Annotated in this window: 50 protein-coding genes; 23 read left to right on the forward strand and 27 right to left on the reverse strand. The window is 65.7% G+C overall.

The features are described 5' to 3' along the window. The first annotated feature begins 23 nt into the window (after positions 1–23). From hemA to V5734_RS09340, 5 genes are all read left to right on the forward strand, one after another. Positions 24–1,247 (forward strand): 5-aminolevulinate synthase, encoded by a 1,224-nt coding sequence (hemA, locus tag V5734_RS09320; RefSeq protein WP_347313222.1) that lies wholly within the window; start codon positions 24–26, stop codon positions 1,245–1,247. Between the two features lie 110 nt (positions 1,248–1,357). Continuing rightward, complete coding sequence (locus V5734_RS09325; RefSeq protein ID WP_347313223.1) at positions 1,358–2,581, forward strand: RodZ domain-containing protein; 1,224 nt, start codon at positions 1,358–1,360, stop codon at positions 2,579–2,581. A gap of 68 nt (positions 2,582–2,649) precedes the next feature. Further along, positions 2,650–3,771 (forward strand): flavodoxin-dependent (E)-4-hydroxy-3-methylbut-2-enyl-diphosphate synthase, encoded by a 1,122-nt coding sequence (ispG, locus tag V5734_RS09330; RefSeq protein WP_347313224.1) that lies wholly within the window; start codon positions 2,650–2,652, stop codon positions 3,769–3,771. Positions 3,772–3,863: 92 nt separating this feature from the next. Then, complete coding sequence (locus V5734_RS09335; protein ID WP_347313225.1) at positions 3,864–5,678, forward strand: ABC-F family ATP-binding cassette domain-containing protein; 1,815 nt, start codon at positions 3,864–3,866, stop codon at positions 5,676–5,678. Next, positions 5,675–6,760: a CaiB/BaiF CoA transferase family protein gene (locus V5734_RS09340; protein ID WP_347313226.1), complete on the forward strand. Its 1,086-nt coding sequence runs from the start codon at positions 5,675–5,677 to the stop codon at positions 6,758–6,760. Before V5734_RS09335 ends, V5734_RS09340 begins: the two co-directional genes overlap by 4 nt. Positions 6,761–6,805: 45 nt before the next feature. Here V5734_RS09340 and V5734_RS09345 read toward each other — a convergent pair whose 3' ends face one another. The 5 genes from V5734_RS09345 to V5734_RS09365 form a co-directional block, all read right to left on the reverse strand. After that, positions 6,806–7,354 (reverse strand): fasciclin domain-containing protein, encoded by a 549-nt coding sequence (locus V5734_RS09345; protein ID WP_432759676.1) that lies wholly within the window; start codon positions 7,352–7,354, stop codon positions 6,806–6,808. Positions 7,355–7,482: 128 nt separating this feature from the next. Then, positions 7,483–8,145, reverse strand: coding sequence for an anti-sigma factor (locus V5734_RS09350; RefSeq protein ID WP_347313228.1), 663 nt, complete (start codon positions 8,143–8,145; stop codon positions 7,483–7,485). Further along, entirely contained in the window at positions 8,142–8,684 is a 543-nt protein-coding gene (locus tag V5734_RS09355; RefSeq protein ID WP_347313229.1) for a sigma-70 family RNA polymerase sigma factor, read from the reverse strand. Before V5734_RS09355 ends, V5734_RS09350 begins: the two co-directional genes overlap by 4 nt. A gap of 4 nt (positions 8,685–8,688) precedes the next feature. Then, positions 8,689–10,725, reverse strand: a complete 2,037-nt coding sequence (locus V5734_RS09360; protein ID WP_347313230.1) for an ASKHA domain-containing protein — start codon at positions 10,723–10,725, stop codon at positions 8,689–8,691. A 190-nt stretch (positions 10,726–10,915) separates the two neighbouring features. After that, a complete protein-coding gene (locus V5734_RS09365; RefSeq protein WP_347313231.1) occupies positions 10,916–11,656 on the reverse strand; it encodes a DsbA family protein in 741 nt (246 codons plus the stop codon). 169 nt (positions 11,657–11,825) lie between these two features. On the opposite strand from V5734_RS09365, the gene V5734_RS09370 reads away from it, so the two are divergent. From V5734_RS09370 to V5734_RS09390, 5 genes are all read left to right on the forward strand, one after another. Beyond that, the gene (locus tag V5734_RS09370) at positions 11,826–12,968 is read left to right on the forward strand and encodes a pyridoxal phosphate-dependent aminotransferase (protein WP_347313232.1); all 1,143 of its coding nucleotides are present in this window, start codon (positions 11,826–11,828) and stop codon (positions 12,966–12,968) included. Positions 12,969–13,021: 53 nt separating this feature from the next. Continuing rightward, positions 13,022–14,248, forward strand: coding sequence for an N-acetylmuramoyl-L-alanine amidase (locus tag V5734_RS09375; RefSeq protein ID WP_347313233.1), 1,227 nt, complete (start codon positions 13,022–13,024; stop codon positions 14,246–14,248). Positions 14,249–14,371: 123 nt separating this feature from the next. Continuing rightward, a complete protein-coding gene (locus tag V5734_RS09380; RefSeq protein WP_347313234.1) occupies positions 14,372–16,927 on the forward strand; it encodes a penicillin-binding protein 1A in 2,556 nt (851 codons plus the stop codon). Between the two features lie 151 nt (positions 16,928–17,078). Further along, positions 17,079–18,206: a peptide chain release factor 2 gene (prfB, locus tag V5734_RS09385; RefSeq protein ID WP_347313235.1), complete on the forward strand. Its 1,128-nt coding sequence runs from the start codon at positions 17,079–17,081 to the stop codon at positions 18,204–18,206. Positions 18,207–18,351: 145 nt separating this feature from the next. Next, the gene (locus V5734_RS09390; protein ID WP_432759681.1) at positions 18,352–19,119 is read left to right on the forward strand and encodes a DUF2189 domain-containing protein; all 768 of its coding nucleotides are present in this window, start codon (positions 18,352–18,354) and stop codon (positions 19,117–19,119) included. 88 nt (positions 19,120–19,207) lie between these two features. Here the strand turns inward: V5734_RS09390 and V5734_RS09395 are convergent, their stop codons facing one another. The 4 genes from V5734_RS09395 to V5734_RS09410 all read right to left on the reverse strand — a co-directional run bounded on the left by V5734_RS09395 (position 19,208) and on the right by V5734_RS09410 (position 22,525). Next, positions 19,208–19,711 carry a bactofilin family protein gene (locus V5734_RS09395; protein WP_347313237.1) on the reverse strand — a complete coding sequence of 168 codons (504 nt, stop codon included), beginning with the start codon at positions 19,709–19,711 and terminating at the stop codon, positions 19,208–19,210. Beyond that, positions 19,701–21,044 (reverse strand): DUF5930 domain-containing protein, encoded by a 1,344-nt coding sequence (locus tag V5734_RS09400; RefSeq protein WP_432759677.1) that lies wholly within the window; start codon positions 21,042–21,044, stop codon positions 19,701–19,703. Before V5734_RS09400 ends, V5734_RS09395 begins: the two co-directional genes overlap by 11 nt. Before the next feature lie 180 nt (positions 21,045–21,224). Continuing rightward, positions 21,225–22,046: a ferritin-like domain-containing protein gene (locus V5734_RS09405; protein WP_347313607.1), complete on the reverse strand. Its 822-nt coding sequence runs from the start codon at positions 22,044–22,046 to the stop codon at positions 21,225–21,227. A gap of 17 nt (positions 22,047–22,063) precedes the next feature. Further along, positions 22,064–22,525 carry a peroxiredoxin gene (locus V5734_RS09410; protein ID WP_347313239.1) on the reverse strand — a complete coding sequence of 154 codons (462 nt, stop codon included), beginning with the start codon at positions 22,523–22,525 and terminating at the stop codon, positions 22,064–22,066. A gap of 116 nt (positions 22,526–22,641) precedes the next feature. Here V5734_RS09410 and V5734_RS09415 point away from each other — a divergent pair, with 116 nt between their 5' ends. The 5 genes from V5734_RS09415 (at position 22,642) to lpdA (ending at position 30,446) form a co-directional block, all read left to right on the forward strand. Continuing rightward, a complete protein-coding gene (locus V5734_RS09415; RefSeq protein ID WP_347313240.1) occupies positions 22,642–25,920 on the forward strand; it encodes an AsmA-like C-terminal region-containing protein in 3,279 nt (1,092 codons plus the stop codon). Continuing rightward, the gene (gene queA / locus V5734_RS09420; RefSeq protein WP_347313241.1) at positions 25,917–27,005 is read left to right on the forward strand and encodes a tRNA preQ1(34) S-adenosylmethionine ribosyltransferase-isomerase QueA; all 1,089 of its coding nucleotides are present in this window, start codon (positions 25,917–25,919) and stop codon (positions 27,003–27,005) included. Before V5734_RS09415 ends, queA begins: the two co-directional genes overlap by 4 nt. Positions 27,006–27,057: 52 nt before the next feature. Beyond that, the gene (locus V5734_RS09425; protein ID WP_347313242.1) at positions 27,058–28,308 is read left to right on the forward strand and encodes an MFS transporter; all 1,251 of its coding nucleotides are present in this window, start codon (positions 27,058–27,060) and stop codon (positions 28,306–28,308) included. A gap of 62 nt (positions 28,309–28,370) precedes the next feature. Then, complete coding sequence (locus V5734_RS09430) at positions 28,371–28,949, forward strand: DUF924 family protein (RefSeq protein WP_347313243.1); 579 nt, start codon at positions 28,371–28,373, stop codon at positions 28,947–28,949. A gap of 102 nt (positions 28,950–29,051) precedes the next feature. Next, a complete protein-coding gene (gene lpdA, locus V5734_RS09435; RefSeq protein ID WP_347313244.1) occupies positions 29,052–30,446 on the forward strand; it encodes a dihydrolipoyl dehydrogenase in 1,395 nt (464 codons plus the stop codon). Between the two features lie 85 nt (positions 30,447–30,531). Here lpdA and V5734_RS09440 read toward each other — a convergent pair whose 3' ends face one another. Next, positions 30,532–30,891 carry a rhodanese-like domain-containing protein gene (locus V5734_RS09440; RefSeq protein ID WP_347313245.1) on the reverse strand — a complete coding sequence of 120 codons (360 nt, stop codon included), beginning with the start codon at positions 30,889–30,891 and terminating at the stop codon, positions 30,532–30,534. A 285-nt stretch (positions 30,892–31,176) separates the two neighbouring features. Between V5734_RS09440 and uvrA the strand changes: the two genes are divergently transcribed. Beyond that, a complete protein-coding gene (gene uvrA / locus V5734_RS09445; protein ID WP_347313246.1) occupies positions 31,177–34,035 on the forward strand; it encodes an excinuclease ABC subunit UvrA in 2,859 nt (952 codons plus the stop codon). 9 nt (positions 34,036–34,044) lie between these two features. Here the strand turns inward: uvrA and V5734_RS09450 are convergent, their stop codons facing one another. From V5734_RS09450 to V5734_RS09480, 7 genes are all read right to left on the reverse strand, one after another. Continuing rightward, a complete protein-coding gene (locus V5734_RS09450) occupies positions 34,045–34,362 on the reverse strand; it encodes a hypothetical protein (protein WP_347313247.1) in 318 nt (105 codons plus the stop codon). 64 nt (positions 34,363–34,426) lie between these two features. Next, positions 34,427–34,633 carry a YgaP family membrane protein gene (locus V5734_RS09455; RefSeq protein WP_347313248.1) on the reverse strand — a complete coding sequence of 69 codons (207 nt, stop codon included), beginning with the start codon at positions 34,631–34,633 and terminating at the stop codon, positions 34,427–34,429. Between the two features lie 136 nt (positions 34,634–34,769). Beyond that, positions 34,770–35,426 (reverse strand): Crp/Fnr family transcriptional regulator, encoded by a 657-nt coding sequence (locus V5734_RS09460; RefSeq protein ID WP_347313249.1) that lies wholly within the window; start codon positions 35,424–35,426, stop codon positions 34,770–34,772. A 38-nt stretch (positions 35,427–35,464) separates the two neighbouring features. After that, positions 35,465–35,824, reverse strand: coding sequence for an excinuclease ABC subunit A (locus V5734_RS09465; RefSeq protein ID WP_347313250.1), 360 nt, complete (start codon positions 35,822–35,824; stop codon positions 35,465–35,467). A 78-nt stretch (positions 35,825–35,902) separates the two neighbouring features. Continuing rightward, the gene (gene mmsB / locus V5734_RS09470) at positions 35,903–36,775 is read right to left on the reverse strand and encodes a 3-hydroxyisobutyrate dehydrogenase (protein WP_347313251.1); all 873 of its coding nucleotides are present in this window, start codon (positions 36,773–36,775) and stop codon (positions 35,903–35,905) included. Further along, positions 36,772–37,818: an enoyl-CoA hydratase/isomerase family protein gene (locus V5734_RS09475; RefSeq protein WP_347313252.1), complete on the reverse strand. Its 1,047-nt coding sequence runs from the start codon at positions 37,816–37,818 to the stop codon at positions 36,772–36,774. The genes mmsB and V5734_RS09475 overlap by 4 nt, the downstream gene beginning before the upstream one ends. Further along, positions 37,818–38,963 (reverse strand): acyl-CoA dehydrogenase family protein, encoded by a 1,146-nt coding sequence (locus tag V5734_RS09480; RefSeq protein ID WP_347313253.1) that lies wholly within the window; start codon positions 38,961–38,963, stop codon positions 37,818–37,820. The genes V5734_RS09475 and V5734_RS09480 overlap by 1 nt, the downstream gene beginning before the upstream one ends. A 332-nt stretch (positions 38,964–39,295) precedes the next feature. Between V5734_RS09480 and V5734_RS09485 the strand changes: the two genes are divergently transcribed. After that, positions 39,296–39,955, forward strand: a complete 660-nt coding sequence (locus V5734_RS09485) for a VPLPA-CTERM sorting domain-containing protein (RefSeq protein ID WP_347313254.1) — start codon at positions 39,296–39,298, stop codon at positions 39,953–39,955. 93 nt (positions 39,956–40,048) lie between these two features. Here V5734_RS09485 and V5734_RS09490 read toward each other — a convergent pair whose 3' ends face one another. Beyond that, entirely contained in the window at positions 40,049–41,176 is a 1,128-nt protein-coding gene (locus V5734_RS09490) for a carboxylate-amine ligase (protein ID WP_347313255.1), read from the reverse strand. A 245-nt stretch (positions 41,177–41,421) separates the two neighbouring features. Next, positions 41,422–42,921 carry a CoA-acylating methylmalonate-semialdehyde dehydrogenase gene (locus V5734_RS09495; RefSeq protein WP_347313256.1) on the reverse strand — a complete coding sequence of 500 codons (1,500 nt, stop codon included), beginning with the start codon at positions 42,919–42,921 and terminating at the stop codon, positions 41,422–41,424. A 100-nt stretch (positions 42,922–43,021) separates the two neighbouring features. Between V5734_RS09495 and V5734_RS09500 the strand changes: the two genes are divergently transcribed. The 3 genes from V5734_RS09500 to coaD all read left to right on the forward strand — a co-directional run bounded on the left by V5734_RS09500 (position 43,022) and on the right by coaD (position 45,004). Further along, complete coding sequence (locus V5734_RS09500) at positions 43,022–43,912, forward strand: LysR family transcriptional regulator (protein ID WP_347313257.1); 891 nt, start codon at positions 43,022–43,024, stop codon at positions 43,910–43,912. A gap of 57 nt (positions 43,913–43,969) precedes the next feature. Continuing rightward, positions 43,970–44,404 (forward strand): CBS domain-containing protein, encoded by a 435-nt coding sequence (locus V5734_RS09505; protein WP_347313258.1) that lies wholly within the window; start codon positions 43,970–43,972, stop codon positions 44,402–44,404. Positions 44,405–44,497: 93 nt separating this feature from the next. Continuing rightward, the gene (gene coaD, locus V5734_RS09510; RefSeq protein ID WP_347313259.1) at positions 44,498–45,004 is read left to right on the forward strand and encodes a pantetheine-phosphate adenylyltransferase; all 507 of its coding nucleotides are present in this window, start codon (positions 44,498–44,500) and stop codon (positions 45,002–45,004) included. A gap of 134 nt (positions 45,005–45,138) precedes the next feature. Here the strand turns inward: coaD and gap (V5734_RS09515) are convergent, their stop codons facing one another. From gap (V5734_RS09515) to gap (V5734_RS09525), 3 genes are all read right to left on the reverse strand, one after another. Continuing rightward, positions 45,139–46,140, reverse strand: a complete 1,002-nt coding sequence (gap, locus tag V5734_RS09515; RefSeq protein WP_347312253.1) for a type I glyceraldehyde-3-phosphate dehydrogenase — start codon at positions 46,138–46,140, stop codon at positions 45,139–45,141. An 86-nt stretch (positions 46,141–46,226) separates the two neighbouring features. Further along, positions 46,227–46,370: a hypothetical protein gene (locus tag V5734_RS09520; protein WP_347313260.1), complete on the reverse strand. Its 144-nt coding sequence runs from the start codon at positions 46,368–46,370 to the stop codon at positions 46,227–46,229. Between the two features lie 26 nt (positions 46,371–46,396). Next, on the reverse strand, positions 46,397–47,401 hold the full coding sequence (gene gap, locus V5734_RS09525) for a type I glyceraldehyde-3-phosphate dehydrogenase (RefSeq protein WP_347313261.1): 1,005 nt from the start codon (positions 47,399–47,401) through the stop codon (positions 46,397–46,399). A 242-nt stretch (positions 47,402–47,643) separates the two neighbouring features. Between gap (V5734_RS09525) and V5734_RS09530 the strand changes: the two genes are divergently transcribed. Continuing rightward, positions 47,644–48,621 (forward strand): DUF808 domain-containing protein, encoded by a 978-nt coding sequence (locus tag V5734_RS09530; protein WP_347313262.1) that lies wholly within the window; start codon positions 47,644–47,646, stop codon positions 48,619–48,621. A gap of 196 nt (positions 48,622–48,817) precedes the next feature. On the opposite strand, the gene tkt is transcribed toward V5734_RS09530, so the two are convergent. Beyond that, positions 48,818–50,836 carry a transketolase gene (gene tkt, locus V5734_RS09535; protein WP_347313263.1) on the reverse strand — a complete coding sequence of 673 codons (2,019 nt, stop codon included), beginning with the start codon at positions 50,834–50,836 and terminating at the stop codon, positions 48,818–48,820. Positions 50,837–51,069: 233 nt separating this feature from the next. Here tkt and V5734_RS09540 point away from each other — a divergent pair, with 233 nt between their 5' ends. Both V5734_RS09540 and V5734_RS09545 read left to right on the forward strand, forming a co-directional pair. Beyond that, positions 51,070–51,561 (forward strand): hypothetical protein, encoded by a 492-nt coding sequence (locus tag V5734_RS09540; RefSeq protein WP_347313264.1) that lies wholly within the window; start codon positions 51,070–51,072, stop codon positions 51,559–51,561. Beyond that, a complete protein-coding gene (locus V5734_RS09545; protein WP_347313265.1) occupies positions 51,561–51,941 on the forward strand; it encodes a cell division protein ZapA in 381 nt (126 codons plus the stop codon). The genes V5734_RS09540 and V5734_RS09545 overlap by 1 nt, the downstream gene beginning before the upstream one ends. A gap of 96 nt (positions 51,942–52,037) precedes the next feature. On the opposite strand, the gene grxD is transcribed toward V5734_RS09545, so the two are convergent. The 4 genes from grxD to V5734_RS09565 form a co-directional block, all read right to left on the reverse strand. Beyond that, entirely contained in the window at positions 52,038–52,406 is a 369-nt protein-coding gene (gene grxD, locus V5734_RS09550; RefSeq protein WP_347313266.1) for a Grx4 family monothiol glutaredoxin, read from the reverse strand. Positions 52,407–52,411: 5 nt separating this feature from the next. Further along, positions 52,412–52,654 (reverse strand): BolA/IbaG family iron-sulfur metabolism protein, encoded by a 243-nt coding sequence (locus tag V5734_RS09555; RefSeq protein WP_347313267.1) that lies wholly within the window; start codon positions 52,652–52,654, stop codon positions 52,412–52,414. A gap of 127 nt (positions 52,655–52,781) precedes the next feature. Next, positions 52,782–54,941, reverse strand: coding sequence for a phosphoribosylformylglycinamidine synthase subunit PurL (gene purL, locus V5734_RS09560; RefSeq protein WP_347313268.1), 2,160 nt, complete (start codon positions 54,939–54,941; stop codon positions 52,782–52,784). A gap of 661 nt (positions 54,942–55,602) precedes the next feature. Beyond that, positions 55,603–56,508, reverse strand: a complete 906-nt coding sequence (locus tag V5734_RS09565) for a LysR family transcriptional regulator (protein WP_347313269.1) — start codon at positions 56,506–56,508, stop codon at positions 55,603–55,605. Between the last annotated feature and the right edge of the window lie 79 nt (positions 56,509–56,587).

Genomic DNA, 56,587 nt, shown 5'->3' on the forward strand with positions numbered 1-56,587 from the left:
GAACATGAGCCGGGGAGATGGACATGGATTATAACGCAGAGCTCGACCGGGCCATCCAGCGTCTTCACGACGAAGGTCGTTATCGTACATTCATCGACATCGAACGCCGCAAGGGCCAGTTCCCGAAAGCGACCTGGACCAAGGCCGACGGGACGGAAAAGGAAATCACCGTCTGGTGCGGCAATGACTATCTCGGCATGGGCCAGCATCCTTCGGTGCTCTCGGCGATGCACGAGGCGCTGGACGCCACCGGCGCCGGGTCGGGCGGGACGCGCAACATCTCGGGCACGACGGTCTATCACAAGCGGCTCGAGGCCGAGCTGGCCGACCTTCACCAGAAAGAAGCGGCGCTGGTCTTCACCTCGGCCTATATCGCCAACGACGCGACGCTCTCGACCCTGCCGAAGCTCTTTCCGGGGCTGATCATCTATTCCGACAACCTCAACCACGCCTCGATGATCGAAGGCATCCGCCGCAACGGTGGCGCCAAGCGTATCTTCCGGCACAATGACATCGCCCATCTGCGCGAGATGCTGGAGGCCGACGATCCCGCCGCGCCGAAGCTCATCGCCTTCGAATCGATCTATTCGATGGACGGCGATATCAGTCCGATGGAAGCGATCTGCGACATCGCCCAGGAATTCAACGCGCTGACCTATCTCGACGAGGTGCACGCGGTCGGCATGTACGGGCCGCGCGGGGCCGGAATCGCCGAAAAGCTGGGGCTGATGGGACGCATCGACATCATCAACGCGACGCTCGCCAAGGCCTACGGCGTGATGGGCGGCTATATCGCCGCCTCCGCCAAGATGTGCGATGCGATCCGCTCCTACGCGCCGGGCTTCATCTTCACCACCTCGCTGCCGCCGGCGGTCGCGGCGGGGGCGGCGGCTTCGGTCAAGCACCTCAAGACCGGTCAGGATCTGCGCGACAAGCAGCAGGAGCATGCCCGCGTTCTGAAGGCGCGGCTCAAGGCGCTCGGCCTGCCGATCATCGACCACGGCACCCATATCGTGCCGGTCCATGTCGGCGATCCGGTGCATTGCAAGAAAATCTCCGACATGCTCCTCGAGCACTATGGGATTTACGTGCAGCCGATCAACTTCCCGACCGTCCCGCGCGGGACGGAGCGGCTGCGCTTCACGCCGTCCCCGGTGCATTCGATGGCCGATATCGATCATCTCGTACGCGCCATGGACAAGCTCTGGGCACATTGCGCGCTGAATCGCGCCGAACTCAGTGCCTGAGGGCTTCGGCGGTCGCAATCTCGCTTGCCCTGTGGTATTAAATCCTGAATAGGACGGCACTGGCGCGACGAATCGTCGGCGGCTTGGGGATAACGAACGGGGCAGTGGGCATGATCGGGCGGAGGGTTCCTCCTTCGACGCACGAAGTGGACAAACCCATGGGGTTTGATGACTTCGAATTGCGGCTCGGCGATGTCATGCGCGGCGAACGCGCGACGATGGCCAAATCCCTTCTCGACGTGCAGCGCGAGCTGAAGATCAAGGCGAGCTACATCGCCGCGATCGAGAATTGCGACGTCTCCGCCTTTGAAACACCCGGCTTCGTCGCAGGCTACGTGCGGTCCTATGCGCGCTATCTTGGCATGGATGCCGAATGGGCTTTTCAGCGCTTCTGCAAAGAGGCGAATTTCACCGTCGCCCACGGGATGTCGGCCGCCGCGTCCGGACCGAAACCGGGGCGCCGCAAGGTCGAATACAGCGATCCCCTGGCCAACCCGAACGCGAGCTTCGTGCCGCGCGGCGAGGCGTTCTGGTCGGGCGTCCAGCCCGGTGCCATCGGCTCCATCCTCGTCCTCGCGATGCTGATCGGCGGGATCGGATACGGCGGCTGGTCGGTGCTTCAGGAAGTGCAGAAGGTCCAGCTTGCCCCCGTCGACCAGGCGCCGGGCGTGGTGGCCGAGCTTGACCCCCTTGCGGGGGCAGGGGCGACGGCGACCGAACAGATGCAGTCCGGAGAGGTCGCGCTCGCGGCGCTTCCGGGGCAGGACGCCCTTCCTCCGGCACCCGAGGCCTTCGACCGGCTCTACCGTCCCGCCGCGCTCGACGTGCCGGTGCTGGTTGCCCGCGATGGCCCGATTGCCGCGATCGATCCGCGCACCGTCGGGACGATCGCCGTGGCCGCTACGCCGGAAGACACGGCACCTGTGGCCGAGACACCGGCCCTTGGCGAAACCCCCGTTCAGGTCGTCGCCGCCGATGCGCCGGAAGTGGAGCTTCTGGCCGTCCGCCCGGCCTGGGTCCGCGTGCAGGCCGCCGATGGCACGATCATCTTCGAGAAGATCCTCGACGCCGGCGAACGCTATGCGCTGCCGAAGACCGAGGACGCGCCGGTGCTGCGGGTCGGGGAATCGGGCGCGCTATATTTCGCGGTGAACGGCGAGACCTACGGGCCCGCGGGCAATCAGGGATCGGTCACGAAGAACCTCGTGCTTTCGCCCGAGGCGCTGACGGCGAAATACGCGCTCGCCGACATGAGCCGCGATGCCGATCTGGTGCGCTACACGACGACGGTCGCCGATGCCGGCGCGGTCGTGCCGGTCGCGCCCAGCGAATAACGCCGCACATTGCCGATCCGTCCGGCTGGGTCTATCTAGGGCCCAACCCCGTGCGAGCCGAGGCTGACATGACCCACAATCCGATCCGTCCCTGGCGCAATATCGACCGGCGCAAGTCGCGCCGGATCATGGTCGGCAACGTGCCGGTCGGCGGCGATGCCCCGATCTCCGTCCAGACGATGACGAACACGATCACCTCGGACGTGGCGGCGACCGTCGCGCAGGTGCAGCGCGCCGCCGATGCCGGCGCCGATATCGTCCGCGTCTCGACGCCAGACGAAGCCTCGACGCGGGCACTGCGCGAGATCGTGCGCGAAAGCCCGGTGCCGATCGTCGCCGACATCCATTTCCACTACAAGCGCGCCATCGAGGCGGCCGAGGCGGGCGCGGCCTGCCTCAGGATCAACCCCGGCAATATCGGCGACGCCAAGCGGGTGCGCGAGGTCGTGCAGGCGGCCAAGGATCACGGCTGTTCGATCCGCATCGGCGTGAATGCCGGCAGCCTTGAGAAGCACCTTCTGGAGAAATACGGAGAGCCCTGTCCCGATGCGATGGTCGAAAGCGGGCTCGATCATATCCGGCTGTTGCAGGACAACGATTTCCACGAGTTCAAGATCTCGGTGAAGGCCTCCGACGTCTTCCTTGCCGCCGCCGCCTATCAGCAGCTGGCCGACGCGACCGACGCGCCGATCCATCTCGGGATCACCGAGGCGGGGGGGCTGATGTCCGGCACCGTGAAGTCGGCGATCGGGCTCGGGAACCTCCTCTGGTCCGGGATTGGCGACACGATCCGCGTGTCGCTCTCGGCCGATCCGGTCGAGGAGGTGAAGGTCGGGTTCGAGATCCTGAAATCCCTGGGCCTCAGGACAAGGGGGGTGCAAATCATTTCCTGCCCCTCCTGCGCGCGGCAGGGCTTCGACGTGATCAAGACGGTGGAGCGGCTGGAAAAGCGGCTTGAGCATATCAAGACGCCGATGTCGCTTTCGATCATCGGCTGCGTGGTCAACGGTCCCGGCGAGGCGCTGATGACCGATATCGGCTTCACCGGTGGCGGGGCCGGGTCGGGTATGGTCTATCTGGCCGGCAAGCAGAGCCACAAGATGTCCAACGACCAGATGATCGACCATATCGTCCAACTGGTCGAAGTTCGCGCCGCCGAAATCGAGGCGGCGAAAGCGGCGGCGGAGTAGCGGGGGCGCCGCCCCCGCACCCCCGAGGTATTTCCGGCAAGATGAAATGGGGGGCGTTGACGGCCCGGCGGCGGCGGATTAGCTGATCGGTCATGGCACGCGCACCGCTTCTTCAGCTTTCCGGCATTTCCCTGACCTTCGGCGGCAATCCCGTCTTTGATGGCCTTGATCTCGTGGTCCAGCCCGGCGATAGGGTGGCGCTTGTCGGGCGCAACGGGTCGGGCAAGTCGACGCTGATGAAGGTCATGGCGGGCCTCGTGGAGGCTGATCAGGGCGACCGCGTGGTGCCGCCGGGCGTGACGGTCGGTTACATGGAGCAGGAGCCGGACCTCTCGGCCTTCGCGACGCTCGGCGAGTTCGCCGCGTCGGGCCTGCCGGAGGGCGAGGCCTACAGGGTCGCGGTCGTGGCCGATGGCTTGAAGTTCGACCCCGGGACGGAGGTATCCGCGGCATCGGGCGGTGAAAGGCGGCGCGCGGCGCTCGCCAAGCTTCTGGCCGAGGCGCCGGAACTCATGCTTCTGGACGAGCCGACGAACCACCTCGACATTCAGGCGATCCGCTGGCTGGAAGACCAGCTGCGGGAGACCCGCGCGGCCTTTGTCATCATCAGTCACGACCGCGCCTTCCTGCGCGCGCTCACGTGTGCAACGCTCTGGATCGACCGGGGCGAGGTCCGGCGCAACGAGAAGGGATTCGCGGCGTTCGAGGACTGGCGTGAAACCGTCTGGGCCGAGGAAGACCTTGCCCGTCACAAGCTCGACCGCAAGATCAAGGCCGAGGCCCGCTGGGCGGTGGAGGGGATCTCGGCGCGTCGGAAGCGCAACCAGGGCCGGGTACGGGCGCTTCAGGCGATGCGGGCCGAGCGCGCGGCGCTGATCCGCCGGCAGGGCACGGCGGACATGGCGCTCGATACCGGCCAGACCTCGGGCAAGCTCGTCATCGAAGCGAAAGGCATTTCAAAGGCTTTCGGGCCGAAGCTGATCCTGAGGCCGTTCGACCTCAAGATCCTGCGCGGCGACCGGGTGGCCTTCGTCGGCCCGAACGGCGTCGGCAAGACCACGCTTCTGAAGATGCTGACGGGCGAGGTGGCACCGGATACCGGCGGCGTTCGCCTTGGCACCAACCTTGAGCTCGCGGTCTTCGATCAGGCCCGCGCCACCCTGGATCTGTCGATGACGCTCTGGGACGGGCTGGTGAACGATCCGGAAATGGCGGTGTCGGGCCGGTCCGATCAGGTGATGGTGCGCGGCGTGGCGAAGCACGTGGTCGCCTATCTCAAGGATTTCCTCTTTGACGAGGCACAGGCGCGGGCGCCGATCGCCTCGCTCTCGGGGGGCGAGCGGGCGCGGCTTCTGCTCGCGCGGATCATGGCGAAGCCGTCGAACCTCCTGGTGCTCGACGAGCCGACGAACGACCTCGATGTCGAAACGCTGGACCTCTTGCAGGATATCCTGGGCGATTATGACGGGACCGTGCTTCTGGTCAGCCACGACCGCGACTTCATCGACCGGGTGGCGACGACGACGATCGCGATGGACGGTGACGGGCGGGCCGTGACCTATGCCGGCGGCTGGAGCGACTATCAGGCCCAGAAGGGCGCCGCCGCGCCGGCCGAAAAGCTCGCGAAACCCGCGTTGAAGCCTGCCCCGGCGCCGGAGGTGAAGGTGAAGAAGGTCACGCAAGGCCTGACATTCACGGAAAAACACCGGCTGGAGAGCTTGCCGGGGATCATCGAGAAGCTGGAGGCGGAGATCGGCAAGCTCAGCGACTTCCTGTCCGATCCCGCGCTGTTCCAGACCGCGCCGGACAAGTTCCGCCGAGCGTCCGAAGGGCTCGCCGAACGGCAGGCGGCGCTGGCTTCCGCAGAGGAGGAATGGCTTGTGCTGGAAGAGAAGTCCGAAGCATGAGGGGGCCGCTCGACGGGCTCCGCATCGTCGAGATCGCCGGTCTTGGCCCGACGCCTTTCGCCGCGATGACGCTTGCCGACATGGGCGCGGAGGTGATCCGCATCGAGCGGCCCGGCAACCGCCACCTCCTGGGCCTCGGTTACGATATCCTGAACCGGGGGCGCGGATTTGTCGCGCTCGACCTCAAATCCGAGGAGGGGTGCGGGATCGCGCGGCGGCTGATCCTGCGGGCCGATGGGTTGATCGAGGGGATGCGCCCCGGTGCGATGGAACGGCTCGGGTTGGGTCCGGACGATTTTCAGGAGAATCCGCGGTTGGTCTACGGGAGGATGACCGGCTGGGGGCAATCGGGCCCTCTGGCGCAGTCGGCGGGGCACGACATCACCTACATCGCGCTTTCCGGCGCGCTTCATGCGATCGGGCCGGCGGAGCGGCCGGTGCCGCCCTTGAACCTCCTCGGCGATTTCGGCGGCGGGGCGATGTACCTCGCCTTCGGCATGGTCTGCGCCTTCCTCGAAGCAGCGCGGAGCGGCAAGGGGCAGGTGGTCGACGCAGCGATCAGCGATGGCACGGCGCATCTCATGGCGATGATCCAGGCGATGGCGGCGGGCCGGCTTTGGCGGGATGCGCGGGAGGCGAACATCCTCGACGGCGCGGCGCCGTTCTACGGAACCTATGCCTGCAAATGCGGCGGTTTCCTCGCCGTGGGGGCCATCGAGGCGAAGTTCTGGGTGGAGTTCCTCGTCCGGATCGGGCTTGATGCCGGGGCGTTGCCGGATCAGATGGACCGGTCCCGCTGGCCCGACTTGCGTGTCGCGGTGGCCGGGCGCATCGCGGAAAAGACGCGGGACGAATGGGCGGCGCTTCTGGAAGGGACGGATGCCTGCGCGGCGCCGGTCCTGACCATCGCTGAAGCGCCGGACCATGCGCATAACCGGGCGCGGTCAACCTATCTCCGCCACGAAGGCGTGACCCAGCCCGCCCCGGCGCCGAGGCTTGGCCGGACGCCGGGACGGATCGCGGACGGGTCGCAGGCGGTTCCTCTCGCCCCCGCAGACGTACTGAAAAATTGGGGCGCCTGACGGAACAGGCGCCCCCGCACTCTTTACTGGCACCGGAGTGGCTCGTCACATCGCCGGCAGGAGTACCGCGTCGATCACGTGGATCACGCCGTTCGACTGCTTCACGTCGGCGATGGTGACGGTCGCCGTGCGGCCGCGCTCGTCCTCGATCTTCACCATCCCGTCCTCGACCATGGCCTTGAGCGTGCAGCCGCCGACGGTCGGGACCGCATGCACGCCGCCATCGTCGGCGATCATCTTGACCAGCGCCTCGGACATGACGTCGGCGGCGACGACATGGCAGGTCAGCACCTTGGTCAGCGCCGCCTTGTTTTCAGGCTTCAAGAGGTCTTCGACGGTGCCGGCCGCCAGCATGCCGAAGGCCTCGTTCGTCGGGGCGAAGACGGTGAAGGGGCCGTCGCCCGCGAGGGTGTCGACAAGTCCGGCGGCCTGGACGGCGGCGACGAGCGTGGTGTGGTCGGGCGAGTTCACGGCATTTTCGACGATGTTCTTCGTCTCGTACATTTCTGCACCACCGACCATCGGGTTGGCGGCGAAGGCCGGGGCCGTCAGGGCCGAGAAGGCGAGCGCGAGAATGGAAATGCGAGTCATCATTGTCTCCCTCTGTCATGCAGGGGGACCCTTTCCCCCTGATCTGCACGGAGCTACGAAGACGGCGGGACAAAAGTTGCAGGTTGCCGGAAAAAAATTGCGAAAGGTCTGACGTCCGGCGGGGGCCGGGCTCAGGCGTCTCCGATCTCTGCGGCAACGAGGAGAGGGCCGGTCGCTACACCCGTGGGCGAACCGCCTTCGGGTTCGAGCGTGATCGCAAGCGTCGTCCCGGCGGGGAGGGCGGCGACCGGGATCGTCAGTTCCGCATCCCGCACCAGGCCGATGGAGATCGGGGCCTCGCCGGCGGGGATCAGCCAGAGTTCGTAATCCTTGCCGGGCGCCGCCGCCGGTCCCGCCGCGCGGGAGACGGTCAGTTCGCCGGTCCTGGCGTCGAAGCGCGCGGCCACGGCGAGGTCTTGCCCTTCGCCGGTCAGCGTCGCGGTCACGGGGGCGTCGGGCGTCAGGGTCGGCAGGATCACGATGGCGGCGATCGCGGCCAATGCGGCGCCGGCAAGGGCGCCCCAGATCCAGAAGCCTCGGCGACGCGGCTGCTCGGGCGTCGGGAAAAGCCGCGCCTCGACCCGGTCGAGAAGGTCGGCGGGGGGCGCCATCTCCGCATAGCCCTCGTTCAGGGGCGCAAGGCGGTTCTGCCAGTCCTCGACCATCGCCGCGAAACCGGGATCGCCCTCGATCAGCGCCTCGGCCGTCAGCCGCTTTTCGAGCGGCAGGGTGCCGAGCACATACTCGGCTGCCAGCGCCTCGCGTTCGGGCATATGACCGACCGGATCGCTCATGCGTCCAGACACTCCTTCAGTTTCTGCAAGCCCCGGCGCAGCCAGGAGCGGATCGTGTTGATCGGCACGTCATGGTGACGGGACAGGTCGAGATAGCTCAAGCCGTTGAGATAGGCGCCGCGCACCGCCTCGGCCCGCGCCGGTTCGAGAAGGTCGAAACAGTCGGCAATGCGCTTCGCCTCGCCCCGCGCGATGCTTTCGGCTTCCGGCCCCGGCGTGCCGTCGGCAAGGCGGGCGATGGCGGTATCGTCCTCGGTCGGTGCCGGACGGGCGCGGAGCCGGTCGATGGCGTGGTTGCGGGCGATTGCGACAAGCCAGGTCATGCCGCGCGCCCGCGTCGCGTCATAGCGGCGGGCATTCAGCCAGACCCTTGTGAACACTTCCTGCACGGCGTCCTCGGCTTCGCTCCTGTCCTTAAGGATACGGAGGGCGACACCGAAGAGTTTCGCCGAGGCGGCGGAATAAAGCGCGCGGAAGGCCGCACGGTCGGAGCGGGCCGTGGCCGCGATAAGGTCGGCGATGGGATCCCCGGCCTCCATCCCGTCAGCCGCGCCGGCGCCTGCGACCGCCTTCGCCGCCCGAACCGGAGGTGTTGAAGCTGACATCGGGCAGGGTGACGATGGCGCTGAGTTCCGGGAAGGGGGCCGTCGCATGCGGGATCGCGTTGGCGGCGACGAAATGTTCCTGGAAGCGCGGCTCGATCGCCGTCTCGACCTTGTGGATGCGATTGACCTCATCCTCGATCGCGGCGCGGGACGCGATGTTGCAAAGCGCGATCCGCGCGCCGGTGCCGGCGGCGTTTCCGGCCGACGTGACCTTGTCGAGGGGGCAATCCGGGATCATGCCGAGAACCATAGCATGTTTCGGCGAAATGTGGGCGCCGAACGCGCCGGCAAGCACGATGCGGTCGACACTGTCGATGGCAAGCTCATCCATCAGCAGGCGCGCGCCGGCGTAAAGGGCAGATTTCGCAAGCTGAATCGCGCGGATGTCGCCCTGGGTCACGCTGATCAGAGGGCCGCCCTCGGCGGTGCCGTCGTGGAGGACATAGGCATGGGTGCGCCCGGTCGGAACGCAGCGTGCCGTCCCGGTCTGTTCGGCCGAGCCGATGAGACCGCCGGCATCGAGAATCCCCGCCATCCGCATCTCGGCCACGACCTCGATGATGCCCGACCCGCAAATGCCGGTGATGCCGGTCTGGGCGGTCGCGGCGGCAAAGCCGTCGTCGGTCGACCAGAGATCGCAGCCGATGACCTTGAAGCGCGGTTCCTTGGTCGCCGGGTCGATCTCCACCCGCTCGATGGCGCCGGGGGCGGCGCGCTGGCCCGCGCTGATCTGGGCCCCTTCGAATGCCGGGCCCGTGGGCGAGGAACAGGCCAGCACCCGGTCCTTGTTGCCAAGCAGGATCTCGGCATTGGTACCCACGTCAACAATAAGCACCATGTCTTCGGATTTGTTCGGTTCCTCGGACAATGCCACGGCCGCGCAGTCCGCCCCGACATGGCCCGCGATACAGGGCAGGATATAGATGCGAGCATTCGGATGGATCGCCGACAGGTCAAGATCGCGCGCCGGCAGTGACAGGCTTTCCGAGGTCGCCAGCGCGAAGGGCGCCTGGCCAAGCTCGACCGGGTCGATGCCGAGCAGGAGGTGGTGCATGACCGGATTGCAGACGAAGACGGTCTCGACGATCTGGGTCGGGTCGATCCCGGCCTCGGTGGCGATCGCCTGCGCGAGACCGTTCAGCGCGGTCCGCACGGCGGCCGTCATTTCCTTGTCGCCGCCCGGGTTCATCATGGCGTAGCTCACCCGGCTCATCAGGTCCTCGCCGAAGCGGATCTGCGGGTTCATGAGGCCGGAGGACGCAAGGACATTGCCGTTTCTGAGATCGCAGAGATGGCCGGCGATGGTGGTGGAGCCGAGGTCGATGGCAAGACCGTAAAGCCGCCCTTCATAGAAGCCGGGCCAGAGGTCGAGGATGCGCGGCTGTCCGTGATGGTCGCGGTGGATCGCGGCGGTGATCTTCCACTCCCCTTTCCTGAGGACCGGCTGAAGTTTGGAGAGGATGGAGGTGTCGGCGCTCAGCCCGTCGATCTGCCACTGGTCGCGAAGCGCGTCCGCGAGGCGCTGGAAGTCGCCGGAGGGTTCGTGCATGTCGGGCTCCGCCACCTCGACGTAGTAAGCGTGGGTGGCAGGGTCCATGACGATGTCGCGCTGGGTCGCCGACTTGCGGATCACCTGGCGGTGGACCTGGCTTTCCGGGGGCACGTCGATGACGACATCGCCCATGATCTTCGCCTGGCAGCCAAGGCGCCGCCCCTCGGCAAGCCCGCGGATGCGGTTGTAGCGGTCCTCGACCGCGTTCCATTCGGAAAGCGCGTCCTCGGCGACCGTCACGCCGTGCTTGGAGAACTCGCCGTAGCCCGGCGTGATCTGGCACTTGGAACAGATGCCGCGCCCGCCGCAGACGGAATCGAGGTCGACGCCCAATTGCCGGGCCGCCGTCAGGACAGGCGTGCCGGTCGGGAACCGGCCGCGTTTTCCCGAAGGCGTGAAGATGACGAGGGGATCTTTGCTCATGACAGGGTCCGGAGGTTGTGTTCGCTCGACTGTAGCGGTTTGCACGGAGGGCGAAAGACGGCCAGCGCCGCTTTCTTGTCCGCATGCGGCAAGGGGGTGGCAAAGCGCGTTTTGAGCGGATTGTCAGGACTAACGCACACCCGCAGCTTCACGGGGCACAAGGCCGATCAATCGCGTCGGGTTCGGCGCCTCAGCCGCGCTCTTCCTCGACGATGGCGCGCATCGTGCCGAGCGGCGCGTAGCCGCGCAGCATCTGCTCGCCCATCACGAAGGTCGGGGTGCCCGAAATCTGCATGCGTTGCGCCAGAAGGTGGTTGTCCTCGATCACCTTGGTCACCTCGGGCGCATCCATCTGCGCCATGATCGTGGCGCTGTCGAGACCGAGATCGGTCGCGAAGGCGATGAGCGTCTCCTCGGTCACATCGCCACGGAAGTTCTCGTAAAAGCCGGAATTGACCTTCTCGTAGGCTTCATAGCCCGCGACGTGCAGGGTCGCGATGGCGAACCGAGAGGCGATGACCGACTGGTCGCCGAGGATCGGGAATTCCTTGACGATATAGCGGATGTCGCCGTCGGACGCGACGAGTTCCTTCACCTCGGCATGGGCTTTCTTGCAGTAGCCACAACGGTAATCGATGAACTCGACGACCGTCAGGCTGCCGTCCGGATTGCCGCCGACGAACGAATATCCATCGTCGAAAAGATCCTTGGCATTCGCCTTGACGAGGGCGAGATCGCCTTTCGCCGCCGCTTCGGCCTGGCGCGATTGCAGAACCTCGATCGCCTCGGACAGAACTTCGGGGTTTTCGAGGAGATAGGCGCGGACCTCCGCCCGAAAGGCCGTCCGCTCCGCTTCCGACATGGCCGAAAGGTCGAAGGCCGCAGCCGGCGAGGCGAGGAGGGCTGCGAAGGCGAGCGGGGCGAATTTCATCGGGCATTCCCTGTCTTGCGGCGCGGCTTCCGGCGCCTCGTGAAGTCGGGGGCCGACAATCGCAGAAATCTCCCGGCGCGCAAGGCGGGCCGGGTGCGGCCCATTGACCTTCGCTGCCGGGGCTGTGATGAACGGCCCGGGTTTCGCCGGCCAAGATAGAGAGGGGAACATGCGCACATCAAGCCGCGGGATGGTCGATCCCTTCATTGTGATGGACGTGATGGAAGCCGCGCGCGCCGCCGAGGCCGCCGGACGCCATGTGATCCACATGGAGGTCGGCCAGCCCTCGACCCCGGCCCCGGCCGGCGCGCGGGCAGCGCTGGCGGCGGCGATGGACACCGACGCACTTGGCTATACGGTGGCGCTCGGCCTTCCGGCGTTGCGGCAGGGGATCGCCGATCTTTACCGTCGCTGGTACGGCGTCGATCTCGACCCCGCGCGGGTGATCGTCACCGCCGGTTCCTCGGCGGCCTTTCTTCTGGCCTTCACGGCGCTTTTCGACGCGGGCGAGAAAGTGGCGCTGGGCGAGCCCGGCTATCCCTCGTACCGGCAGATCCTGCGGGCGCTGTCGCTGACACCGGTTGGCATTCCGACCCGGGCCGAGGATCGCTATCAGCCCCGGCCGGAGGAGATCCCAGGCGATGTGCAGGGCCTGATCGTCGCGTCGCCCGCGAACCCGTCCGGCACGATGCTCGACCGGCCGTCGCTCGCCGCCCTGATCGGGGCGGCCGCGGCGCGCGACATCGCCTTCGTGTCGGACGAGATCTACCACGGCCTCCACTATGAAGGACGGGCGGTCTCGGCGCTGGAAATCTCCGACGACGTCTACGTCATCAACTCGTTCTCCAAGTATTTCTCGATGACCGGTTGGCGGGTAGGCTGGATGGTCGTTCCCGAGGCGCATGTGCGCACGGTCGAGCGGCTGGCGCAGAACATGTTCATCTGCCCGCCCCATGCAAGCCAGGTGGCCGCGCTCGCCGCGCTCGGCTGCATCGACGAACTGGAGGCGAACCGCGCCGTCTATGCCGAAAACCGGCGGCTGATGCTCGACGGGTTGCCGAAGGCCGGCTTCACCCGCATCGCGCCGCCTGACGGGGCCTTCTACATCTACGCCGACGTCTCGGGCCTGACCGATGACAGCCGCGCCTTCGCGGCCGAGATCCTCGACAAGGCAGGGGTTGCGGTCACGCCGGGGCTCGATTTCGATCCGCGACGGGGGGCAGGAACGCTGCGGTTCTCCTATGCCCGCTCCACCGCCGATATCCGTGAGGGCCTGGCGCGGCTTCACGAGTTCATGAAGGCGAGGGGATAGGAGTTTCGCTGGCGGGCGGCCGCGCCTATGATCGGCGAAAACAGGCAGGCGGCATGGGCATTCGGGCGATCGCGCTACATCTTCTCGCGTCTTTTTGGATCGGTTCCGGGGTGTTCGCCGACGATCTGAGCGCGCTCGCGCGGCTCGATCCGGCGGCCTCGCGCGTCGCCGATGACGGCGCCGGCATCGCCATCGACCTTTCGATCAGCCATGCGGTTCCCTACCGCGCGTTCCTCCTCGCCGATCCGCCCCGGCTGGTGGCCGATTTCTCCGTGGTCGAGTTCGGTCCGTCGCGACCATCGGCACTCGACCGCGCGGAACGGGTGCGCTCGCTCGGCTGGGGGCCGATCCGCGACGGCTGGTCGCGGCTCGTCGCCGAACTCGATGGCCCTTACCGGATCGAAAGCGCGGAGGAGCGCGTGGCCGAGACCGGCGAGGCGGAAATCCGGTTGCGGCTGGTGCCGGAGGACGTGGCGCGCTTTGCCGCCGCGACGGCGCAGGGGGTGCCGGATGCCGCGCGCTGGGCCCTTCCCGAACCCGTGGTGGCCGAGGCGCCAAAGCGGCGCCAGACCGGCGCCGAACCGCTCGTCGTCGTCCTCGATCCCGGGCATGGCGGCATCGATCCCGGCGCCGAGGCCGGTGATGTGGTGGAGGCGGACGTGATGCTGCGCTTCGCGCGCGAACTGGCCGAGGTGCTGCGCCGGGGCGGAATCAAGGTCTTGCTGACCCGTGAGGAAGACGTCTTCGTGCCGCTGGAAACGCGCATCAGCGTGGCACGGGCGGCGAAGGCAGATGTCTTCCTGTCGCTTCACGCCGATGCGCTGGCGGAGGGGCAGGCAACCGGCGCTACCGTCTATCTTCTCGCCGACGAGGCAAGCGATACCGCCTCTGCGCAATTGGCCGAGCGCCACGACCGCGCGGATCTTCTCGCCGGGGTGAACCTGGCGGGGCATGACGATGTGGTCGCGGCGGTGATGATGGAGATGGCGCGAACCGAAACCCAGCCGCGCGCCGCCCGGCTTGCCGGGGCGCTTGTCGCCGCCATCAAGGCTTCGGGTGGGCGGATGCACCGTCATCCCATTCAGGAGGCTGCCTTCTCGGTGCTGAAATCGCCCGATATCCCGTCGATCCTGCTCGAAGTCGGGTTCCTGTCCTCCGACACCGACCGGCGCCGGCTTGCCGATCCTGTCTGGCGCGCGTCGTTCCAGGAGGCGATCCGCGTCGCCCTGCGTAACTGGGCCGTCGAGGATGCGGCGGAGGCCCGGTTGATCCGGCAGTAACGCCATCGGTTCGGGCGGAGCGGCGGTCGCGGCCCAAGGGCATTCCCCGCCGACGCGCGGCAAGTTGTTTTGACCCTTTCGCGCCTGCGCTGTATAGACGCCCCGTTCTCTTGGGAGTCTTTCGTGATCCGGTTCGTCCTCTCGTTCTTCGGTGCCTTCTTCAGCTGGCTCGTCACGGCCGCGGTCTTTGCCGCGCTGACGGTCGGGGCCATCTTCTGGATGTACAGCCGGGATCTGCCCGATCACGAATACCTCGCCCAGTACACGCCGAAGATGATCAGCCGCATCTATTCCGGCGAAGGCCGGCTGATGGACGAATTCGCGACCGAACGGCGGATGTTCGCGCCGATCGAGGAGATTCCGGACATCGTGAAATGGGCCTTCATCTCGGCCGAGGACAAGAATTTCTACACGCACAAGGGCTTTGATGCGCGGGGCATGGCGGGCGCGCTCTGGGATGCGATCCGAACAAGGGGCAAGACGTTGCGCGGCGCCTCCACCATCCCGCAGCAAGTGGCCAAGAACTTCCTTCTCGGCGGCGACCGGACGGCCGAGCGCAAGATCAAGGAACTGATCCTCGCCACCCGGCTCGTCGACACGCTGCCGAAGGACAAGATCCTCGAACTTTACCTCAACGAGATCGACCTTGGCTTCCTGTCGTTCGGGGTCGCCTCGGCCGCGCAGACCTATTTCAACAAGACGCTCGCCGAACTCCAGCCGGAAGAGGCCGCCTACCTCGCCGCGCTTCCGAAGGCGCCCTACAGCTACCACCCGGTGAAAAACCGCGAGGCGGCGATCGACCGGCGGAACTATGTCCTGCGCGAGATGTTCCAGAACGGCTATATCGACAAGCCGACGCTCGACACCGCGCTTGCGGCGCCGCTGAAGACGGTGCAGGGCGGCGACTACCCGTCGTTCAAGGGCTCGCTGCCGCCGCGCGACTATTTCACCGACGAGATCCGCCGCCAGCTGTCGCGGAGTTTCGGCGAGGACGAGTTCTTCGGCGGCGGCCTGACGATCCGGGCGACCGAGGATCCCGAGATGCAGCTTGCGGCCGGGACCGCGCTTCAGGAAGCGCTCGAGAATTACGACCGCAACCAGGGGATCTGGCGCGGGACGCGCAAGGTCGTTCCACGCGAGGCGCTCGCCTCGGAGGAAGCCTGGCGAACGGCCCTGAGCGAGGCCGACGTGCCGCGCGACGTGCCGGGCTGGCTGCCGGCCGTGGTCCTCGAAGTCGGCGAGAAATCCGCGCGGATCGGGATCGAGGGCGTCTCGGACGACGCAGACGGCCACTGGATTCCCTCCGAGGACGTGACCTGGGCGCGCAAGCGGCAGGCGGACGGGCGGCTAGGCAAGACGGCGAAGGTCGCGGGCGATCTCGTCTCGGTCGGCGATGTCGTTCTGGTCGCGGCGCTTGCCAACGACGACGGCACGTTCAAGCGCTGGTCGCTTCGGCAGGTGCCGGAAGTGCAGGGCGGCTTCATGGCGATGGACGTCAATACCGGTCGGGTCATCGCGATGCAGGGCGGGTTCTCCTACCAGTCCTCGGTCTTCAACCGCGCGACGCAGGCCGAGCGTCAGCCGGGTTCGTCGTTCAAACCCTTCGTCTATGCCGCCGCGCTCGACAGCGGCTTCTCGCCCGCGACCATCGTGGTCGACGCGCCGATCGAGGTCGACACGCCCCAGGGCCTGTGGCGGCCGAAGAACGCGTCCAACAAGTTCTACGGGCCCACGCCGCTTCGCACCGGCATTGAACAGTCGCGGAACCTGATGACCGTGCGGGTGGCGCAGGAAATCGGCATGGATACCGTCGCCGGGTATGCCGAGCGCTTCGGCGTCTACGATCATCTCGACCGGTTCCTGGCCAATGCGCTCGGCGCGCAGGAAACCACCCTGTTCAAGATGGTGGCGGCTTACGCGATGTTCGCCAATGGCGGCGAACGGGTGGAGCCGACGCTCGTCGACCGTGTGCAGGACCGCTGGGGCCGGACGATCTACCGCCACGACCAGCGCGACTGCGTCGACTGCAAGTTCGCGAGCCTCGATCCCGGCGCCGCGCCGCGCATCAATTCCAACCGCGAGCGGGTGATGGACCCGGTGACTGCCTATCAGCTGACCTCGATGCTGCAGGGCGTGGTCCAGCGCGGCTCGGGCTCCGGCGTCCGGTTGCCGGTGCCGGTCGGCGGCAAGACCGGCACCACGAACGACGCCAAGGACGTCTGGTTCATCGGCTTTACCTCGAACATCGTCGCGGGCTGCTACATGGGCTACGACCAGCCCCGTACCCTTGGCAGGGGCGCCTATGGCGGCACGCTTTGCGTTCCGGTCTTCAACGCGTTCATGAAGGAGGCCGTGGCGAAGTACGGCGGCGGCCAGTTCAAGGTTCCCCAGGGCGGGCACTTCATCAAGATCAACCGGTTCACCGGCGAACGTCTGCCCGACGACGTCTCGGGCGATTTCGTCCAAGCCGAGTTCTTCCGCGACGGCGAGATCCCGATCTTCGGCATCGGCGCGATGGTCGACGGCGGCTTCGGGATGGGCCAGAACCTGCCGCTTTACGCCTATGGAGAGGTTGGCGGCGACGAGGGCGGCACAACGGTGACCACCGCGACGGGCAAGACCAAGATCATTCCGAAGAAGGCCGATTTCGGCACCCTGAGTTCCGGCGGGCTTTACTGATATCTGCCGGAGGTGTGCCCATCTCACCGCTGACGTCCCGGGGACGGGACGGGGCCATCCTCATGGATTTTTGAACCTGCGGGGCGCGGCTCTCTTGCCCGGGGCGGGTGGGTCCGGTATCACGCCCGACGACTGACGGAAGGAAACGGCCATGCGCGCCGAGATGGAAAACATTGTCGAGGCGGTGGGGAAGTCGCTGAAGCTGCTCGGGCAGCGGATGGATTGGGAAACCGCGCCGCACCGGCTTGAAGAAATGAACGCGATGATCGAGGACGGCGACCTCTGGTCCGATCCCGCCCGCGCGCAGAAGCTGATGCGCGACCGCCAGGTGCTGATCGATGCCGTCGAGACCTACCGCCGGATCGAGCGCGAGCTGAAGGACAATGTCGAGCTGATCGAGCTTGGCGAGATGGAAGGCGACAAGGATATCGTCGAAGAGGCTGAAGGCGCACTCCGGGCGCTGAAGGAGCTTTCCGCCGCGAAGGAGCTGGAGGCGCTCCTCGACGGCGAGGCCGACGGCAACGACACCTTCCTCGAGATCAATGCGGGCGCCGGCGGGACTGAGTCCTGCGACTGGGCGTCGATGCTGGCGCGGATGTATGTCCGCTGGGCCGAGAAGAAGGGTTACAAGGTCGATTTGATGAGCGAAAGCGCCGGCGAAGAGGCCGGCATCCGCTCCGCCACCTACAAGATTTCCGGGCCGAACGCCTATGGCTGGCTGAAGTCGGAATCCGGTGTCCACCGGCTGGTGCGCATCTCGCCCTATGACAGCGCCGCGCGGCGGCACACATCCTTCTCTTCGGTCTGGGTCTATCCGGTGGTCGACGAGAATATCGAGATCGTCATCCCCGACAACGAGATCCGCATCGACACCTACCGTTCCTCGGGGGCGGGCGGCCAGCACGTCAACACCACCGACTCGGCGGTGCGGATCACCCACCTTCCGACCAACATCGTCGTGACCTCGTCGATGAAGTCGCAGCACCAGAACCGCGAAATCGCGATGAACGCGCTGCGCTCGCGGCTTTACCAGCTCGAACTCGACCGGCGGAACGCCGCGATCAACGCCCAGCACGACGCCAAGGGCGATGCCGGCTGGGGCAACCAGATCCGCTCCTACGTGCTCCAGCCCTACCAGATGGTGAAGGACCTGCGCACGGGGTACGAGACGTCGGACACCCAGGGCGTTCTCGACGGCGACCTCGACGGGTTCATGGCTGCAACGCTCGCACTGGACGTCGCAGGCAAGAGCCGCGCCGAGGCGCAGGCCGGCGACTGACGTCCAGACCGCCGGCGGGGCTCTCCGCCGCTCCGCAGGGGTGAAGGGCGAGGGCAAGCTCTCCTTCCGCGATGGTACTTGCCAGCCGACCGGATCGTATCCTAGCCTTCCCCTTGCGCGCAACGGAGGAGGAAAGATGACTGACATGCGGGCAGAGGCGGATGCCCTGCCGGAGGTGGGACACGTCGCCGTGTCCGATATCAAAGACGTCCTGAAAGCCGGGCTCGCGGATTTTCTCAGGGCGCCGGCCTTCGGGCTCTTCTTCAGCGCGATCTACGTGGCCGGAGGGATCCTCATCTATCTGGTCTATACGGCGGCTGGACAGGAATGGTGGTTGGCCCCCGTCATCGTCGGCTTCCCGATCCTTGCCCCGTTCGCCGCGGTCGGGCTCTACGAGGTCAGCCGGCGGATCGAGGCGGGGGAACCGCTGGTCTGGCGTGAGGTTCTGGGCGTGGTCTTTTCCCAGAAGGACAGGCAGATCCCGTCAATAGCGGTGGTGATCCTTCTGATGTTCATGTTCTGGATCTTCGTCGCGCACTCGATCTTCGCGCTCTTCATGGGGCTTTCGGCGATGACCAACGTCACCTCTTCGCTGGCGATTCTGCTCGAAGGCAACGGACCGATCATGCTCCTTGTCGGGTCCGCCATCGGGGCCGGATTCGCGGCGGTCCTCTTCTCGATCACGGTGGCCGGCTTGCCGCTTCTTCTGGATCGGGAGGTCGATTTCGTCTCGGCGATGATCCTGTCGGTGAAATCGGTCTTGGCGAATATCGGGGCGATGATCGTCTGGGGTGTCGTGATCTCGGTGCTGCTCTTCCTCGGAATGCTGCCGCTTTTCCTCGGCCTCTTCCTTGTCTTGCCGATCCTCGGCCACGCGACCTGGCACATGTACCGGCGGCTGCTCGAAAGGTGACAGGGCCCCCCACCGGGCGCAAACGACAACGGGCGCCCAGGGGCGCCCGTCCGTTTCTGTTGCCGATCCGGTCAGATCGGGCGGTTACTTACTTGCCCGCGCTCGCAGCGGCCGGCGCGACGGCCGGCTTCTGCCCGCCGCTCGTGGCAAGCGGATCTTCCTGGCGCTGCACCGAACCTTCGAAATGCGCGCCCGACTCAATGGCGATCGTCTTGTGGATGATGTCGCCCTCGACCCGCGCCGTGGAGGTGAGACGAACCTTGAGGCCGCGCACGCGGCCGATGACCCGGCCGTTCACGACGATATCGTCCGCCACGATCTCGCCCTTGATCGTCGCGCTTTCGCCGACGGTCAGAAGATGCGCGCGGATATCGCCCTCGACGACGCCCTCGACCTGGATATCGCCCGAGGTCTTCACGTTCCCGGTGATCGTCAGGTCGGAGGACAGCACCGATGCCGGCGGCTTGGCCTTGGGTGCCGAAGAGGTGTAGTCGAAGGCAGGCTTCGTTGCGGCCGGCTCGGCAGCCTTGGGGTGATCGCTCTCTGCCCCCGCTTTCGGTCCGGGTTCATTGATCCTGCTTTTAGAAAACATTGTTCGCCGCCTTGATAAACGTCATCGGGTTGACTGCTGAGCCATTCACGCGCACCTCGTAGTGTAGATGGGTGCCTGTCGAACGACCGGTATTCCCCATATCACCGATCCGGTCCCCGCGCGAGACCTTTTGGCCGACCTCGACGCGCACTTTTGAGAGATGGCCGTATCGGGTTTCAAGCCCGAATTCATGGCGGATCTTGACGAGATTTCCATAGCCCGATTCCCATCCGGCATGGACGATTGTGCCATCCGCGGTGGCATAGACCGGCGAGCCGAGCGCACCGGCGAGGTCGGTTCCCTCATGCATCCGGCCCCAGCGCCGGCCAAAGCCCGACGTGTAGCGGAACGAGGTCTTGAGAGGCATCGCGAAGGGCGCCTTCTCGACGGCGAGCCGGTAGAGGTTCATCCGGTCGAGGCCTTCGAGGATCCGTCCCGCGCGCTCCGAATCCGGGTCGCCTCCGGGCGCGATCATCGGTGCGAGCGGGCCGAGCGGGCCGCCCTGGCCGGAATAGCCGCGCCGGACCTGATCGATCAGGTCGTCCGGATCGAGGCCGGCGGAGGAAAACATCTTGTCGAGCGGCGCCATCGAGATCGTCACCGCCTCTTCGAGGCTGGCGAAGATGTCGTCGTGACGCTCTTCGAGAAGCTTCATCTCGTAGGCGATCTCGTCGGCGTCGGCCTTGGCGTTGTCGGCAACTTCGGCCATCGCATCCCGCTCGACCGCGGTGCGCCCCAGCGCGGCCGTGACGAAGCCGAGCGTTTCGGCCACGTCCTCAGATGCGACGCCGCCGTTTGCGGTGCGCTGCGGCCCTTCGGAGGCGGCGGCGGCCAATTCGGCCACGCGGCGATTGGAATCGTCACGCTCGGTCATCGTGCGCCTGAGCGTCGACTGGATGACGCCGATTCCGGTTTCCAGCTCCTTGCGGCGTTCCTCGGACGCGAGAAGCGCGGACTGCATCGCCGAAACCTGCCCAAGGGCCAGCGCGAAGCGTTCCTGCGCGGCAACTGCCTCTTCGGCGCGCTTGTCGCGTTCCGTCGACAGCGCGTCCAGCCGCGCCTCATACGTCGCCTGCTCGCGCCGGGCCTGTTCGCGGGCATTGCCCGAACCGATCGAATCCATCAGGAGGATCGCCGTGGCGACAATGGTCCAGGCCAGGACGGCGGCAGACCCCGCAAGAGCGACGGCCTGTGTGACGGGCCGGAGGCGAACGAAACGTGTCTCGGTATCGGAGCGCAGAAAAAGTCGCTGTTCCGGAAGTCGGCGTTCGAGCGCCGCATGAAAGCGGCCAATGACACGTCCTGGCAAGCCTGCCCCCGTTATCTTGGTCATCCAGAGAGGCGGGTTCATATCCCCAAGAACCCGGCAAGGAGGGATTAGCAACCGTGACGGGTGCTCGCAAGACGTTTGAGCCCCGGGGCCGGGGGACCGGCCGGATCGCGCCGCTCTCGGCGAAATCCCGCCGATGTGCGCGTCCCGCCAGCCCGGAATTTTCTCATGATTACCGAGTCTTCAACGATAACCCGCCGTTCCGGGCGCGGTGGCGACCTCCTCGGCCAGAGGCCAGTAGAAGTCGGGCGGAAGCCCGGATTCGGCGCGCTTTTCCTCGTTGAACGGCGGCTTCAGCGGGCCGTGGAAATACTGCCGGACAAGGCGGTGGAAGACCTCCTTTGGGTCGATTCCGTCGCGTCCGCAGAGCCAGTTGAACCACTTCACCCCATAGGCGACATGGCCGACCTCGTCGGCGTAGATCGTGCGCAAGGCCGCGACGGCGGCCGCATCGCCGGCTTTTTCGAAAATCCCGATCATTCCCGGCGTCACATCCAGCCCGCGTGCCTCAAGCACCATCGGCACGACGGCGAGGCGGCCCAGCAGATCTCCGGCGGTATCCTCCGCCGCGCGCCACATGAAGGCATGGGCGGGCAGCGCGCCGTAGTGGCTGCCCAGACTCTCAAGACAATCACAGAGAAGGTTGAAATGCTTGGATTCCTCGTCCGCCGACTTCACCCAGTCATCGTAGAAACCGGGCGGCATCGGCACCTCGGTGAAGCGGGCGATGATGTCCCAGTGCAGATCCACCGCATTGAGTTCGATATGCGCCAGCGCGTGCAGAAGGGCGATCCGTCCCTGCGGGCTGCCGGTGCGTCGGCGCGGCACGTCGCGCGGCGGCAGGAGTTCTGGCGTTTCCGGGCGCGCGGGCCGCAACGGCGGTTCCGCATGGCCAACCTCCAACGGCGCGCCTGCGTCCCATGCGGCCCGCCAGCGGGCCGCATGGGCATGCGACAGGGCGGTCTTCGCGCGCCCGTCGGCGGTGGTCAGAACCTCCACCGCCATTTCGGCGAGCGTGAGGGTCACAGCGCCCGCGCCGCGTCGAGGACCTCGGTCGCATGGCCATCGACCTTCACCGACGGCCAGATCCGGGCGATCGTTCCCGTTCCGTCGATCAGGAAGGTGAAACGGGTAATGCCCATGTAGGTCTTCCCGTACATCTTCTTTTCGCCCCAGACACCGTAGCGTTCGCAGGTGTCGCCCCCTTCGTCAGAGGCGAGAATCACGCCAAGTCCGTGTTTCTTGCAGAACCGGTCATGCGCCTTCACGCTGTCCTTGGACAATCCGACGACAACCGTGCCCGCCTCTGCGAACTCGTCCGACAGACGGGTGAAGTCCAGCGCCTCGGTCGTGCAGCCGGGCGTGTCGTCCTTGGGGTAGAAATAGAGAACCACCTTCTTCGGCGCGAGGCCGGAGAGAGAGACCGTGCCGCCGCCGTCGCGCGGGAGGGTGAAATCGGGGGCCTTGTCGCCTTCGCTGAGCATCTCTCTGCCTTCCTTTGCCGTGAGCTTCCGCTTTGTGTTTTAATCCGGTTTCCGCAAAGATAAAGGGAGGCCCGGAAGCGACCTGCCATCAAGGCGGGAACGGGCAGGGCGGCAGGATGACGGAAAAGGACGCGACGACGGGCTCCGCACCCGCCCCGAAGCCGCATTGGCGGCATCCGGGGCTGTGGCTGCTTGCGCTTGCCGCCGTTCTTCTGATCCTCGTCAATATCGGGCTGGGCCTGACCGGCAAGGTGATCTCCGCCCCGGCCTGGGTGGTGGAGCGGATCGAGGCGCGGGCGAACCTGGCCCTCGCCGGGGTCGCATCGGCCAAGGTCGGGGGGGCGGAACTTGTCGTCGACGGCCGTTTCGTGCCGCATGTCCGGCTTCGGGCGGTCGAGCTTTTCGCGCCGAGCGGTGCCCGGATCGCGATCCTGCCGGATCTGCGCACGACCCTGAAGGCGCAACCGATCCTGCGCGGCAGGCTGGAGCCGCGTACGCTCTCGATGTTCGGCGCGCAGATCGCGCTGCGCCGGTTGCCGGACGGAAGCCTCGACCTGTCGGTCGGCGCCGACATGACCGGGGTGGCGGGGGCGCTCGGGCCGGCGGAGGTCGTGAAGGCGGTCGATGCGGCCTTTGCCCTGCCGGTGCTGAACGGGATCGAACGGATCACGGTCGAGGGGCTGGACCTTCGCCTCCGCGACGATCGCAGCGGGCAGGTCTGGAATGCGGCGGGCGGCTGGCTCGCCTTCAACCAGACTGCGGCAGAGATCGGGATCGACCTCGGTTTCACGGTGGAAGAGGCCGGGCGGCGACAAGCACGGGCGCAGATCAGTTTCACGTCGGTCAAGGGCTCGCCCGAGTCGACGCTGTCGGCGCGGATCACGGATGTGTCGGCCCGCGATCTTGCCACGCAATCGCCGGCCCTTGCCTGGCTCGCGGCGCTCGACGCGCCGATTTCCGGGTCGATCCGCTCCGGTATTGCGGCCGATGGTAGTTACAGCGACCTGAACGCGACGCTTGAAATCGGCGCGGGCGCGCTGCAACCGACGGAAGGAACCAAGCCGGTGCGGTTCGACCGGGCGCGGATTGATCTCGATTACGATCCCGCAACCGGCGAAATCGTCTTTCCCGATATCGCACTGGACGGTCCGGCGCTGCAGGTCCGGGCCGGCGCGAAAGCCTGGTTGAAGGATGTGAAGAACGGGCTTCCGAGTGCGCTTGTGGGGCAGGTGAAGATCACCGACCTGAAGGCGGATCCCGAAGGGCTTTTTGCCGATCCGGTCACGTTCAGCGAAGGGGCGCTCGACTTCCGCCTGGCGCTCGACCCGTTCCGTGTCGATCTTGGCCAGCTTGTTCTTCTGGACGGCGACCGGCGGATCAGCGCCAAGGGCGATATCACGACCGCGCCCGAGGGCTGGGCGGTCGCGCTCGACGTCGCGATCAACCGGATCGAAAGCGAACGGCTGCTGGCCTTATGGCCGGTTGCGGCGGTGCCGAAGACGCGCGCCTGGCTCGAGGAAAACGTCGCGACGAGCGAGCTTTTCGCCGTGAAGTCGGCGTTCCGGCTCAGGCCGGGGACCGATCCGCATTTCATGCTCGGCTGGGAGTTCAGGGATACCGAGGTTCGCATCCTCAAGACCCTGCCGCCGGTCGAAGAAGGGGCGGGCTATGCGACGATCAATGGCTACACCTACACGCTCGTGGTCGATCGCGGCCACGTGACCGCGCCCGAAGGCGGACGGGTCGAGATGGCCGGGTCGGTGATGGAAATTCCCGACCTCCGGATCAAGCCGGCACCCGCGCGGTTCACCTTGCGAACCGACAGTGCCATCACCGCGGCGCTTTCGCTGCTCGATCAGCCGCCCTTTCAGTTCCTCACGAAATCCGAACGGCCCGTCGATCTGGCCGAGGGACGGGCGCGGGTCGAGGCGGTGCTCGAATTCGCGCTGGCGCCGAAGATCGCGACCGAGGATGTCGATTACAATGTCAAGGCCGAGCTGTCAGACGTCAGGTCCGAGAAGATCGCGCCGGGGCGGATGTTGGCTGCCGGTGCGCTGACCCTGACCGCGAACCGCGCGGGGATGGAGATTTCAGGTCCGGCCACGCTCTCCGGCATACCTATTGACGTGAGGTGGCGGCAGGAGTTCACGCCGGAGCAGAAGGGCAAAAGCCGCGTGGACGGCACGATGGAGCTTTCCCGACGCGCGCTTGAAGCGTTCGGGGTAGAGTTGCCGAAGGGGACGGTCTCCGGCACCGGGCGGGCGACGGTCACGCTCGACCTCGCGAAGGGCGAGGCGACGGATTTCGCCATTGCGTCCGACCTTGCCGGCGTGACCCTGCGTATCCCCGAGATCGGATGGTCGAAAACCGCCGTCCAGCGCGGCCGGTTCGCGATCCGCGGGCGGCTTGGCCAGCCGGCCGAGATCGACCGGATGGAGCTTGCGGCCGCCGGGCTGACCGTCGCCGGCGATCTGGTGCTGAAAGCCGATGGTGGGTTCGACGCGGCGCGGTTCGGCACCGCCCGGCTCGGCAACTGGTTCGATGGTCAGGTGAACCTGACGGGGCGCGGCAAGGGACAGTCGGTCGGGGTCACCGTCAACAGCGGCCGGCTCGATCTCAGGCGGGCAACCTTCGGCGCGGGCGGCGGCAGCGGGGGCGGCCCGATCACCGTCGCACTCGACCGGCTCCAAGTATCGGACGGCGTCGCGCTGACCGGCTTTCGCGGCAATTTCACGACCCGCACGGGCTTTACCGGCGATTTCACCGGCAGGGTCAATGGCGAGGCGCCGGTCCGGGGCTCCGTCCTGCCCGACGGCGCGCGCAGCGCCTTTCGCATCACCGCCGATGATGCCGGGTCCGTCCTGCGCGCGGCGGGCGTCTTCACCCGCGGCGTCGGCGGAGCCTTCGACATGGCGCTTCGGCCGCTGGCCGCCGACGGCCAGTATGACGGCACCCTCGCGATCCGGGGAATCCGTGTCGTCGATGCGCCGGCGCTGGCCGATCTTCTCGATGCGATCTCGGTCGTGGGGCTTCTGAGCCAATTGAATGGCCCCGGTATCCTTTTCAGCGATGTCAAAGGCCGGTTCCACCTGACGCCATCGGCGGTCGAGATCCGCGAGGGCTCCGCCGTTGGTCCCTCGCTCGGCATCTCGGCCGCGGGCACCTATCAGGCCGGCGCCGGTCAGCTGGACCTTCAGGGCACGATTTCGCCGGTCTACATGCTGAACGGAATCGGTCAGATCTTCTCGAAAAGACGCGAGGGGCTGTTCGGGTTCAACTATCGACTGACCGGGCGCGCCGACGATCCGAAGGTCACTGTCAATCCGCTGTCGATCTTCACGCCGGGCATGTTCCGCGAGATCTTCCGCGCCGAACCTCCGAAGCTGAGCCAATGAACCTGAACGACTTCGACTTCGACCTTCCCGAGGGTCTGATCGCCACGCGTCCGGTGCGCCCGCGCAGCGCCGCGCGGCTTCTCGTGGCCGAGGGCGACACTATACGAGACCTGCATGTCGCCGATTTGCCGGATCTTCTCGGCCCCGGCGACCGGCTTGTCCTGAACGATACGAAGGTCATCCCGGCGCGCCTGTCCGGCACGCGCACCCGGGAAACGGGGCAGGGGCCCGTGACGGCAAGGGTCGAGGCGACGCTTCTGGAGCCGCGTCCCGGCGGGCATTGGGCGGCCCTCGCGAAGCCGCTCCGCAAGCTCCGGGAGGCGGAGGTCATCCGCTTTTCCGACCGTCTCTCGGCCACCGTCGAACGTATCACCGAAGGGCAGGCGGAGCTGTCGTTCAACCTTTCCGGCGCCGATTTCGACGCCGCCCTTGCCGAGGCCGGTCAGATGCCGCTGCCGCCCTATATCGCCGCGCTGCGCGCGCCCGACGCGCAGGATTCCGAGGATTACCAGACCGTCTTCGCCCGCGCGGCCGGAGCGGTCGCGGCCCCCACGGCATCGCTGCATTTCGACGACGCGCTTCTCGCCAGGCTCGCCGCGAAGGGCGTCGCCTTCACCCATGTGACCCTTCACGTCGGGGCCGGCACCTTCCTGCCGGTGAAGGTGGAGGACGTGACCACGCACCGGATGCATTCCGAATGGGGCGAGGTCACCGAAAAGGCCGCCGCCGAGATCAACGCGACCCGTGCCGCCGGCGGGCGGGTGATCCCGGTCGGCACCACGGCGTTGCGGCTGATCGAAAGTGCCGCCGACGAGACGGGGCGCGTCCGTCCGTGGCGCGGACCGACAGACATCTTCATCTATCCCGGCCATGCGTTCCGGGTGACCGACGGGCTCATGACCAATTTCCACTTGCCGAAATCGACGCTTCTGATGCTCGTCTCGGCGCTGATGGGGACGGGCCGGATCCGCCGGATCTATGCGCATGCCATCGCATCGGGCTACCGCTTTTTCTCCTACGGCGATGCCTCGCTTCTTCTGCCGGAACGGCGCGGTCCGCCGACCTCCGGTCGCCCACAGGCCTGAACCCCGTCCTTTTTCTGGCCAGACTGGCCGCCCGCGGAGTAAATAGATTTCGATGCTGACCGTTCTGCGCAATTCCTGGGCCCTTCTCCTGGGCATCATGCTCCTGATGCTTGGCAACGGCATGCAGGGCACCCTTCTCGGCATCCGGGGCGGGATCGAGGGTTTTTCGACCACGCAGATGTCCTACGTCATGTCGGCCTATTTCCTCGGCTTCCTCTTCGGCTCGCGCATGACGCCGGAGATGCTGCGGAGGGTGGGCCATGTCCGCGTCTTCGCCGCGCTCGGGTCGATGATCTCGGCGGTCCTCGTGCTGTATGCGGCGGCTCCGGACTGGATGGCCTGGGCGGCGATGCGGGTGGTGATCGGGTTTTCCTTCTCGGGCGTCTACATCACGGCCGAAAGCTGGCTGAACGACGCGTCCACGAACGAAACCAGGGGGCAGGCGCTGTCGCTCTACATGATCATGCAGATGATCGGCATCGTGGCCGCGCAGGCGATGCTGAACATGGGGGATCCCTCGGGCTACATCCTGTTCGTCATCCCCTCCGTCCTCGTCTCGCTGGCCTTCACGCCGATCCTTCTCTCGGTCGCGCAGGCACCGGCATTCGAGACGACGAAGCCGCTGAGCTTTGTCGCGCTTTACCGTGCCTCGCCCCTCGGCTGCGTCGGGATGTTCCTGCTTGGCGGTGTCTTCTCCGCGCAGTTCGGCATGTCGTCGGTCTGGGGCACACAGGCGGGGCTCAGTGTCCGCAACATCTCGATCTTCGTCGCGGCGATCTATGTCGGCGGATTGGTCTTTCAGTATCCGATCGGCTGGGCGTCGGACCGGATCGGGCGGCGGATGCTGGTGCTCGGCTTGTCCGCGCTGGGCGGTGTGGTGATGCTCTGGGCCACGATCTTCGACCTCGGCTTTATCAGCCTTCTCGTCGTCGCGGTGTTGATGGGCGGCATTTCCAACCCGCTTTATTCGCTTCTCGTCGCGTATACCAACGACTTCCTCGACAATTCCGACATGGCCGCGGCCTCTGCGGGGCTGATCTTCATCAACGGTCTCGGGGCGATCACCGGCCCGCTGATCACCGGCTGGATCATGGAGAAGATCGGGCCGAACGGCTATTTCCTGTTCATGGGGATCCTGTTCCTGGCGCTCGCGCTTTATGCCGGCTGGCGGATGACGCGCCGGCGCGCGGCGCCGGCGGCCCATGTCGGCGCCTTCGCGCCGCTGTCCCCGACGGCGAGCGCGCTTGCCGTCGAGGCCGTGATGGAAGCGGCGCAGGACTCCGGCGACGAACCGGCAGCTTAGGACTGGAAATCACGGCCCCTTCCTGCAAATCTGAGGATGATGCAGCGAGGGAGGAGGCCGCCATGTCCGAATCTGGAGCGATCCTGGATTTCTGGCTGACCGAGATCGGACCATCCGGCTGGTACCGGGCTGACGACGAGGTCGATGCGGAGATCCGCGCCCGGTTCCAGCCCGCGTGGGAGGACGCGCGGGCAGGGCACCGGGATTTCTGGCTGAACGGCCCGCGCGGCACGCTCGCCTTCCTGATCCTGACCGACCAGTTCCCGCGCAACATGTTTCGCGGCGATCCGCGGTCCTTCGCGACCGATGCCCGCGCCCGCGCCGCCGCCGAAGCCGCCATCGCCCACGGCTGGGACATGGAGGTGGCCGAACCCGCGCGGCAGTTCTTCTATCTCCCGATGGTGCATTCGGAGGAAATGGCGGATCAGGACCGGGCCATCGCCCTCTTCACGAGCTCGATGCCCGAAACAGGGGCGTCGAACCTCACACATGCACGGGCGCACCGCGAGATCATCCGCCGCTTCGGCCGCTTTCCCTTTCGCAATGAGGCGCTCGGGCGTGACACCACGAAAGAGGAGGCCGCATTTCTTGACGCGGGCGGTTACGGCGCAATCCTGCGCGAGCTTGAAAAACAGGGCTGAATTCAGTCATGCGCCAGGTGCAAGCGGCCACGGCGCCACGCGCATTGTGCGGAATCGAAAATTAGTTTAATGGCGAACTACTTTTTCTGAGGGAGGAAAGACATGGCTGCGAAGACATTCGACATGATCGTGATCGGCGCGGGCCCCGGCGGCTATGTGGCCGCGATCCGCGGGGCGCAACTGGGCCTGAACGTCGCGATCGTCGAACGCGAGCATCTTGGCGGCATCTGCCTCAACTGGGGCTGCATCCCGACGAAGGCGCTCCTGCGCTCGGCCGAAGTCTTTCACCTGATGCACCGCGCCAAGGAATTCGGACTGAAGGCCGACGGGATCGGCTATGACCTCGACGCGGTCGTGCAGCGGTCGCGCGGCGTCGCCAAGCAGCTTTCCGGCGGCATCGGCCACCTGATGAAGAAGAACAAGATCACCGTCTTCATGGGCGAGGCGACGTTGCCGAAGAAGGGCGTCGTCAGCGTCAAGACCGACAAGGGGACGGAGGAACTGACCGCGAAGGCCATCGTTCTGGCGACCGGTGCGCGGGCGCGGGAACTGCCGGGGCTGGAGGCCGACGGCGATCTCGTCTGGACCTACAAGCACGCGCTCCAACCGAAGCGGATGCCGAAAAAGCTCCTCGTGATCGGATCGGGCGCCATCGGGATCGAATTCGCCAGCTTCTTCAACACGCTCGGCGCCGACACGACCGTTGTTGAGGTGATGGACCGGGTGCTGCCGGTCGAGGACGCCGAGATTTCCGCCTTCGCCAAGAAAGCCTTCGTGAAGCAGGGCATGAAGATCATGGAGAAATCCACGGTCAAGAAGCTCGACCGCGCCAAGGGCAAGGTCACCGCCCATATCGAGGCGGGCGGCAAGACCGAGACGATGGAGTTCGACACGGTCATCTCCGCCGTCGGCATCGTCGGCAATGTCGAGAACCTCGGACTGGAGAATCTGGGCGTGAAGGTCGACCGCACCCATGTCGTCACCGACGAGTTCTGCCGGACCGGCGTCGAGGGGCTCTACGCCATCGGCGACATCGCGGGCGCACCCTGGCTTGCCCACAAGGCCAGCCACGAAGGCGTGATGGTCGCCGAACTGATCGCCGGCAAGCATCCGCACCCGATCAAGCCGAACTCCATCGCCGGCTGCACCTATTGCCACCCGCAGGTGGCCTCCGTCGGTCTCACCGAGGCCAAGGCCACGGAAGCGGGGCACGAGGTCAAGGTCGGCCGCTTCCCCTTCATCGGCAACGGCAAGGCGATCGCGCTCGGGGAGGCCGAGGGGCTGGTGAAGACCATCTTCGACGCCAAGACCGGAGAGCTTCTGGGCGCCCACATGGTCGGTGCCGAGGTGACGGAGATGATCCAGGGCTATGTCATCGGCCGGACGCTGGAGACGACGGAGGCCGAGTTGATGGAGACCGTGTTCCCGCATCCGACGCTTTCGGAAATGATGCACGAGGCGGTGCTCGACGCTTACGGCCGCGTCATCCACATGTGATCCTCGTCCGCCGTCCGTGGGGCGGACCCGGACCGTGGGCCCTTCGATGGGCCCACGCGCGCCGGGATATTCCGGGCGTTGGTCGTCAGACGCTTTCGACCGCGCCGCCGGCGGCGTGCCAGTCATAGAAGCCGCCGATGTTGTGGACCTCGCGGTGGCCCATCGCGTTCAGCATCTGCGCCGCCATCTGGCTGCGCCCGCCCGACGCGCAGTAGACCGCCAAGGGCTTTCCTTCGGAGAGTTCCGCAAGGCATTCCGGGCTCGACGGGTCGCATTTCATCTTGAGCATCATCAGCGGCACGTGCAGCGCGCCCGCGGCCCGGCCGGAGGCGGCAAGCTCGGTTCGGTCGCGCACGTCGATCAGGACCATCTCGCCCGCCTCTACCTTGGCGACCGCTTCGGCGGCGCTGAAGCGGGCGGCGGAGGGTTTCAGGAAGGAAAGCATCGGGTCTGGCCTTTCGGGACGGGGATCTGCGCCATGATGTGTCCCGGTCGCGGTCGTCTTTCAAGACCTTCCACGAAAAAACATTCAAAAAATTGAATTCGACGGAATTCACCCCCAGATCAACGCCGGCGGTTTCAGCGATCTGCCCGAAAATTGCGCCCGCGGATGTCGGGGCGCCCGAATGGCGCGACGCGGGGCCCGGCAGGTTCTTGCTATGTTCTCTTTTTCGGGTTGGAGACTCGCCGGTCATGCACTATCTGTTAACCGCTGATTGCGGGGGCATGGATGGCCGAGCAGAAATTCATCGAGGTTCGCGGCGCGCGCGAGCACAATCTCAAGAATATCGACGTCGATATTCCGCGCGACCAGTTGACGGTGATCACCGGGCTTTCGGGCTCCGGCAAGTCCTCGCTCGCCTTCGACACGATCTATGCCGAGGGCCAGCGGCGCTACGTGGAATCGCTTTCCGCCTATGCGCGCCAGTTCCTCGACATGATGGGCAAGCCCGATGTCGACCATATCTCGGGCCTCAGCCCCGCGATCTCCATCGAGCAGAAGACGACCTCGAAGAACCCGCGCTCGACGGTCGGGACGGTGACGGAGATCTACGACTATCTGAGGCTTCTCTTCGCGCGCGTGGGCACGCCCTACAGCCCGGCGACCGGCAAGCCGATCGAGGCGCAGCAGGTGCAGGACATGGTCGATGCCGTGATGGCGATGGAGGAGGGGACGCGCGGCTACCTGATGGCGCCGATCGTCCGCGACCGGAAAGGCGAATACCGCAAGGAGTTCCTCGAGCTCCGCAAGCAGGGCTTCCAGCGCGTCAAGGTCGACGGGCAGTTCTACGAGCTGGAGGAACCGCCGACGCTCGACAAGAAGTTCCGCCACGACATCGATGTGGTGGTCGACCGGATCGTCGTGCGCGAAGGCTTGGAAACGCGGCTCGCCGACAGTTTCCGCACCGCGCTGAACCTCGCCGACGGCATCGCGATCCTTGAGACGGCGCCAACCGAGGGCGACCCCGAGAGGATCACGTTCAGCGAGAAATTCGCCTGCCCGGTCAGCGGCTTCACGATCCCCGAGATCGAGCCGCGTCTCTTTTCCTTCAACGCCCCCTTCGGCGCCTGTCCCGCCTGCGACGGGCTGGGGGTAGAGCTCTTTTTCGACGAACGGCTGGTCGTTCCGGACGTGACGCTGAAGCTGAAGGACGGGGCGCTCGCGCCGTGGAACAAGGGCAAGTCGCCCTATTTCATCCAGACCATCGACGCTTTGGCGAAGCACTACGGCTTCGACGCCAGAAAGCCCTGGAAGGATCTGCCGGAGAAGGCGCAGAACCTGTTCCTGTACGGCTCGGGCGAGGAGGAGATCGAGTTCCGCTTCGACGAGGGTGGGCGCGTTTACACGGTGTCGCGGACGTTCGAGGGTGTGATCCCGAACATGGAACGGCGCTACCGCGAAACCGACAGCGCCTGGGTCCGCGAGGAATTCGAGCGCTACCAGAACAACCGCCCCTGCGGCACTTGCGGCGGCCATCGTCTGCGCCCGGAGGCGCTCGCGGTGAAGATCGCCGGTCTCCATGTCGGCGAGGTCGTGCAGATGTCGATCAAGGAGGCCTATGCCTGGATCGACACGGTTCCCGGAAAGCTGACCAAGCAACGGAACGAGATCGCCCGGCTGATCCTCAAGGAGATCCGTGAACGCCTTGGATTCCTGAACAATGTCGGCCTCGAATACCTGACGCTCAGCCGCAATGCCGGGACCTTGTCAGGCGGCGAAAGCCAGCGGATTCGCCTGGCAAGCCAGATCGGGTCCGGTCTGACGGGCGTGCTCTACGTCCTCGACGAACCGTCGATCGGGCTTCACCAGCGCGACAATGACCGGCTTCTGGGAACGCTGAAGAACCTGCGCGATCAGGGCAACACGGTTCTCGTCGTCGAGCATGACGAAGAAGCGATCCGCGAGGCCGACTATGTCTTCGACATCGGCCCCGGTGCCGGCGTCCACGGTGGGCAGGTCGTCGCGCGCGGCACGCCGGCGGAGATTGCGGGCGACCCTGCGTCGCTCACCGGGCAGTATTTGTCGGGCGCGCGGGAAATCGCGGTGCCGAAGCATCGCCGTGCCGGCAACGGCAAGAAGCTGACCGTGGTGAAGGCGACCGGCAACAACCTCAAGGACATGACCGCGGAGTTTCCGCTTGGCCGTTTCGTCTGCGTCACCGGCGTCTCGGGCGGGGGCAAGTCGACGCTGACGGTCGAGACCCTCTACAAGAACGCGGCCCTCCGCCTCAACGGCGCGCGGGAGACCCCGTCGCCCTGCGAGACGATCAAGGGGTTCGAGCATCTCGACAAGGTCATCGACATCGACCAGCGCCCGATTGGCCGCACGCCCCGGAGCAACCCGGCCACCTATACCGGGGCCTTCACCCCGATCCGCGACTGGTTCGCGGGACTTCCCGAGGCGAAGGCGCGCGGATATCAGCCGGGGCGCTTTTCGTTCAACGTGAAGGGTGGGCGCTGCGAGGCCTGTCAGGGCGACGGTGTCATCAAGATCGAGATGCACTTCCTTCCCGACGTCTATGTCACCTGCGAGACGTGCAAGGGCCACCGCTACAACCGCGAAACGCTGGAGATCAAGTTCAAGGGCAAGTCCATCGCCGACGTGCTGGAGATGACGGTCGAGGATGCGCAGGCGTTTTTCGCGGCCGTCCCTGCGATCCGCGAGAAGATGGACGCGCTGGTCCGTGTCGGGCTTGGCTATATCAAGGTCGGCCAGCAGGCCACCACGCTCTCGGGCGGCGAGGCGCAGCGCGTAAAGCTGTCGAAGGAACTCTCCAGAAGGTCCACGGGTCGGACTTTGTATATTCTGGATGAGCCGACAACGGGTTTGCACTTCGAAGATGTTCGAAAATTGCTGGAGGTGCTTCACGAACTGGTGGAGCAGGGCAACACCGTGGTTGTGATCGAGCACAACCTCGACGTGATCAAGACCGCCGACTGGATTATCGACATCGGGCCGGAGGGCGGCGATGGCGGTGGAGAGATCGTCGCGACCGGAACGCCGGAGGATGTGGCGAAGGTCGAGCGTAGTCACACGGGCCGCTATCTCGCGCCGATGCTGAAACCCCGCCGGGTGGCGGCGGAGTGAGCGCGCGCGTCAGGGTATCCGGCCGCCGGAGATGACCTCGAGTTCGACGAAGTCGCGCGAATCGACGCGGAGAATGTCGCGGCCGGCCTCGTAGTACCGCCAGCTACCGTCCACGGGCGGCAGGCCGCGGCGGTCGACGTCGATGATCATGTTGCTGCGATAGACCGGGAACGCATCGCCGACCGCATAGGCCCGCGTTTGTTCGCCCGGGTCCACGGCAAGGCACTTTGCACCCGTTCCTTCAATGGTGCAGGTCGCCAGGGCCGGGGTGGCGGCGACAACCACCGCCGCGCAGAGCAGGGATCGTGTCGTGGTGACAGCAAGCATCGGAACCTCCTCCTCCTCCTTCCTCCCAGAACGCGGGGGAAGGGCGGGAAGTTCCCGTTGGTTCTCAACTCTTCTTCATCGGGCACGTGCTGAGCCCGAGAATGGTGTAGGCCGGGCAGGACCCCATCAGTCCAGTCACCAGCGGGAGGATGCCGATCAGGTAGGCCCAGCGATAGGCCGCGTCGGCATTGAGGAAGAACCCGGCCAGAAGGGCGAGGCCGAGAACGATGCGCAGTACGCGGTCGATGCCGCCGACATTGGTCTTGAACATAGGGTACTCCGTTTCCCGCCGCCCCCGAGTTGTTCGGGGGCCTATGGCGCCAAGATGCCGCGATGTGCCCGCCCTGTCTGTGACCATGTCACAGAGGTGCGGCGTTTCGGACCTCGGTCGGGCTGTTCGCCGGGCCTCAGTCCTGGACGGCGGCCAGCCGGGAAAGGCCGTTGCGGTCCCGAATCCTGACCGCGCCGCGCTCCGTCGCCACAAGCCCCGACCGCGCCAGCGCGTCGAGCCTGCGCGAGACGACCTCGCGGGCCGAGCCGATGGCGGTTGCAAGTTCCTGATGGGTCGCGCGCACCACCTCGCCCTCGGCCCGGTCGAGAAGGGCGGCGGCGAGCCGGCTCTCGACCCTCTGGAAGGCGACGCGCTCAAGAAGGTGCAGCATCCCCTGCATCCTGACCGCGAACGCTGAAAAGACGAAGGCGCGGAATGCCGGCGAGCCTTCCATCAGCGACAGGAATTCGTCCTTCGGGATCAGCACGGCGCGCACATCGGTCGCCGTCACCGCCTCGCCGGAATAGTCCTCGCCGCCGAGCAGTCCGAGCGTCGTCTGCACGCAGGAGCCGCCCGGCTCGACCGCGTAAAGAAGGATGTCGCGCCCCGACGGGCCGGTGAGGAAAACATCGATCCGGCCGGTGAGGACGATGACGAAGCCCTTCGCCGCCTCGCCAGGATGAAAGAGCGCCGTGCCGCGCGGAAGCGAAATCGGCGACAGCCGCTCCAGCCGCGACCTCGCACCGGAATCGAGCCGTTCGAACCCGGTCGCCTCCTCGACCCAGCCCGTCATCGCGATCTTTCGTGGGGTCGGGTCAGGGGCTCTGTCCTTCAGTCGAGAAGCGCGGAGACGGCCCTTATGACGTCGAGCACTTTGTAGGTTTCCTCGCTGACGCGCAGAATCTGCCCGTCCACCACGTAGTAGCGTTCGCCGGGGCGCAGCGGGGCAAGCCCGTAGCGGTCGGGATAGCGGATCAGGTGGTAGTCGTAGTCGTGGATGCTGTCGCCGTGCCGGATCCGGTCGTGATGTTCGTAACGGTATTTCTTTGCCTGGCCGGGCGGCACGCAAGGCACGGCCTTTTTGGCCAGACCCGGAGGACAGCCGCGCTGGTCAGCCGCGGCGGGCAGGCCGGACAGCATGACGGTCGCGGCGAGAACCGGAAGGGCGAGGCGGCCAAGGCGGATAGGCATGCGAATCTCCATTGCTTCTGCAGTGGGGTAACATGCCCACGGCCGAAGGGTTCCCCACAGGGACGTGATCGGCGGAATTCAGCCGCGATGGCGCTTTTCGAAACGCGGCAGCATGGCCGAGAAATCCATGCCCTTTCCACCTTCGGTCTCGACGAAGGTTTCGTAGAGGAGCGCCGCGAGTTTGCCCATCGGCGTGTCCGCATCCGCCGCCTCCGCCGCCTGCTGCGAGAGCCGCAGGTCCTTCAGCATCAGTTCCGCGGCGAAGCCCGGCTTGTAGTCGTTGTCGGCCGGCGATTTCGGCCCGACGCCGGGGGCAGGGCAGTAGGCGTTCATCGTCCACGAATAGCCTGAGGAGGTCGAGACCACGTCGAACATCTTCTGCCGGTCGAGGCCGAGCTTGTCGGCCAGCGCAAAGGCCTCGCAGGTGGCGATCATAGTGACGCCGAGGATCATGTTGTTGCAGATCTTCGCCGCCTGACCGGCACCGGATCCGCCGCAATGCACGGCTTTCTGGCCCATGACCTCGAAAAGCGGTTTGACGATGGCGAAGGCCGCGTCCGTGCCGCCGGCCATGAAGGTGAGCGTTCCCGCAGCCGCCCCGCCGACGCCACCCGAGACCGGCGCATCGACGGCGAGGATGCCCGCCTTCGTGGCCTGATCCGCCACCGCGCGGGCACTTTCGACATCCACCGTGGAGCAGTCGCAGAGCACCGCACCCGGCTTCATCGCCGGGATCACGTCGTCGGCGACCGCGCGCAGGATCGCGCCGTTCGGCAGCATGGTGATGACGACGTCGGCGTCCTTCGCAGCACCGGCGGCGCTGATCGCACCGTGGACGCCGTCGGGCATCGGCGCGTGCAGGTCGTGGCCCCAGACCTCGTGCCCAGCGGCGACGAGGTTCTTCGCCATCGGGGCGCCCATGTTGCCCAAACCGATGAAACCGATCTTCATTTGCCTTCCTCCTCGAATGTCAGTGCGTCCGGCCCGAGCGGCATCAGCATCTTCGATACGTCCACGGCCGGCACCGCCTCCGGTCCGGCGTGGCGCCATTTCGGGTTGCGGTCCTTGTCGATGATCGCGGCGCGGATGCCCTCGATGAAATCGGCATGTTCCATCGCACGATAGGTGAAACGGTACTCCATCTCCAGCGCGCGGCGCATCGTCGGAGCGGGCCGCAATCGGTGCAGCATCTCGACGGTGCAGGCGGCCGAAAGCGGCGCGGCGCGGCCGAGCGCCTTCAGCGCCTCCGTCGCAAAGGGGCTTTCGGCATGTTTCAGGGCGCGCACGATATCGCCGAGCGTCTCGCCGGCGAAATGCGCGTCGATCTCCGCTCGGAGCGTGGCAAGCCGGCCGTCGGGTGGTTCGGTTGCCGCCGCAAGCACCACGGCGGCGTCGCCGGTCTCGACAAGCCGCACCTTCAGCGCGTCCCATTCCGCCTCGGCGATGAAATGGTCGGCAAATCCGACAAGGATGGCGTCCGCAGGCCCCATGCGCGCGCCGGTCGTACCGAGATATTCGCCCAGCCGCCCCGGTGCCAACGCCAAGAGGAACGATCCCCCGACGTCCGGCACGAGGCCAATTCCGCATTCCGGCATCGCGATCTGCGACGACTCGCCGACGATCCTGTGGCTACCATGACATCCGACGCCGACGCCGCCGCCCATGGTGAAGCCCTGAAGGAAGCTGACGACCGGTTTGGGGTAGTCAGCGATCCGTGCGTTCATGCGGTATTCGTCGAACCAGAACGTCCGGCCGTAGGAATAGTCGCCGCGCGTGCCGGTCGCATACATCTCGGCGATGTCGCCACCGGCTGAAAACGCGCGGTCGCCGGCCGCGTCGATCAAGATCAGCGCGACCTCGTCATCCTCGCGCCAAACCTTCAGGGCGGCGTCGATGGCGACGCACATCTCGTAAGTGATCGCGTTCAGCGCCTTCGACCGGTTGAGGGTGATCCGCCCGGCGCGGCCTTCCTTTCTGATCGCGATGTCGTCCATCAGCCGCGCTCGGCAAGAAGGGTGCGGGCGATGATCAACCGCATGATTTCGTTCGTGCCTTCAAGGATCTGGTGCACCCTGAGATCGCGAACGATCTTCTCGATCCCGTAGTCGGCGAGATAACCATAGCCGCCATGCAACTGCAGGCACTGGTTGGCGACGTCGAAGGCATTGTCCGTCACCAGCATCTTCGCCATCGCGCAGAACTTCGACGCATCCGGCGCCTTGTTGTCGAGCTTCCATGCCGCCTGGCGCAGGAACGTGCGCGCCGATTGGAGCTTCACCTCAAGCTCGGCCAACCGGAATTGCAGGGCCTGGAACTGGTCGATGGTCTTCCCGAACGCCTTGCGTTCACCCATATAGGCGAGAGTCGCGTCGAGGGCCGCCTGCGCCCCGCCGAGGGCCGATGCGGCGATGTTCAGCCGTCCGCCGTCCAGCCCAGCCATCGCGTAGACGAAGCCCTTGCCCTCTTCGCCGATCATATTTTCCGAGGGGACCATGCAATCGTCGAACTGCACTTGGGCGGTCGGCTGCGCGCGCCAGCCCATCTTGTCCTCGAGCCCGCCGAAGGACAGGCCCTTGGTGCCGTCCTCGACGATCACGGTCGAAATCCCCTTGGGTCCGTCCTCGCCGGTCCGCACCATCGTTACATAGATGTCCGAATAGCCGCCGCCCGAGATGAAGGCCTTGGCGCCATTGATCTTCCAGCCCTCGTTCGTCCGCTCGGCGCGGGTGCGCAAGGCGGCGGCGTCCGACCCCGATCCCGGCTCGGTCAGACAGTAGGAGAAGATCTTCGTCATCGAGGTCAGCGCGGGAAGCCAGCGCGCCTTCGTCTCGGCGCTGCCGAACTTGTCGATCATGCCGCCGCACATGTTGTGGATCGACAGGAACGACCCGACGGCGGGACAGGCCATCGCGAGCGCCTCGAACACCAGGGTCGCGTCGAGGCGCGTCAGGCCGGAACCGCCGTAGTCCTCGCTGACATAGATGCCGCCGAGGCCGAGTTCCGCGACTTTCGGCCAGAGATCCTTCGGGATCGTGCCGACCGCTTCCCAGTCCCGGGCATGGGGCGCGATGTGGTCCGCGCCGAACGCCTTGGCCATATCGAAGATGGCCTGTTGTTCCTCACTCAGCGCAAAGTCCATGTCCCCTCCCGCGCGTGGTGCCGTGGCGAATTGAACGCGTGTTAAATTCCAACTGTTGCAAGAGTTTTGCAAGGCCTAAACGGGGCGAAGCCGTTTCTGCCGGTCGTTGATTCGGTCCGATTCAGGACGGCCGATGACTGCTTCATGTGGCTACAAGGTGGAAACTGTTCCAGTCCTTCAACGGTAAAGAAACCGAAAATGGAAACAAGCGCTTGCGGGAATACACGCAGGGCGGGAGTCGCCTAAATCTTCTTGCAAACGGGACAATTGTGGGAGATTCTGATTTTGTGTGGGTAGTACATTGGGTAGTACTCAGGGGCTTGGGTAAAAAAATGACGTTCTCCTTCAGGGCTGCGGCGCTGTCTGTAGTTATGGCTGTGTCCGCTTTTGCCGCTGACGCGGCGACCTACAATTTTGGCGGTGTGACGAACACCTCCTCCACCAACACCACCACCGGTCAAAACCAGCTCAGCGTCGATGTGATCGACAGCGGGTCTGGCACGGTGTCGTTCACCTTCAACAATTCCGGGCCGCTGGCCTCGTCGATCACTGATGTTTACTGGGACGATCAGGCCGGGCTGCTCCGGAGCATGGGTTCCATCACCGGGTCGACAGGTGTTTCCTATTCTCCGCTGGCGAAGCCGGGCAATCTGCCGGGTGGTCAGACGATCGGCTTCTCGGTCAGCCCGACAGGCGCGTCCGCGGACAGCACGGCGCCCGTTCAGCCGAACGGCGTCAATCCCGGCGAGTGGCTGACAATCGTGTGGTCGCTGATCAGCGGCACCACTTACAGCGACGTGCTGGCGGCTCTCGACCTCGGCGGCGACCAGGCCGGATCCCTCAGGATCGGCATCCATGTCCAGGGTTTCGCCAATGGCGGCTCGGAAAGCTTCGTCAACACGCCAGCGCCGGTTCCCGTGCCTGCGGCGGGCGTCTTGATGATTGGTGCGCTCGGTGCGATGGGCGTGCTCCGCCGTCGCCGCAAGGCCTGACCGGGCCTTCCGGACCCTGCGAGAAACAAGAAGGGAGGGCGACGCCCTCCCTTTTACTTTGGCCATACCCTGAATTGCGGGTCCAGATTTCCGTCAGAGGTCGGCGTGAAATTCCTCGATGAGATGCAGGGCCACGGCGCGCATTGCCGCCGTTTCGTCCGCTTCGGCTTCCAGCGCCTCGATCCGCACGGCGCGCTGACGGTCAGAACTGGTGCCGGTCGCGGTAATCTGGCGCAGCGCCTCGATCTCGGCCGAACAGCCAAGCGCGTCGGCGTCCTCGGTCACGAGGTCGATCATCTCGTCGAGGAGCGTCGCGAAATCAGTGACCTCCAGCCGGCCGAAATCGATCAGACCGCCATTGATGCCGTAGCGCTGCGCCCGCCAGCGGTTTTCGCCGATGAGGAAATTGTCGTAAAGCCGCCAGCGCCGGTTCGCACGCGTCAGGCGCCAGAGCATCCGTGTCAGACATTGCGTCATCGCCGCCAGCGACAGGGCGGTCTCCAGCCGGGGCGAGACGTCGCAGATCCGGCTCTCGATCGTCGGGAAGCGGGCCGATGGCCGCAGATCCCACCAGATCTTCGTCGAATCCTCGATCAGCCCCATCTTCACCAGCGCCGCGACCGCCCGCTCGAATTCCGCCCAGCTCGAGAATTTCGGCGGCAGGCCGGTGCGGGGCAGGTTGTCGAAGACCGTGAGCCGGTAGCTCGCGAGCCCGGTATCGTCGCCCTGCCAGAAGGGGGACGAGGACGACATCGCCAGAAGATGCGGCAGGAAGTAGCTGAGCTGGTTGACGAGGTCGATCCGCATGTCCTCGGACGGGATGCCGACATGGACATGCATGCCGCAGATCAGCAACCGACGGGCAACGCCGCCGAGATCGCGCCTGAGGTCGTTGTAGCGCTCCTTGTCGGTGTGGTGCTGGTCCTTCCAGTCGGAAAACGGGTGGCAGGACGCCGCGATGGGCGCCAGCCCGTACTCGGCGGCATGGCGCGAGACGCAGGACCGCAGGCGTCGCAGATCGTCGCGCGCCGCGCCGATATCCTTGCAGACGCGGGTTCCGATCTCGATCTGGCATTGCAGGAATTCCGGGCTGACCTGGCCTTCCATCTCGGTCCGGCAGGCCTGCATCAACGCCTCCGGTGCGACGGCGAGCGCGAGGCTGTCGCGGTCGACGAGAAGGTATTCCTCCTCGACACCCAAGGTGAATTCCGGCTCGATCATTGCGCCGCCTCCCCACGGTTTCCGGCAGTTGAGCAGAGGCCGCGGCGCGGGGCAAGCGCGGGGGCTTGCGCGGCCCCTTGCCGTGGGTGATGCGCCGGGCGTTTCGGCAGGCATGACCGCTATGTCGTCCTTGCGCCCGAAGATCTGGGCAGGGCGCCCGCCCTGCCGAAACTCCGCGCTTCAGCCTGACGGTCGCAAGGAAAAAGGGCGGCCCGAGGGCCGCCCTTCGTTCACTGTCCGTGCGATCAGTCCATCGCCTTGAAGTTGAACTCGCCGCCTTCCTTGATGCCCGACGGCCAGCGCGCGGTCACGGTCTTGGTGCGTGTATAGAACTTGAACGAATCGGGGCCATGCTGGTTCAGGTCGCCGAACATCGACTTCTTCCAGCCGCCGAACGTGTGATAGGCCAGCGGCACCGGGATCGGCACGTTGACGCCGACCATGCCGATATTGATCCGGTGGGCGAAGTCGCGCGCCGTGTCCCCGTCACGGGTGAAGATCGCGGTGCCATTGCCGTATTCGTGATCCATGGCAAGGCCGATGGCTTCCTCATAGGTCTTGGCGCGCACCACCGACAGGACCGGGCCGAAGATCTCGGTCTTATAGATGTCCATGTCGCGCGTCACCCGGTCGAACAGGTGCGGGCCGACGAAGAAGCCGTTCTCGTAGCCCTGAAGCGAGAAGTCTCGGTTGTCCACCACGAGTTCCGCGCCCTCTTCGACGCCCCTGTTGATGAGGCCGAGGATGCGTTCCTTCGCCTCGCGGGTGACGACCGGGCCGAAGTCCACGTTGTCGCCGTCGGTATAGGGGGCGACGCGCAGTTTCTCGATCCGCGGAACCAGCTTCTCGATCAGCTGGTCGGCGGTCTTCTCGCCGACCGGCACCGCGACCGAAATCGCCATGCAGCGTTCGCCCGCCGCACCGTAGCCCGCGCCGACGAGCGCGTCCGCGGCCTGGTCCATGTCGGCATCCGGCATGACGATCATGTGGTTCTTGGCGCCGCCGAAGCACTGGGCGCGCTTGCCGTTCGCCGTGGCGCGGGAATAGATGTAGTGCGCGATGGGGGTGGAGCCGACGAAGGACACGCCCTGGATCGTCTCGCTGTCAAGCAGCGTGTCGACCGCCTCCTTGTCGCCGTTCACCACCTGGAACACGCCCTTTGGCAGCCCGGCCTCGACGAACAGTTCGGCCAGCATCAGCGGCACCGAGGGATCGCGCTCGGACGGTTTCAGGACGACCGAGTTGCCGCAGGCGAGCGCCGGGGCGACGTGCCAGAGGGGCATCATCGCCGGGAAGTTGAACGGCATGATCGCGGCCACGACGCCCAGCGGTTGGCGCATCGAGTAGATGTCAATGCCGGGGCCGGCGCCGTCGGTGTACTCGCCTTTCAGCATTTGCGGCGCGGCGATGCAGTATTCGATCACTTCGAGGCCACGCTGAAGGTCGCCCTTGGCGTCCGGCAGGGTCTTGCCGTGCTCGCGCGACAGCGCCTCCGCCAGCTTGTCCATGTCGCGGTTGATGAGGCCGACCATGGCCATCATGACGCGTGCCCGGCGTTGGGGATTCGTCGCGCCCCAGGCGGGCTGGGCGGCGGCGGCGTTGGCGATGGCCGCCTCGGTCTCGGACTTCGATGCCATCGGGCATTTCGCCTGCACTTCACCCGTGGCCGGGTTGAACACGTCCGCAAAGCGGCCCGACGTGCCCTTCGCATGTTCGCCGTTGATCCAGTGGCTCAATTCTTTCATGGAAACCTCCCGTAACTTCCCTGGCACAATAGTCTTGCATAATTGCGGTGAAAAGGGGCAGTTTCCCAAAAGGGTTTTGCAATTTCGCAAAGGTAGATGCATGGCCGATTGGGATGATCTGAGGGTTTTCCTTGCCGTCGCGCGGTCCGAAAGCCTGTCCGGGGCCGGGCGGGTGCTGAAGCTCGATCCTGCCACGGTGGGGCGGCGGATCGGCAAGCTGGAAGAGGCGATGGCGCTCAGGCTCTTCGCCCGGTCGCCGCAGGGATACACGCTGACGGCGGAGGGGCAGCGCCTTCTCGCCCATGCCATTCGCGCCGAGCAGGCGGTGACCGAGGCGATGGACGAGGCGGGCGGAGGCAGCGGCCTGACCGGTCAGATCAGGATCGGCGCGCCGGACGGCAGCGCCAACTACCTTCTGCCGCAGGTCGTGTCGCAGATCTGCGACGATCATCCCGGCCTCGACGTCCAGATCGTCGCCCAGCCCCGCGTCTTCAACCTGTCAAAGCGCGAGGCCGACATGGCGATCGCGGTCAGCCGCCCCGCGTCGGGGCGGCTCACGGTCCAGAAACTGACGGATTACAGGCTCCACCTTGCCGCCTCGCGCGACTATCTGGACAGGCACCCGCCGATCACGACACGCGCCGATCTGAAACACCACCGGACGATCGGGTATATCTCAGACCTGATCTTCGACAAGGAACTCGACTACCAGACAGAGGCCGGAATGGAGGCCGTGACACTTGCGTCGAACTCCATCTCGGTCCAGTTCAACTGGGTCCGGAATGGCGCCGGGATTGCCGTCGTCCACGATTTCGCCATGTCCGCCGCGCCGGGTCTCGTGAAGGTGTTGCCCGATCAGGTGTCGCTGACGCGGTCCTTCTATCTCATCCGCCATCCGGACGACCGCCGGGTTGATCGTCTGAACCGCTTCGCGGAGTTGCTGGTGCAGGGCGTGCGCCGCGAAGTGGCGCGGCTTGAAGCCTTGGCTTGACAGAAGGGGGGGAAGGAACGACCCTGCGTAAAAGGCCCGCGTCATCAGGAGGTTGCCATGCAGGTGCATCAAATTCTGCGCTCCAGACCGAAGTCCGACGTCATCACTGTGGCGCCGGGATCGAGCATCGCGGATGCCGCGAGACTCTTGGCGGAGCGGAGGATCGGTGCGGTCGTCGTCACGAAAGACGGCAAGACACCGCTCGGCATCCTTTCGGAGCGCGACATCGTGCGCGACCTCGGCCGCCGCGGTGCGGTCTGCATGGCCGAGACGGTCGATGCGCTGATGACGCGCAACCTGATTTCCTGCGCGCCGAGTGACTCGGCCGACTCCGTGCTGGAGAAGATGACGGCCGGACGGTTCCGTCACATGCCGGTGATGGACGGGGCGGAGATGGTCGGTATCATCTCCATCGGCGACGTCGTTGCCGCGCGTATCTCCGAACTCGCGATGGAGAAGAATGCGCTTGAAGGCATGATCATGGGCAACTGAGCCCTTCGCCGCGCCGCGGCAGGAAGGGCTTGCAATCGCGCGCGCAATATTGTTGCGTGGCCGCGCATGTCTCAGATCGAAAGGGCAGGACCCATGCGCATCGGCCTTTATCCAGGCACTTTCGATCCGATCACGCTCGGACATACCGATATCATTCAACGGGCAATGGCGCTTGTCGATCGGCTGGTGATCGGCGTGGCGATCAACCGGGACAAGGGACCGCTTTTTTCGCTGGAGGAGCGTGTGGCGATGGTCGAGGCGGAATGTGCCGGCATCGTGGCGAAGACCGGGGGGGAGATCGTCGTCCATCCGTTCGAGAACCTGTTGATCGACTGCGCGCGCGACGTCGGCGCGTCGGTGATCGTGCGCGGGCTGAGGGCAGTCGCGGATTTCGAATACGAGTTCCAGATGGTCGGCATGAACAGGGCGATGGACGCGTCGATCGAAACCGTCTTCCTGATGGCCGACGCGAGGCGGCAGGCGATCGCGTCCAAACTGGTGAAAGAGATCGCGCGCCTGGGCGGCGATGTGTCGAAGTTCGTCACCCCGTCGGTCAGGGAAGCGCTCGTGGAGCGGTTCGAGAACCTCCAGCGACGTTAGTTAGTTTCGCACGACAACTCGGGCCATGCACATCAGCTGATGGCGCGGTTGGTTCCAACCCTTGATCTCGATGTCGAACCCGGTTTGGGCGGTCGCTCCTGTCGGTTCACCCGCGAAAATCGCGATCTGGATTTTCAGATCAATTTTCCCATTGCGACGGCGGTATCTGCCATACGGTTGGAGAAGCCCCATTCGTTGTCGTACCAGGCGAGGATGCGGCACATGCGGCCGTCCATGACCTTGGTCTGGTCCATGTGGAAGATCGACGAATGCGGGTCGTGGTTGAAATCGGAGGAGACGTTGGGCCGGTCGGTATAGCCGAGGATGCCCTTGAGGCGCCCGTCGGCGGCGGTGCGGATCGCGGCGTTGATCTCCTCGACGCTGGTATCGCGCGCGGCCTCGAAGACGAGGTCGACGACCGAGACGTTGGGCGTCGGCACCCGGATCGCGACGCCGTCGAGCTTGCCGTTGAGTTCCGGCAGCACGAGGCCCACCGCCTTCGCCGCCCCGGTCGAGGTCGGGATCATCGACAAGGCCGCCGCGCGGGCGCGGTAGAGGTCCTTGTGCATCGTGTCGAGCGTCGGCTGGTCGCCGGTATAGGAATGGATCGTGGTCATGAAGCCCTTGGCGATGCCCACCGACTCGTTGAGGACGGACGCCACCGGCGAGAGGCAGTTGGTGGTGCAGGAGGCGTTCGAGACGATGAGGTCGCCCTTCGTCAGCGTCTTGTGGTTGACGCCGTAGACGATGGTCTTGTCGGCGCCCTTCGAGGGCGCCGAGACGAGGACACGGCTGGCGCCGTTCTCAAGGTGGATCGCCGCCTTGTCGCGGTCGGTGAAGATGCCGGTGCATTCCATCACGACGTCGATATGGGCCCAGGGCAGTTCGGCGGGGTTGCGGATCGCGGTCACCTCGATGGGCCCGCGGCCGACATCGATCGTGGTCTCGGTCGTCGTGACCTCGGCCGGGAAGCGGCCGTGGACGCTGTCGAAGCGCAGGAGATGGGCGTTGGTCTCCACCGGGCCGAGATCGTTGATCGCCACGACCTCGATATCCTTGCGCCCCGACTCGACGATCGCCCTCAGGACGTTCCGCCCGATCCGCCCGAACCCGTTGATCGCTACCTTCACCGTCATCGCAATCCTCCTCAGTCGAAGCGGTTCGTTTTTCGTTACCGCTAACATCAAATTCCGTCGCAGGCGTCAACCGCAGAGTAGCGGTGTCACCGCCAGAAGGCGAGGAATTCGATGAAGTCGACGAATTTGCGCCCGAGGAAGACGGGCGCGCCGAGGCTCAGCCAGACATGATCGGCAAGAAAGAACGCGGCGATCAGGACGACGAGCGTCAGGGCGATCCGGTTGGTCATGGGCGGGGGCGGGGCCCCGAAGCTCCTTATTGCAGGAGCCGCCCCATCGCGCCGGCCACATCGGCCATCCGGCAGGAGAAGCCCCATTCGTTGTCGTACCAGGCAAGCACACGCACCGTACGCTTGCCCACGACCTTGGTCTGGTCCGGCGCGAAGATCGAGGAATAGGGTGTGTGGTTGAAGTCGATCGAGACCTTGGGTTCCGGATCATAGGCGAGGACCATGCCCATGTATCCTGCCGCGGCTTCCCTTACCACTTCGTTGACATCGGCCACGGTCACGTCGCGCGCCGCCTGGAAGGTCAGGTCCACCGCCGAGACGTTCGGCGTCGGCACCCGCATCGCGGTGCCGTCGAGCTTGCCCGAAAGTTCCGGCAGCACGTCGCCCAGCGCCTTAGCGGCCCCGGTCGAGGTCGGGATCATCGCCATCGCGGCGGCGCGGGCGCGGTAGAGGTCCTTGTGCCGACGGTCCAGTGTCGGCTGGTCGCCGGTGTAGCTGTGGATCGTGGTCATGATCCCGGATTCGATGCCGATCTTGTCGTTCAGCACCTTGGCGAGCGGCGCAAGGCAGTTCGTCGTGCAGGAGCCGTTCGACACGACGAGGTGGTCGGCCTTCAATTCCCGATGATTGACGCCGTAGACCACGGTCTTGTCAGCGTTCTTCGCCGGTGCCGAGACGAGAACCCGCTTGGCCCCGCGACCCAGATGCACCGCAGCCTTGGCGCGATCATTGAACTTGCCCGTGCATTCGAGGACGACGTCGACACCGTCCCAGTCGAGTTCGTCGGGATTGTAGGTCGACATGACCTCGATCGGACCGCGACCGAGGTCGAGCGTGTTGCCCGCGACCTTGACCGGCCCGCCGAAACGGCCATGCACGCTGTCGTACTTGAGGAGGTGGGCATTCGTCTCGATCGGCCCGGTGGCGTTGATCTTGACGACCTGGACATCGTTGCGCGCGGCTTCCGCGATGTGTGCCAGCGTGCAGCGCCCGATCCGGCCGAAGCCGTTGATGCCGATGGTGACGGTCATGTTCTGGTCTCCTGTTCCGGGCGCGTGAAAGGTGCCGGTCCGCGCGTGTCCCGGTTCCCATACCAAAGAGTAAGAGGCGGGAAAACCCGCCATTTCAATATGTTAGCGAAAACGTCGTGATGTTAGCGAAAACACTTCGGACAATGGGGCGAAGACGACACAACTGTGGCGGCAAGAGCCATCGGCTTGCCTCTTCCGGGTGATGGGCTAGGGTGCCGTCACGCAATGGACGTGGACGGATCATGAGTGGACTTCTTGCCCTTCTCGACGACGTGGCGGCGATTGCCAAGGTTGCGGCGGCGAGCGTCGATGACGTGGCCGGCATGGCGGCAAAGGCCGGCACCAAGGCGGCAGGTGTCGTCATCGATGATGCCGCCGTAACGCCGAAATATGTCCACGGCTTCGAAGGGAAACGCGAGCTACCGATCATCTGGAAGATCACCAAGGGCTCCCTCTTCAACAAGCTGGTGGTCCTGCTGCCTGCGGCGATGCTGATGAACGCCTTCGCGCCGTGGCTGATTACGCCTTTGCTGATGCTCGGGGGGGCATATCTTTCATTCGAAGGGGCGGAGAAGATCTTTCACCGACTCTTTCCCCATGCCGATCACGAGGTCGAGGAGGATATGGATGTCGGCGATCCGGTTCATCTCGAAGAAGCGCGGGTAAGGGGCGCGATCAAGACCGATTTCATCCTTTCGGCCGAAATCATGACCATCACGCTCGCCGCGATCCCCGAAGGCGCGTTCTGGATGGAGGCGGTGACGCTGGCGCTGGTCGCCGTGGCGATCACGGCGGCGGTCTATGGATCAGTCGCGCTCATCGTGAAGATGGACGATATCGGGCTCTTCATGGCGGCGACGGCGCGGACCGGGTTCGGCCGCAGCCTCGGCACCGGGCTTGTGAAGGGGATGCCGAAGTTGATGGTGTTTCTCTCGACTGTCGGCACCGCCGCGATGCTCTGGGTCGGCGGCTCGATCATCATCCACGGGCTCGACGTGCTGGGCTGGCCGGTCCTCTACGACACGATCCATCGCTGGGCAGAGGCGGTCGCGCACGGCGTATCGGAAGGATTGGCGGGCCTTGCGGCCTGGGCGACATCCGCGCTCAGCTACGGCATCTTCGGGCTCGCCTTCGGCATGATCCTGATCCCGCTTGTGACGCGGGTGATCGGGCCGGTCTGGTCCGTCCTCACAGGCGGCAGCAAGCCGGCGGCGCACTGACGACTGTCATTGGGCTCGGCGCCCAATCCCGATCGTCCCGGCCTGATTCACCAACGTCCTCGAAGTCGGCTTCCCTGCGCTCGCGCCGAAGGCGGTCGCCGGACTGGACAGCCATGTCCTGCCCGGCGCGATGAAGAACCTTCGCGGCGCCCTCAGCACGGAGGCCGGAAGCCCGCCCGGCGTGCCGTGCCCCCGGTCAGAGACGTGCCTTGACCGCGGCCACGACGGCCTCGGCGGTGATGCCGAATTCGGGATAGAGGCGTTCCGCCGGGGCCGAGGCGCCGAAGCTGCCCATGCCGACGAACGCCGCCTTCGCCTCGCGTCCGCGCTCCCCGAGAAGCCAGCGATCCCAGGGCTGGCGCACCGCCGCCTCGATGGCGACGCGCACGGGGCCGGCGGGAAGGATGCGCTTGCGATAGGCCTCGGCTTGGGAAGCGAAAAGCTCCATACAAGGAACGGAGACGACGCGGGTGCCGATGCCCTCGGCCTCCAGAAGGTCGCGCGCCTTCAGCGCGATCTCGACCTCGGAGCCGGTCGCCATCAGGATCGCCTGCCGCTTCGCGCCGGCCTCGCGCAGGATGTAGGCGCCCTGGGCGGTAAGGTTCTTCGCGGTATGCAGGGTCCGCACGGTCGGCAGGTTCTGCCGCGACAGTGCGAGGACGGACGGCGTCTTTTCCGATGTCAGCGCCAGTTCCCACGCTTCGGCCGTCTCGATCAGGTCGGCAGGGCGGAAAGTCCAGGTGTTGGGCGTGGCGCGGCAGATGGCGAGGTGTTCGACCGGCTGGTGGGTCGGGCCATCCTCACCCAGACCGATGGAGTCGTGCGTCATCACATAGACCGTGGGCACGCCCATCAGCGCGGACAACCGCATCGCGCCGCGGGCATAGTCGGTGAAGCACAGGAACGTGCCGCCATAGGGACGAACGCCGCCATGCAGCACCATGCCGTTCATCGCCGCCGCCATGCCATGCTCGCGGATACCGTAATGGACGTAGCGGCCATTGCGGTTTTCCGGGTTGAAGATGCCGAGATCGCCGGTCTTGGTGTTGTTCGATCCCGTCAGGTCGGCCGAGCCGCCGATGGTTTCCGGCATCACCGGGTTGATGACTTCCAGCACGTGCTCCGAAGCCTTCCGGGTCGCCACCTTGGGCTGGAGTTCGGAATTCTGCTTTTTCAGCGCGCGGATGGTCGAGGCGAGCTTTTTCGGCGCACCGCCGGACATCTGCCTTTCGAACTCGGCGCGTTTCTGCGCCGAAAGCGCGGCCAGCCGTGCGTCCCACTCGGCGCGGGCCGTTGCACCCCGCGCGCTGATCTTTTCCCAGGCGGATTTCACGTCTTTCGGGATGTCGAAGGGCCCGTGGTTCCAGCCGTAGATCTCTTTGGTGGCCTTGATCTCGTCTGGGCCGAGCGGCGAGCCGTGGGCGCCGGCGCTGTCCTGCTTCTTCGGGCTGCCGAAGCCGATATGGGTCTTGCAGTCGACAAGGACCGGCCGGTCGGAGGCCTTGGCCTCGGTCAGGGCGCGGTCGATATCGGCCGGGTCATGGCCGTCGCAGTGCAACACGGTCCAGCCGGCCGCCGCGAAGCGGGCGCGCTGGTCGGTCACGTCGGAAAGGCTGATCTTGCCGTCGATGGAGATGTTGTTGTTGTCCCAGAGCACGATGAGCTTCGAAAGCTTCTGCATTCCGGCAAGCCCGATCGCCTCGTGGCTGATCCCCTCCATCAGGCAGCCGTCGCCGGCAATGACCCAGGTGTAGTGATCGACGACCTTCTTGCCGAACCGGGCGCGCATGCTCTCTTCGGCCATCGCGAAGCCGACGGCGTTGGAAATGCCCTGGCCGAGCGGGCCGGTCGTGGTCTCGACACCCGCAACGTGACCGTATTCCGGGTGACCGGCGGTGATCGCGCCCCACTGACGGAAGTTCTTCACCTGATCGAGCGTCATGTCCTTGTACCCGGTCAGGTAAAGGAGCGCGTAGACCAGCATCGAGCCGTGACCGGCCGAGAGGATGAAGCGGTCGCGGTCGGCCCATTTCGGGGCGGCGGCGTCGAACTTCAGGTGCTTTTCAAAGAGGACCGTGGCCACATCGGCCATGCCCATGGGCATCCCCGGATGGCCGGAATTCGCCGCCTGGACGGCGTCCATTGCGAGCGCGCGGATGGCGCAGGCCTTCATCCAGTGATCGGCATGCTTTTCGCGAAGGGTGGCGATGTCCACGGGGGCAATCCTTCTGTTTGGGGAAGCGAAGTCGCGGGCTTGATAGCAGGCTCGCGGGCGAGATCAAGCGCGCCCTCTAAGACCCTGATGCGAAAGGGGGAGAAATCGGCGCCGGCTTTGGTCTAAACTTGGCATCGGTGGGGGCCGGTCCGATTCGCCGACAAGGCATGCGCGTCCAAAGCCCCGGTAAGTCGAGAAACGTGACCGAGTGAAACGTCAGGGGGCCTGAGGAAATGAGCGACATAACCGAGCTGGAACGCCGGATTTCGGCGGCCTTGGGGCGGATTGGCGCGGGGTTGGACCTGCTTGACCAGGGCGCTGGAGCGGCGCCGGTCGCAAGCACCGACGATAACGAGCTGGCCAGCATGCGCGAGGCGCTCGACGCCGAACGGACGGCGAATGCGCAACTGACCGAGCGCGTGCGCGCGATCAGGGAAAAGCAGGAAACAATGGTCGAGGCGCTGGAAAAGAAGGTCGGCCGCCTGACCGAGCAACTCAACGCGACGGGGCTGGAACTTCAGCGGCAGAAGGAGCTGAACACCGAACTGACCGAGGCGAATCGCGCGCTGAGCGAAGCCGCACAGGAAGGGGTGGCGGAGCCGCACCTGATCAACCGCACCATGATGACCGAGCTTGAAGCGCTCCGTGCGGCCCGCGCGGCGCAGGTGGCGGAGATGGAGGAGATCCTGTCCGAACTCAAACCCCTGATCGGTGAGGTGGCCTGATGCCGGACGTCACGATTTCCATCGGCGGGCGCGATTTCGACGTGGCCTGTCAGGACGGCGAGGAGCATTTCCTGCGCGCCGCCGCCAAGATGCTCGACAACGAGGCGACGGTACTCGTTGGCCAGATCGGCCGGATGCCGGAGGCGCGGATGCTGTTGATGGCGGGGCTGATGCTGGCCGACAAGGCGGCGGGGCTCGAGGACCAGCTGCGGGCGGCCGAGGAACGCGCGGTCGTGGCCGAGCGGGTGGCCGCGAATGCGCGCGCCAATCCCGAGCGCATCGAGGTGCCGGTGATCCCCGATATCGTCACCGAGACCTTCGCCGAGATCGCGGCCCGGGCCGAGGCGCTTGCCGCCCGCGTCGACGAGCGGCTTCAGTAGGATCGCGCCTTCGGGCGTGTCCATTCCGTTCCTTCAAACGCAATGGCCGCCCCGAGAGGGCGGCCATTTCAATTTGGAACGCGAAGGTTCTGAAAATCAGGCGTTCGCGGCGCGGATCTGGTCGGCGGCGTCCTTGTTGTAGGCCACCTCCTTCGCGTCGAAGAGTTGGTCGAGCTCGCCCGACAGCGTCATCTCGGTGACGATGTCGCATCCGCCGACGAACTCGCCCTTCACGTAAAGCTGCGGAATGGTCGGCCAGTCGGAGAAGTCCTTGATCCCCTGGCGAATCTCGGCATCTTCGAGCACGTTCACGTCGGCATAGTCGATGCCCATGAAGTTCAGGACCCCGGCGACCCGGGAGGAGAAGCCGCATTGCGGCATGGCCTTGGTGCCCTTCATGAAGAGCACGACGTCGTTCTTTTCGACGGTGTCGCGGATCCGGTCGAGCGCGGTCGTTGTGGTCATATCAGTCACTCCGGTGCCTTGGTAGTCAGCGCGAGCGCATGGAGTTCCCCATGCGCGCCGTCCATCTTGCCTTTGAGCGCGGCATAAACCGCGCGCTGCTGCTGGACGCGATTCATGCCGCGGAAGCTTTCGTCGATCACCTCTGCGGCGTAGTGGTTCCCGTCACCGGCGAGGTCGGTAATGGTGATCTTCGCCTCCGGGAACGTCGCGCGGATGAGGGTTTCGATGTCTTGCGCTTCCATCGCCATGAGGCGTCCTTCCGTTTTGGTCTTGCCTCATATGTAAGCCGGGCGTCGATGCGCCGCAAGGTACCGCGCGTGGCCGGGGCGGCGCCTGCGGCGGGGGTGTTTCGGCACTGAGGAAGCCCCGATGCGTTCAGGTGACCGCGGCGGCGAAGGCTTCACGGTAGAGGGTGGAGAGCGCGGCGAGGGGGGCGGAGGCCGCGCCGAGCGTCACCGTCGTGCCGCCGAAGTGGCCGACCAGCGCCAAAGGCACCGACGCCGAATTGGCCGCCGCCGTCAGCGTGGCGATGTCGGATTGCCGCACCGCGACGAGATAGCGGGCCTGGTCTTCTCCGAAAAGGAAGGCGGTCGTGTCGGGGTCGATCTTCACCCCGATGCCCGCCGACTCGGCCATTTCGAAGGCGGCGAGCGCGAGGCCGCCATCGGAGAGGTCGGTCGCGGCACGGACCGACTTGCGGTTGGCGCGAAGGAACTCGCCGTTCCGCCGCTCGGCGGCAAGGTCGACATGCGGCGCATCGCCATCTTCCCGTCCGAAGGCCTCGGCGAGAAGGGCCGACTGGCCGAGATGGCCTTTCGTCTCGCCGATGACGATCGCGACGTCGCCGTCTGACGGCAGGCCGGCGATGAGGTCGTCGAGCGAGTTCAGAAGCCCGACCGCGCCGATCGTCGGCGTCGGCAGGATGCCCTTGCCGTCGGTCTCGTTGTAAAGCGAGACGTTGCCAGAGACGATCGGCAGGTCGAGAGCGGAGCAGGCCTCGCCGATGCCTTTGATCGCGCCGACGAACTGCCCCATGATCTCTGGCTTCTCGGGATTGCCGAAATTGAGGTTGTCGGTCGCGGCGAGGGGCAGGGCGCCCACGGCGGTCAGGTTGCGATAGGCTTCGGCGACCGCCTGCTTGCCGCCCTCGACCGGGTTCGCCTTCACATAGCGCGGCGTGACGTCCGAGGTGAAGGCAAGGGCCTTGCCGGTGTCGTGGACCCGCACCACGCCCGCGCCCATGCCGGGCGTGCGGATCGTGTCGGCCATCACTTGCGTGTCATATTGCTCCCACACCCAGGACTTGTGGGCGTAGTTCGGCGAGCCGATAAGCGCCTTCAGCCCCTCGATCGGATCGATCTCCGGCAGGTCCCCGAGCGGCGCCGCGGCGGGCGTGGGCAACCAGGGCCGGTCGTATTCGGGGGCCGAGGACGACAGCTTCGACAACGGCAGGTCGGCCTTCACCTCGTTGCCGTGCAAGATCAGGAAGCGGTCCTCGGCAATCGTCTCGCCGACGATGGCGAAATCGAGGTCCCATTTCTCGAAGATCGCACGCGCGACGGCTTCCTTCTCGGGCTTCAAGACCATGAGCATCCGCTCCTGGCTTTCCGACAGCATCATCTCGTACGCGGTCATATGCGCCTCGCGCTGCGGCACGTCGTCGAGTTGCAGCTTGATGCCAAGACCGCCCTTGTCGCCCATCTCGACGGCGGAGCAGGTGAGGCCCGCCGCCCCCATGTCCTGGATCGAGATGACGGAATCCGACGCCATGAGTTCGAGGCAGGCTTCCAAGAGGCGCTTTTCGGTGAAGGGGTCGCCGACTTGCACGGTCGGCCGCTTCTCCTCGATCGTGTCATCGAATTCGGCCGAGGCCATGGTCGCGCCGCCGACGCCGTCGCGCCCGGTCTTCGCGCCGAGATAGACGACGGGCATGCCGACGCCGGAGGCGGCCGAATAGAAGATCTTGTCGGCATCGGCGAGACCGGCCGCGAAGGCGTTCACGAGGCAGTTGCCGTTGTAGCTTTTGTGGAACCGCACCTCGCCGCCGACATTCGGCACGCCAAAGCAGTTGCCGTAGGAGCCGACGCCCTCCACCACACCCTTCACCAGATGCGCGGTCTTGGGATGATCGGGCACGCCGAAGCTGAGCGAATCCATCGCCGCGATGGGTCGCGCGCCCATCGTGAAGACGTCGCGCAGGATGCCGCCGACGCCGGTCGCGGCGCCCTGATGCGGTTCGATATAGGACGGGTGGTTGTGGCTCTCCATCTTGAAGATGACGGCCTGGTTGTCGCCGATATCGACGACGCCCGCATTCTCGCCCGGTCCGCAGATCACCTGGGGGCCCGTTGTCGGCAGCGTGCGGAGCCACTTCTTCGACGACTTGTAGGAACAATGTTCGTTCCACATCGCCGAGAAGATGCCAAGTTCGGTGAAGCTCGGTGCGCGCCCGATGATCTCAAGGATCCGCTGGTATTCGTCGGGCTTCAGCCCGTGCGCGGCGATCAGATCCTCGGTGATCTCAGGTTCCAGCATTCCATCCCCCGGAGCTTCGCGGTTGCGGCGTCTTTTAGGGGCAAGGGGAGGCGGAGGAAAGGCCCAAAACCGGAGCCGAAAAAAATCTGTCGAGGGATGTGGAAGCCGGGTTGCGGGGGGGCGTCCTTGCGGCGCACTACTGGTCCACGAACCGGCACCCGTCGTTCGGCTCAACAGGGCCGCCGCGCAGGCGGAGGCCGGAGCGTCCGAAACAGCGCCGATCGAACGGGATGCGCTGGCGGGCGAACTGGCGCGGGGCTGACCCGGCCCGGATCGTCCGTGATCCGGCATCTCGGATTTCGGAACCGAGGCCGAACGACAGCTTCTTCGCAGTCGCGTGGATGGATTTTCGGATGTCGGTTGCCGAGGGACGGGCACTTGCCGGAAGGCGGTCTTGCCGCTTCGGGGGGGGGGGTCAGTCCGGCGCGTCCTTACGCGGAGGGCCGAAGTCTCGCGATGTGGGGCAGGCAATTCGCAACCTGCGAAAAAAAAGGCCGAGACAAGCTCGGCCCAAGTCCAACAGGGAGGTAGAAGGCGGTAAGAGTTGCCTCAACTATCGCCTTCAAGTTCGATTTATGTGCGGTTTGCGAACGGTTCAAGAAAAATCATGCCGCAGGCGCAACATGGCCGCTATGCGTTGCAGGCATGCCTCACCGCAACCTCAGGTTGCGGTGTCATCCACGCGCCGTTTTCGATATGCGATGATCTCTTCCATCACGAAATCCCGGAACGCCGCAATGCGCTTCGAGTGGCGCAGTTCCTCGGGGTAGGCGAGGAACACCGGAACCTCGCTCGATTCCACTTCCGGCAAGACACGGACGAGGTTCGGGAAGTCTTCCGTCAGGTAATCCGGCAGAACACCGATGCCGAGATTGAAGAGCACCGCCTGCAAGACGCCGTAATAGTTGTTCACGGTCAGCGTGGAGCGAATGTCCTGCGCCAGCAGGCTCTGCACGAGCGTCGCGCCCGCGGCGACCTGCGCCGTCGAGGGGTTCTGGCTGATCAGCCGGTGTTCCGGGATGTCCTCCAGCCCGCTCGGCGATCCCCAGGTTGCGAGGTAGTCGGCCGTCGCATAAAGCCGCATCCGGACGCTCATCAGCCGGCGGCGGATCAGGTCCGCCTGACTGGGCTCCTTCATCCGGATCGCGACGTCCGCCTCGCGCATCGGGAGGTCGAGCACGCGCTCCTCCAGCATCAGGTCGATCTTCAGGTCAGGGTATTTCTCGTACAGCTTGCCGAGGCGCGGGGCGAGCCAGAGCGTCCCGAACCCGGTCGTTGTCGTGACCCTGAGTTCGCCGAAGACCTCGTCCTCGCTGTCGCGGATCCGTGCCGAGGCCGTCTCGAGCCGCCGGTTCATCGACGAGGTGGCGTCGAAGAGAAGTTCCCCCTGTTCGGTGAGAATCAGTCCCCGCGCGTGGCGGTGGAACAGCGTGGTGTTGAGGCTCTCCTCAAGCGCGCGGATCTGCCGGCTCACGGCGGATTGCGACAGGTGCAACGCTTCGCCCGCATGGGTGAGAGAGCCCGCATCCGCGACCGCGTGAAATATTCTGAGCTTGTCCCAATCCATTCCGTTTCTTTCTGTCGTTTTTCGACCGATGCCTTATCGCTCAATTACATACGTCGGGGAAGTGAAACAAAAACCAGAG

This window comes from Defluviimonas sp. SAOS-178_SWC (genome assembly GCF_039830135.1).
Classification (GTDB): Bacteria; Pseudomonadota; Alphaproteobacteria; order Rhodobacterales; family Rhodobacteraceae; genus Albidovulum.

What these genes read in the sequence shown, in the direction of transcription:
- prfB (WP_347313235.1), top strand. Translation starts at nt 17,079, where the DNA reads ATGCGCGCCGAGATGGAAAACATTGTCGAGGCGGTGGGGAAGTCGCTG.
- lpdA (WP_347313244.1), top strand. Translation starts at nt 29,052, where the DNA reads ATGGCTGCGAAGACATTCGACATGATCGTGATCGGCGCGGGCCCCGGC.
- V5734_RS09375 (WP_347313233.1), top strand. Translation starts at nt 13,022, where the DNA reads ATGGGCATTCGGGCGATCGCGCTACATCTTCTCGCGTCTTTTTGGATC.
- V5734_RS09395 (WP_347313237.1), bottom strand. Translation starts at nt 19,711, where the DNA reads ATGTTTTCTAAAAGCAGGATCAATGAACCCGGACCGAAAGCGGGGGCA.
- V5734_RS09460 (WP_347313249.1), bottom strand. Translation starts at nt 35,426, where the DNA reads ATGACGGGCTGGGTCGAGGAGGCGACCGGGTTCGAACGGCTCGATTCC.
- V5734_RS09485 (WP_347313254.1), top strand. Translation starts at nt 39,296, where the DNA reads ATGACGTTCTCCTTCAGGGCTGCGGCGCTGTCTGTAGTTATGGCTGTG.
- V5734_RS09500 (WP_347313257.1), top strand. Translation starts at nt 43,022, where the DNA reads ATGGCCGATTGGGATGATCTGAGGGTTTTCCTTGCCGTCGCGCGGTCC.
- V5734_RS09495 (WP_347313256.1), bottom strand. Translation starts at nt 42,921, where the DNA reads ATGAAAGAATTGAGCCACTGGATCAACGGCGAACATGCGAAGGGCACG.
- V5734_RS09545 (WP_347313265.1), top strand. Translation starts at nt 51,561, where the DNA reads ATGCCGGACGTCACGATTTCCATCGGCGGGCGCGATTTCGACGTGGCC.
- V5734_RS09365 (WP_347313231.1), bottom strand. Translation starts at nt 11,656, where the DNA reads ATGAAATTCGCCCCGCTCGCCTTCGCAGCCCTCCTCGCCTCGCCGGCT.
- ispG (WP_347313224.1), top strand. Translation starts at nt 2,650, where the DNA reads ATGACCCACAATCCGATCCGTCCCTGGCGCAATATCGACCGGCGCAAG.
- V5734_RS09430 (WP_347313243.1), top strand. Translation starts at nt 28,371, where the DNA reads ATGTCCGAATCTGGAGCGATCCTGGATTTCTGGCTGACCGAGATCGGA.
- V5734_RS09345 (WP_432759676.1), bottom strand. Translation starts at nt 7,354, where the DNA reads ATGATGACTCGCATTTCCATTCTCGCGCTCGCCTTCTCGGCCCTGACG.
- V5734_RS09370 (WP_347313232.1), top strand. Translation starts at nt 11,826, where the DNA reads ATGCGCACATCAAGCCGCGGGATGGTCGATCCCTTCATTGTGATGGAC.
- grxD (WP_347313266.1), bottom strand. Translation starts at nt 52,406, where the DNA reads ATGACCACAACGACCGCGCTCGACCGGATCCGCGACACCGTCGAAAAG.
- V5734_RS09335 (WP_347313225.1), top strand. Translation starts at nt 3,864, where the DNA reads ATGGCACGCGCACCGCTTCTTCAGCTTTCCGGCATTTCCCTGACCTTC.
- V5734_RS09425 (WP_347313242.1), top strand. Translation starts at nt 27,058, where the DNA reads ATGCTGACCGTTCTGCGCAATTCCTGGGCCCTTCTCCTGGGCATCATG.
- hemA (WP_347313222.1), top strand. Translation starts at nt 24, where the DNA reads ATGGATTATAACGCAGAGCTCGACCGGGCCATCCAGCGTCTTCACGAC.
- gap (WP_347312253.1), bottom strand. Translation starts at nt 46,140, where the DNA reads ATGACGGTGAAGGTAGCGATCAACGGGTTCGGGCGGATCGGGCGGAAC.
- queA (WP_347313241.1), top strand. Translation starts at nt 25,917, where the DNA reads ATGAACCTGAACGACTTCGACTTCGACCTTCCCGAGGGTCTGATCGCC.
- V5734_RS09450 (WP_347313247.1), bottom strand. Translation starts at nt 34,362, where the DNA reads ATGCTTGCTGTCACCACGACACGATCCCTGCTCTGCGCGGCGGTGGTT.
- V5734_RS09360 (WP_347313230.1), bottom strand. Translation starts at nt 10,725, where the DNA reads ATGAGCAAAGATCCCCTCGTCATCTTCACGCCTTCGGGAAAACGCGGC.
- V5734_RS09440 (WP_347313245.1), bottom strand. Translation starts at nt 30,891, where the DNA reads ATGCTTTCCTTCCTGAAACCCTCCGCCGCCCGCTTCAGCGCCGCCGAA.
- V5734_RS09400 (WP_432759677.1), bottom strand. Translation starts at nt 21,044, where the DNA reads ATGACCAAGATAACGGGGGCAGGCTTGCCAGGACGTGTCATTGGCCGC.
- V5734_RS09480 (WP_347313253.1), bottom strand. Translation starts at nt 38,963, where the DNA reads ATGGACTTTGCGCTGAGTGAGGAACAACAGGCCATCTTCGATATGGCC.
- V5734_RS09520 (WP_347313260.1), bottom strand. Translation starts at nt 46,370, where the DNA reads ATGACCAACCGGATCGCCCTGACGCTCGTCGTCCTGATCGCCGCGTTC.
- V5734_RS09350 (WP_347313228.1), bottom strand. Translation starts at nt 8,145, where the DNA reads ATGAGCGATCCGGTCGGTCATATGCCCGAACGCGAGGCGCTGGCAGCC.
- V5734_RS09325 (WP_347313223.1), top strand. Translation starts at nt 1,358, where the DNA reads ATGATCGGGCGGAGGGTTCCTCCTTCGACGCACGAAGTGGACAAACCC.
- V5734_RS09410 (WP_347313239.1), bottom strand. Translation starts at nt 22,525, where the DNA reads ATGCTCAGCGAAGGCGACAAGGCCCCCGATTTCACCCTCCCGCGCGAC.
- V5734_RS09355 (WP_347313229.1), bottom strand. Translation starts at nt 8,684, where the DNA reads ATGGAGGCCGGGGATCCCATCGCCGACCTTATCGCGGCCACGGCCCGC.
- V5734_RS09505 (WP_347313258.1), top strand. Translation starts at nt 43,970, where the DNA reads ATGCAGGTGCATCAAATTCTGCGCTCCAGACCGAAGTCCGACGTCATC.
- V5734_RS09405 (WP_347313607.1), bottom strand. Translation starts at nt 22,046, where the DNA reads ATGGCGGTGGAGGTTCTGACCACCGCCGACGGGCGCGCGAAGACCGCC.
- V5734_RS09465 (WP_347313250.1), bottom strand. Translation starts at nt 35,824, where the DNA reads ATGCCTATCCGCCTTGGCCGCCTCGCCCTTCCGGTTCTCGCCGCGACC.
- V5734_RS09540 (WP_347313264.1), top strand. Translation starts at nt 51,070, where the DNA reads ATGAGCGACATAACCGAGCTGGAACGCCGGATTTCGGCGGCCTTGGGG.
- gap (WP_347313261.1), bottom strand. Translation starts at nt 47,401, where the DNA reads ATGACCGTCACCATCGGCATCAACGGCTTCGGCCGGATCGGGCGCTGC.
- mmsB (WP_347313251.1), bottom strand. Translation starts at nt 36,775, where the DNA reads ATGAAGATCGGTTTCATCGGTTTGGGCAACATGGGCGCCCCGATGGCG.
- V5734_RS09390 (WP_432759681.1), top strand. Translation starts at nt 18,352, where the DNA reads ATGCGGGCAGAGGCGGATGCCCTGCCGGAGGTGGGACACGTCGCCGTG.
- V5734_RS09490 (WP_347313255.1), bottom strand. Translation starts at nt 41,176, where the DNA reads ATGATCGAGCCGGAATTCACCTTGGGTGTCGAGGAGGAATACCTTCTC.
- purL (WP_347313268.1), bottom strand. Translation starts at nt 54,941, where the DNA reads ATGCTGGAACCTGAGATCACCGAGGATCTGATCGCCGCGCACGGGCTG.
- V5734_RS09340 (WP_347313226.1), top strand. Translation starts at nt 5,675, where the DNA reads ATGAGGGGGCCGCTCGACGGGCTCCGCATCGTCGAGATCGCCGGTCTT.
- V5734_RS09475 (WP_347313252.1), bottom strand. Translation starts at nt 37,818, where the DNA reads ATGGACGACATCGCGATCAGAAAGGAAGGCCGCGCCGGGCGGATCACC.
- V5734_RS09555 (WP_347313267.1), bottom strand. Translation starts at nt 52,654, where the DNA reads ATGGCGATGGAAGCGCAAGACATCGAAACCCTCATCCGCGCGACGTTC.
- V5734_RS09565 (WP_347313269.1), bottom strand. Translation starts at nt 56,508, where the DNA reads ATGGATTGGGACAAGCTCAGAATATTTCACGCGGTCGCGGATGCGGGC.
- V5734_RS09530 (WP_347313262.1), top strand. Translation starts at nt 47,644, where the DNA reads ATGAGTGGACTTCTTGCCCTTCTCGACGACGTGGCGGCGATTGCCAAG.
- uvrA (WP_347313246.1), top strand. Translation starts at nt 31,177, where the DNA reads ATGGCCGAGCAGAAATTCATCGAGGTTCGCGGCGCGCGCGAGCACAAT.
- V5734_RS09415 (WP_347313240.1), top strand. Translation starts at nt 22,642, where the DNA reads ATGACGGAAAAGGACGCGACGACGGGCTCCGCACCCGCCCCGAAGCCG.
- coaD (WP_347313259.1), top strand. Translation starts at nt 44,498, where the DNA reads ATGCGCATCGGCCTTTATCCAGGCACTTTCGATCCGATCACGCTCGGA.
- V5734_RS09455 (WP_347313248.1), bottom strand. Translation starts at nt 34,633, where the DNA reads ATGTTCAAGACCAATGTCGGCGGCATCGACCGCGTACTGCGCATCGTT.